Genomic DNA, 55,610 nt, shown 5'->3' on the forward strand with positions numbered 1-55,610 from the left:
GCCCCGGGCCCGTACGGCGCCGGCCCGGCCCAGGGCCGTCCCGCAGGCCCGCCGCCGCAGCAGCGTCCGCCCGCTCCACCACGCCGCCGCGTCGTGGACTTCGACGACGACGAGGAAGAAGGTTTCGGCTCGGTCTTCGAGCGCTGAGCCCGAGCCCAGCCAGGCCGGGCCGGTTCCGGGTACCGAGCCGACGCCGCCGACAACCAGGCGCGTAGCGGCTCACTTACCCTGCTCGGCCGGCTTGCTCGTGCCGTGATCGGCGCCGGGAGGTGAGCGCTTCACCAGGGCGCAAGCCACGGGACGTACCTGACACGGCACCCGGCTGCCACCGCATTCGCCATGCACGGATACCAGGGGTTGCTCCTTCTCGGCGGCTACGCCGCGGCTGTGGCCTGCCTGTCGCTCGGTGTTCGATGGCAGGACAGGGCCGCCGCTCACCAGGACCCGCGCCGGCGCACGTGGGCCCGTTTCTCCTACGCCGCCGCCGGCCTGCTCGCGTCGGCCACGACCTACTACTGGTTCTCTCTGGCGTGGAACCCGGTGGTGCTTGCGCTCCTGGTCGGCGGCGGTTCGGCGCTGCTGGCGTGGTGGATCTGGTGGCGGGGCTTCGCCCAGCTCCGCTGGATGGACCGGCTGGCCGCGGGCGGCCGCGCGCAGTACTTCCACGGACGGTTGCACGACCGGCCGGCCTTCGGCCTGCTGCCCGGCGCGGGACGCGCCCGCCAGCCGGACGACCCGGGCGCCGGCTTCGAGGCGGCGATCTCCCTCCGCACGCAGGGCATGGACGTCCTGGGCGTGCAGTACCTGCACCTGCAGCCACCTGCCGACCAGGTGGAACCGTGGCGCGGGACGCTGGCCAAGCTCTCCGACCTCGACGGCACGTTCGCCATGGTGCAGGTGCGCACCCCGGAGATCCCCACGCTGATCATCCGTCCCCGCAGCGGCCAAGAGCGGCACGAGTCGCACGGCACGGACGCCGGCCCGATCAACCCGCTGGACGACGCCCGCTACACCCGCAACATGACCGGGGCCATCCGGCCGAGCAAGGCCACCGAAACCGTGGCCTTCGACGGCGAGTTCGGCAAGTGGTTCGAGGTGCAGGCGGCGGACCCGCAGCTGGCGGCGCGGGCGCTGACCCCGCAGGTGCGGCGGGCCCTGCTGGCCGACCCCTGGTTCCGCCTCGGTGACGTGGTGTTCAGCGACGGCGTGGTGTGGACGACGCGCTGGGGCAGGCTGACCGAAACCCGGCTGTTCGACGCTTCCCGCAGGCTCACCGCGCTCGCCGCACTGCTGCCCTCCGGCATCTGGGCGGACGACACGTTCGCCACCGCACTGCGTGCCGCGGACACCTCGGCGGAGGGATGGGGCAGCGACACCGCACGACGCCCACATCGCCGAACGCTGGTGGACGCCGTCAACGAGCGCCGGACGATCGCCCTCCGCACCCCGGTCAGCGCGGGTGGTCTCGTGACGCGCCTGATCCTGGCCCTTGCCATCGCGGGTCTGGGCGGGTACATGGCCACCGACGCGATCTTCGGCTGGTCCGAGCCCGCGCAGGCGGCCCGTGACACCCTCGACGCCATCGCGTTGGCGGTGTTCGGCGCGGGTATGGTGCTGCTCGCCTACCTGATGGTGCGGCCGCTCTACGCCACCAGGAGAGCCGCGGCCGCGCCACGTCGTTCCAGCCGAGCCTGATCCGCGCTTCGCCGGAAAATTCCGGGAACCACCCTTCGCGCCTGTTCCGTCACAGACAGCGAACAGGCGAAGATCATGATGAGGGGATCGTCCATGGGGTCCGGAGTCAAGGTCGACATACCGGCATTGCAGACCTATGCGAAGAATCTCAGCTACTACACCAGCGAGGCGGACAAATTCGGCGCGCTGATCGACCAGGCCGACGTCAGCAACGAGGCGTGGGGAATCATCGGCTCCCATTACAAGGAGCAATACACCAGCAAGCTGGCCGAGTTGCGTGATCTGCTCGGCGTGATGAAAGAGGGCGTGGAAGCGCTGGCCGACAAGATCACCACGGCCGCCAAGGTCTACCAGGGCATGGAGGACGACACGTCGATGACGTTCGGCCGGTTCGAGGCCAAGATCGACGGTCCGCGCGAAGGGGGCAAGCGGTGACCGAGACGAAGAGCATCGCGGACTCGCTGGACGTCCGGCCGCACGACGAGGGCCTGAAGGCCAGCGCGGAACGCGCGCTTCTCCGGGTACCGTTCGCGGGCGACGCCTACAAGCTGGTCAGGGACATCAAGCAGGACCTTGGTGAGGTCGACGGGCTCAGCGACCTGGATCAGGCGGCCAAGTCCATGGCGGCCAACGGCGCGAAGTTCGTCACCGGGTGTCTCGCCGATGCCGTGTTCTTCTGCATGGACCCGATCGGCAATCTGATTCTCGCCGGGCTGGACATTCTGCTGGAGCTGGTCCAGCCATTGCAGGACGCATTGCACTACGTGTCCGGCGACGGGCCGAGCCTCAGCAAGGCGGCGGACAATTTCGCCACCATCGCCAAGGGATTCGTCGAGCTGTCGAACGACTTCGACGACACCGCCGACAAGGCGTTGAAGGACTGGCAGGAGGATGCCGGCAACGCCGCGCGGAAAGCGATCGCGGAATTCTCCAGGGGCATCGCGGGGCTCGGTTCCGTCGCGGGCTCCATCTCCGAGGTACTCAAGACCTGGGGAATCATCATGAAGGTAACCGAGGAGGTCATCAAGGCGATCATCACCGAGGTGGTGGCGTGGCTGATCACCATCTGGCTGCCCGCGCTGGCCACCTCGGTGATCACCTGTGGCGCCTCGGTCGCCGCGGCGACCGCCGCATCGGCGCACCGGGTGGCGGCCGCCCTGACCAGGATCGGCCGCTACCTGTGGATGCTGGGCAGGCTGCTGGACGAGCTGGGCCGGTTCCTGGTCACCTGCACCGAGAAGCTGCTGAAGCTGGCCGAGCAGTTCCGCATCGGCAAGCTGGTCAAGGCGGGTGAACGGACGATCCCGCTGATCGGCTCCAAGGCGACGCACGACATGTTCCAGGTCAGCAACCGGGTGCTGACCACGATGGGCGGCCGCCTGACCAACGGCGTCAAGGAGAAGTTCGGCTTCATGGTCTCCAAGGAGAGCCTGCAGGCCCTCGGCAAGGGGGCGGGCGTCAAGTCCGGAATCGGCACCAGCAAGGCGCTGTACCAGGAGGGCAAGGACGCCTACCAGGACACGCGCAGCCACGAGCAGACGTGCGACAAGAGCGTGAAAGAACCGGCGTTCGACAAGAGCAAGATCGGCGGTGACCGGGATCCCGCCCAGGTCCGCAGAGACCTGCAGATGTGACCGACCGCAACAGCGGACGTCCGTCCCGGCACAAGCGCCGCGGGAGCGCATGAGTTCCCACCACGGGGCCGTAGCCGTCACCTTCGGCGGCTACGGCCCCGCCGTGTCCGATCGAGTCTCGGAAAAATCGTTCAAAACCTTCCTCGCCGTCGGGGTCGTCCCGGACAATATCTGCGCGAAAGCCACGGCGACGGGGGCACTACATGGGCTCTGACATCAACGTCAACACACCGGAACTGCGCACGTACGCGAAGAACCTCAGCTACTACACCAGCGAAGCGGACAAGTTCGGCGCGCTGATCGACCAGGCGGACGTCACCAACGAGGCGTGGGGCATCATCGGCTCCCACTTCAAGCACCAGTACACCGACCGGCTGGCCGAGTTGCGTGACCTGCTCGCCGAGATGAAGGAAGGCGTGGAAACGCTGGCCGACAAGATCACCGCGGCCGCCAACGTCTACGACAGCAACGAAGAGGCCAGCGTCATCCAGTTCGGCAAGCACGAGGCCACCATCGACGGCACGGCGGACGATCCGAAGGGCGAGGAGGGTACGCGGTGACCGAGAAGAAGAGCATCGCGGACGCCTTGGACGTCCAGCCGCACGACGAGGGTCTGCAGGCCAGTGCGGACCGTGCGGTCTCCCGGATACCGGTGGTGGGCAAGGCCTACGACCTGGCCAAGAACACCGCGCAGGACCTCGGTGAGATCGACGAGGTCAGCGACCTCGGGCAAGCGGCCAAGTCGATGGCCCTCAACGGCGCCAAGTTCGTCGGCGGCGCATACGCCGACGCCTTGTTCTTCACCATGGACCCGATCGGCAGCCTGGTGGCCGCCGGGCTGGACATGCTGCTGGAGCTCGTCCAGCCGCTGCAGGACATGCTGCACTACGTCTCCGGCGACGGTCCGAGCCTCAGCAAGGCCTCGGACAACTTCGCCACCATCGCCAGCGGATTCGTCGAGCTGGGCGAGGACTTCCACCGCACCGGCCAGCAGGGGCTGCAGAGCTGGGACGGGGAGCCCGGCGAGGCGGCCAAGAACGCGGTGACGGATTTCAGCCGGGGCATCAAGGGCATCGGCTCGGCCGCAGGCGCCGTGTCCGAGGTGCTGCAGACCTGGTCGATCATCATGACGGTGATCGAGGAGGTCATCAAGGCCATCATCTCCGAGCTGGTGTCCTGGCTGATCACCATCTGGCTGCCCGCGCTGGCCTCCTCGGTGATCAGCTTCGGCAGCTCGGTCGCCGCGGCCATGACCGCCACCGTCGGCAAGGTGGCGTCGGTGTTCGCCAAGATCTCCCGCTACCTCGGCAAGCTGGGCAAGCTGCTGGACGAGCTGGGCCAGTTCCTGGTCAAGCTGAACGGCCGACTGGTGCAGCTGGCCGAGAAGTTCCGCCTCGGCAAGACCGTCGCGGCAGGCAGCAGGCGGATCCCGCTGATCGGGTCGAAGGCCGCGCACGACATGTTCGTCCCCAGCAGGCGGGTGGCGACCACGCTGGCGAGCACGCTGGCCGGCACGGTCGATGGCAGGGCGGGACTGATGATGTCCAAGGAGGCCCTGACCACGCTGGCGACCGGAGCGGGCATCAAAGCAGGCATCGGCGCGGCCAAGGGCGGTTACCGGCAGGGTGTCAAGGAGCCTTTCGAGGACTGGAAGGAAGACCGGGAGCCGATGTACGACAAGAGCGAGATCGGCGGCGACCGGAGCACCGCGGAGACCCGTGAGGACCTGCAAATGTGATCAAACAGGTGAGAAATCGCCGGAATCGGGGGCGGCCGCCCGGCGGAGAGCGCTATAAGGGAGCGCATGAAGTTCTCACCGTTGGACGTGGCCATCATCTTCGGTGGCTACGGCCTGGCCGTGCTGTTGCTCTTCGTCGCCACGCGGACCAAGGACACGGCGCGGCGGCTCCTGGTCAGCGCGGCGGGGTTGGCCGCCTCCACGGCCACCGTGTGCATGCTGACGTACGGCACGTTCAGCGGCCCGTGGATGTGGGCGTGGGGTGCGGTGCCGGTCGTCATCGCCGCGTGGTTCTGGCTGCGGAAGTACCAGCAGTCCTCCTGGGCCGACCGGCTGGCGGGCAAGACCGGGCGGATCTTCACCGCAGACATGCCGGGCCGGCCCAGCTTCGGCGTGCTGGCCGGGCCCGGCCGGGCCGTCGGTCATGACGACCCTTCCGGTGGCTTCGACTTCGCGGTGGAGTTCGACTTCAACGGTCAGCGGGTGCTCGGCATGCAGTACCGCGACCGTGTCGCGGCGCCCGCTCGGGGGGTCTTCGACCAGACCAGGACCGGGCAAGTCGTCGAGGCGATCGACGCCACGCACAGCCTGGTGCAGCTGGCCTGCCCGCCGACCCCGGCGTTGCTGATCAAGGCACGGGCGCTCCCCGAGCAGCGGGGCGCCGGCGGCACGGCCAAGGCCTCGATCTTCGAGGACTACCAGCTGGCCAGGAACACCATCGGCGCGTTGCTGCCGAGCGCCCGGTTGACGCCCGTGGCCGAGGGGTGGGAGCCGGAGTTCGCCGCGCAGTTCGCCGTGGAAGCCGAGAACGAGGCGTTCGCGCGTGCCGTACTGACTCCCGAAGTGCAGCGCCTGATGGTGGCGGATCCGTGGTTCCGCATCCGGTTCGTGGCCATGCACCGCGGAGCGCTGTGGACCAACGACAACGGCTCGCTGTCCGAGTGGACGGTGCTCAGCAACGCCGCCCACCTCGTGCGGCTCGCCGCCGCCATCCCCGCACACACCTGGCGCACGGTCTTCCCCGGGTACCAGGTGGAACAGTTCATCGGCAGGCTGCACGCGCAGGGACCAGCGGCGTGGCAGCTGCCCCGCCGCAGTCTCGTCGCCCGGGTGAACGAGCGCCGGATGGCCGCAGGCCGGGTACCGCTCAGCCCCACCAAGCTGGTGGCACGCATCGGCCTGGTGGCGGGCCTGGTGGCGCTGGCCGTCCTCCCCGTCGTCGCGGCGAGCGTCTCCAGCGCCGATTCGGGCGAGGAGACCGCAAGTCTTGGGTCGATGGCCATCTTTTCCGCCGTGATCGCGATCGTCCTGGTCAAGGTCACGTTCTTCCCCAGCCGCAAGCCGAGCATGTTCCAGCGGCTCATGCAGGACAGTTCCCACCGGACGGCCCGGCCATCGTGAGCCCCGGTGGGCGCGTCATGCCGATCGAGCGGGTTCTTCCTCGCGGCCGGCGCGCAGCTGACGGCGATAAGCCGCGGGAGAGACACCGATCTGGCGCTTGAACGCGTTGCTGAACGCACTTTCCGAGGCGTAGCCCAGCCGCGTGGCCAGCGAGCCGATCCGCGTCTCGTCGTCGGCCAGCGCACGCTGCGCCAGCATCATGCGCCACTTGCTCAGATACGTCAGCGGCGGCATCCCGGCGACACGCCGGAAGCGCTCGGCGAACGAAGCGCGGGACATGGCGCACGCCCTCGCCAGCTCGGCGAGCCCCCACGCCCGTCCCGGCTCCCGGTGCATCATGGTGACCGCCGGCCTCAGCCGCTCGTCGGCCAGCAGCCGGAGCCACCCCGCAGGCGGTTGTTCCGCCTGCTCCAGGTACGCCCGCAGCATCTCCAGCAACAGCAGCTGACCGTATTGCCGGACGGCGAACGCGGACCCGAGCCGCTGGCCGGCCAGCTCCTCGAACAACCGGCGCACCGTGATGCGCAGCCCCTCCCCGCCGGGCGCGGACGCCCGCACGTGCGAAAACGGCGGCAGGGCCTGGCGAAGCAGCGCGGCACCAGACTCGTCGACGTCGATGCGCCCTCCCACGTAGACGTCGTCGTGCCGCAGATCGGCGCCGATCAGTGCCGACGGCGGGAAGTCCAGCTGCGGCTCGACCCGCCGCGGCGTCTCGTCCAGCGGCCCGCCACGCAGCTCCACCCAGCCGCGCTCGTTGAAGATGCCGACGTCGCCCTCCTGCAGCTCGACCGGCTCGGGCACGCCGTCGGCGGTGAGCCTGGCCCGCCCGGACAGCATCACGAAGAACTTCAGCGCATGCGGAATCGGGCCGCTGGCCACCCACGCCCCGCGGGCGATCACCGCGCCGGAGAACACCCCCTCGACCTCGACGAGGGAGAACACCTCGGACAGCTGATCGCCGGACATGGCCATACTCTCGCGCAACAAATCCGGACGCGCAAATATTCACAGTCCACAAGGCGGGCGAAACCATGAAGGCATGACCGACACGATCGCTCGCCAGAAGCCACTCGGAACGCCGTTCACGGCCGCGTCGACCGTCGACGACGTGCTGGCAGGCATCGACCTGACCGGCCGGCACGTGGTCATCACCGGCGGCCACAGCGGTCTCGGCAAGGAGATGACCAGGGCACTGAGCAGCGCCGGAGCGGACGTCACCGTGCTGGCCAGGGATCCCGGCCGGGCCGCGGCCGCGCTCGACGGGGTCGCGACCGTCGAGACGTACCGGGTCGACCTGGTCGATCCGGCGTCGATCGACGCGTTCGTGCGGCACTATCTCGGGTCCGGGCGGCCGCTGCACATCCTGATCAACTCGGCCGGGGTCATGGCGGGCCCACTGCGACGCGACGCACGGGGCTACGAGTACCACTTCGCCGCCAATCACCTGGGCCATTTCCAACTCACCACCGGTCTCTACCCCGCCATGCGCGCGGCGGGCGAGGCACGGGTGGTGACGTTGACCTCCGGGGCGCATCGGGTCACCGACATCATCTGGGACGACCCGAACTTCCACCGCACCCCGTACGACGGGCATGTGGCCTACGGGCAGTCGAAGACGGCCAACGTGCTGTTCAGCGTCGAGCTGGACCGCCGGTGGTCGGCCGACGGCATCCGCGGATACGCGGTGCATCCGGGGATCATCCTGGCCACCAACCTGGGGCCTGCGCGCGAGCCCGGCGCTCCCCCGCAGTACGACGACCGCTGGTACGAGATGATCCGCGCGATGGGCGCGGCCGACGCCGACGGGAATCCGGTCATCGACCCCGGACGGGGGTTGAAGACGCCCGCGCAGGGAGCCAGCACCGCCGTGTTCGCCGCCACCAGCCCGTTGCTCGACGGCATCGGCGGGGTCTACCTCAAGGACAACGACATCACGCCGGTCGACGACTCCCCGCTGCCCGGCCGGATCGACGGGCCGCCGTCCACGGACGTGGCGCCACACGCCATCGACCCCGATTCGGCCAAGCGGTTGTGGGAGCTGAGCGAACGGCTCATACGCGCCTGACGCCGCAACCGCGGGTGCGAGGCGGCATTCCGGGCACGTGGCGCGACCGTCGCGCCGCGGCCGCGGTCACGGCCGCCGCTTCGGGCGCAGCGGTCGCGGCGCGAGACGCCGGACGCGGGGGTCAGGGAGCGACCCGTTCGATCCGCCACTCGTCGTCACGCCGCACGTAGCGGAGCCGGTCGTGCAGCCGGTCCTCCCGGCCCTGCCAGAACTCCACCACGTCCGGCTTGATCCGCCAGCCACCCCAGTGCGGCGGCGGCGGAACCTCCTCCACGTCGGCGAACCTGCGCTCGACGGCACGCAGGGCGTTCTCCAGTGCGCGGCGGTCCGGAACGATGCCCGACTGCGGGGACGCCCACGCGCCCAGCTGGGACCCGCGCGGCCGGGACGCCCAGTACTTGGCCGTCTCGGCGGCCGACACCTTCTCCACGCTGCCCCTGATGTGCACCTGCCGGTGCAGCGGGTACCACGGGAACGTCGCCGAGGCGTACCTGGTGCTTTCCAGCTCGTGGCTCTTGGCGGAGGTGTAGTTCGTGTAGAACGACACCCCCCGGCTGTCCAGTCCCTTGCACAGCACGGTGCGTGACGACGGCCGCCCCTCCGGGTCCGCGGTCGCCAGCACCATCGCGTTCGGCTCGGCCACGCCGGCCCGGATGGCCTCGTCCAGCCACCGCTGCAGTTGCTCAGTCCACGTCGGAGCCAGATCGGACTCGTTGAGGGCCTCGCCTTCGTAGGAGACCCGCATCCCCGGCAGGGCAACGGCGATGTCGGGTACTTCGCCGTGATCTGTGGTGGTCTGGGACATGCTGCAGCGCCTCCGGATCTTGCGGAGCGGACAGGTCCCAACAGACGTTAAAGCGTGCGCAGACGGAAAGGGAAGTCCCCGGACAGCCACTGGAGCTCGAGCACCGCCGGGACCATTATCGATAGCAGCACGACGTGACAAATCACACGACCGCACGTCGACCACACCAACCGACCCAGCCTTCGCCCGCCGCGCCGGCACCACCGCCGCGAAGCGCATCGTCCGCCGGGCCGGTACGGCGAGAAGGGCTGGGCCATGACCTCCGACAGGGCATCCGACACGACCACCGACGCCGGCGGCTTCGTCCCCGGCCTGGAAGGGGTCGTCGCGTTCCGCACCGAGATCGCCGAACCGGACCGGGACGGCGGCGCCCTGCGCTACCGCGGAGTGGACATCGAAGACCTCACGGGCCGGGTCACCTTCGGCGACGTCTGGGCGCTGCTGGTGGACGGGGAGTTCGGCCGCGGCCTCCCGCCCGCCGAGCCTTTTCCCATCCCGGTGCACACCGGCAACGTCCGGGTCGACGTACAGGCCGGGCTGGCGATGCTGGCTCCGGTGATGGGGTACCGGCCGCTGCTGGACATCACCGACGAGGAGGCCCGCCGGAACCTGGCCCAGGCGGCTGTCATGGCGTTGTCCTACGTCGCGCAGTCCGCGCGTGGCATCCACCAGCCCGCGGTCCCGCAGGAACGCATCGACCAGTGCTCCACCATCACCGAGCGGTTCATGACGCGGTGGCGGGGCGAGCCGGACCCTGCCCACGTGCGGGCGATCGACGCGTACTGGGTGTCGGCCGCCGAGCACGGGATGAACGCCTCGACCTTCACCGCCCGCGTCATCGCCTCCACCGGCGCGGACGTGGCGGCCGCTCTCTCCGGCGCCATCGGGGCCATGTCCGGCCCACTGCACGGCGGCGCACCCGCGCGGGTGCTGCCGATGCTCGAGGAGGTCGAACGCACCGGTGACGCCCGCGGCCTGATCACACGCCTGCTGGACCGCAAGGAACGCGTGATGGGCTTCGGTCACCGGGTGTACCGGGCCGAGGACCCGCGGGCCAGGGTGCTGCGGCGTACCGCGCGCAGCCTGCGCGCCCCCAGGTACGAGGCGGCCGCGGAGCTGGAGCGGGCGGCACTGGCCGAACTGCGCGAACGTCGCCCGGACCGGGCGATCGAGACCAACGTGGAGTTCTGGGCGGCGGTGGTGCTGGACTTCGCGGACGTACCGCCGCACATGATGCCCGCCATGTTCACCTGCGCCCGCACCGCCGGCTGGTGCGCGCACATCCTCGAGCAGAAGCGCACCGGGCGGTTGGTCCGTCCGTCGGCCGACTACGTCGGACCGGGCCCACGTGGCCCCGAGGAGGTCGACGGCTGGGAGACCGTCACCCCCATCGGCCGGGGCCCTGAGCATTCTTGAGCGCAGCGCGGCTGCTGTCGCAGACGTGCCGGTGGCACAACTGAGCGTGCGCTGGGCGTCCGTCCCGTTCCGGACCGCTGGCCGGGCACTACCAGCGACGTCGATCCGGCGTCGGGCCGCCTCCAGCCGAGCTGCCCGATGCGCGTCCCGTCCGGTCCTTTGTGGTCAGCGGCAACATTGGGCACCCAGCCCGCGACCTGATTGCAGAATGTCACGCATGCTTCCCACCACCGAGTACGCGCTGCTGTCGAGGCTCGCCACGGAACAGGTCCGTGGCCGCGCGCCGTCCCTCGTGGCGGGCGTGGTTCGCGACGGTGAGCTCGTCTGGTCGGCCGCGCGCGGCTTCGTCGACGGATCGCCTCCGGACAACGACACCCAGTACCGCATCGGCTCGATCACCAAGACGCTGATCGCGGTGCTCGTCATGCGGTTGCGCGACGAGGGCAAGCTGGCGCTGGACGACCCGATCGGCGCCCACCTCGGCCAGTCGCCGTTCGGCCACCTGACCGTGGCGCAGCTGCTCTCGCACACCGGCGGGCTGACGTCCGAGGCGCCCGGGTCGTGGTGGGAACGCAGCCCGGGCGGCGACTGGGCGGAGCTGGCCGCCGGACTCACCCCCGAGCAGCTGAAACTGCGGGCCGGCAAGCAGTTCCACTACTCCAACGTCGGCTACGGGGTGCTCGGCGAGCTGGTCGGCAGGCTCCGCGGCAGCTCGTGGCTGGAGGCACTGAAGGCGGAGGTGCTCGACCCGCTCGGCATGACCCGGACCACCCCGCACCCGGACGACCACGCGGCGCAAGGCTGGGCCGTGCACCCGTTCGCCGACGTGGTGCTGCCCGAGCCCGCACCGGACACCGGCGCCATGGCGCCCGCCGGGCAGCTGTGGTCGACCGTGCACGACCTGTCCCGGCTGACCTCGCTGATCAGCGGGCACACCTCCGGCGTGCTCTCGGCGGACACGGTGGCGGAGATGCGCGCCGTCGCCACGGTGGAGGACGGCGCGCAGTGGCTGTCCGGCTACGGTCTCGGGCTCCAGCTGGCCCGCCGCGACGGGCGCGCCTACGCCGGGCACACCGGGTCCATGCCCGGCTTCGTGGCCTGCACGATGGTGGACACCGAGTCCGGCACCGGCGCGCTGGCCATGGCGAACACCACCTCCGGCGTGCCGATCCTGGCGTTCACGCTCGACCTGATCGCGCTGGCCGACCAGCACGAACCGCCGCTGCCGCAGCCGTGGCAGCCCGCCGAGGTGGACACCGCGCTGCTGGAGCTGACCGGCCTGTGGCACTGGGGCCCGACGCCGCACCACCTGCGGATCCTGCCGAACGGCTGGCTGTACCTGGCCCCGGTGGGCGACGGCGGGCGGCGGTCGCGCTTCCGGCCCACCGGGCCGGACGAGTGGGTGGGCCTGGACGGCTACTACGCGGGCGAGACGCTGCGGGTGGGCCGCGACGCGGACGGCAAGCCGCGGTACCTGGACCTGGCGACGTTCATCTTCACCCGCACCCCGTACGACCCGGAAGCGCCGGTGCCCGGCGGCGTGGATCCGAAAGGGTGGCGCTGACCCGGCGGCAACCGGCACTGTCCCGCACCGCAGCAGGCGGCCCACTGGACGTTGCGCCCGGCCTGTGGCGGCCACCGACCCCCGGAAGCCGTACCCGCGCGGTCTCAACGCGCTGGCCACCCTCCGTGGCGGCCACCGGCCCGCGGAAAACGTGCGCAATCCAGCGTCGTCTCCCACATGCTGGACGCCCGGTGTGACGTTGTGGCCTCGGTGTCCCGGCGTCGTGCGGCCACGACTACCGTGAGCAGCATGAGCGAGCTGCAGATCCCGTCAGACCTCAAGCCATCCGACGGCCGCTTCGGCTGCGGGCCGTCCAAGGTGCGGCCGGAGCAGTTGGCGAACCTGGCCTCCGCCGGGGCCAAGGTGATGGGCACGTCCCACCGTCAGAAGCCGGTCAAGTCCCTGGTCGGCAGTGTCCGCAGCGGTCTGCGCGAGCTGTTCTCGCTGCCCGACGACTACGAGGTGGTGCTGGGCAACGGCGGCTCGACGGCGTTCTGGGACGCGGCCGCGTTCGGCTTGGTCCGCGAACGGGCGCAGCACTTCGCCTACGGGGAGTTCTCCACCAAGTTCGCCAAGGTCACCAACGGCGCGCCGTTCCTGGCCGACTCGATCGTGGTCAGCGCCGAGCCGGGCACCGCGCCGGAGTTCCGCTACGCCGAAGGTGCCGACCTGGTGGCGTGGGCGCAGAACGAGACCTCGACCGGGGTGGCCGTGCCGGTGCAGCGACCGGAAGGCAGCGAGGGTGCACTGGTGGCCATCGATGCCACGTCCGGGGCGGGCGGCCTGCCGGTGGACATCACCCAGGCCGACGCCTACTACTTCGCCCCGCAGAAGTCCTTCGCCTCCGACGGCGGGCTGTGGGTGGCGATCCTCTCCCCCGCCGCCATCGAACGCATCGAGGAGATCGGCAATTCGGGCCGGTGGGTGCCGGAGTTCTTGTCGCTGACCACCGCGCTGGACAACTCGCGCAAGGACCAGACCTACAACACCCCCGCGGTGGCCACGTTGTTCCTGCTGGACGACCAGATCCGCTGGATGCTGGACAACGGCGGCCTGGAGTGGACCACCAAGCGCACCGCCGACTCGGCGAACCGGCTGTACACGTGGGCGGAGAAGACCTCCTACACCACGCCGTTCGTCGCCGACCCGGCGCTGCGGTCGCAGGTGGTGGGCACCATCGACTTCACCGACGAGGTGGATGCCGCCGCGGTGGCCGCCACGCTGCGCAGCAACGGCATCGTGGACGTGGAGCCGTACCGCAAGCTGGGCCGCAACCAGCTGCGCATCGGTATGTTCCCGGCCGTCGAGCCGGACGACGTCTCCGCGCTCACCGCGTGCGTGGACTGGGTCGTCGAGCGGCTCGGCTGACCTCGGCCTGACGTTTTCGCCGCATCAGCGATCGCCGGACCTGGCACCCAGGTCCGGCGTTTCACTTGTTTCGGACTTTTCGGGCAAAAGGATCGCCCGATTGCGTGATCGACTCCACCAACCTGTGGGCGCGTCGGCGAGTCTCGCCCGTCAAGCCGCCACGCCGAACTACGGTTGACACCCAGACAGGTGACGTCGTGGGAGGCGGGATACATGCGAGCACTGCGGATCGTCGGACTGCACGAGGACGGCAAGTCCGTCGTGCTCGTTGACTCCGCAGGCGAGAAGTACTCGGTCCCCGTGGACGAACGACTGCGCGCGGCAGCTCGGGGCGACCTCAGTCGGCTCGGTCAGGTGCAAATCAGTTTGGAGAGCCAGATGCGCCCACGCGAAATCCAGGCCCGCATCCGTGCCGGCGAGACGGTCGAGCAGGTCGCCGCCGCGGCAGGCATGCCGGAGCACCGGGTCGAACGCTTCGCCTACCCGGTCCTGCTGGAGCGATCCCGGATGGCCGAGCTGGCCCAGCAGGCCCACCCGATGCGGGAAGACGGCCCGGACGTGCAGACGCTGGGCGACGTCGTGGCGCACGCATTCGCGGTGCGCGGCCAGGACTACAGCAGCGCGGAGTGGGACGCCTGGCGCGGCGAGGACGGCAAGTGGGTGGTCTGCCTGCGGTGGAAGGCGGGCCGCTCGGACAACCGGGCGCACTGGTCCTACTCGCCGGGGGCGCACGGCGGCACAGCCGTCGCGCTGGACGAGCCCGCCGAGGATCTGCTCGACCCGGAGGGCAGGTCGCGCGAGCTGCGCCCGGTGGTGGAGGAGACCGCCCCCGCGCCGCGCGAAGAGGACGTGCAGGGCACGCTGGAGGAGGCCTACCAGGAAACCCCGGCGCGGAGCGCGGAGCGCCACGCGCCGAACCGCGAGTCCGAGCCGGAGCAGAACGAGGACGACACCACCGAGATCCCCAAGGTCCCGGCTTCCAACAACCGGCGGAAGGGCCGGAAGAACCACCCGGTGGTCCCGGCGTGGGAGGACGTGCTGCTGGGGGTCAAGAGCCAGCGCGGCTGAACCGGTGTGCCTACGGCGGCCGGCCACGGCCCCGGCAACACCCTGGGCCGCTTGGCTGACCGCGGGGCGGCGTCCTGAGGTAGTTGGCTGACCGCGGGCCCGGCGGAGTCCCGATGCGCACCACTACACGGGTTTCAGCGGCTGGTGCGGTCCGGCGGGCAGCTCGATCGTGATCGCATCCCCGGGCCGGACGACGCCGCCGACGTCCACGGTGGCCATGACGCCCGCCTTGCGCACGATCTCGCCGTCGGCGTCGCGGTACATCACCGCCTTGAGCATGCCGCGCTGGAAATCGTCGATCTGCGAGCACGGATTCCGCAGCCCGGTCACCGTGACCACCACTTCGTCGCCGAGACGCAACCGGGTACCGGTGGGCAGCCCGAGCAGGTCGACGCCGCGCGTGGTGACGTTCTCGCCGAGGTCACCTGCTTTGACGCTGAACCCTTGGGCGTTCAGCTCGTCGTGCAGCTCGGCGTGGATGAGGTGGACCTGCCGCAGGTTGGGCTGGGTCGGATCGCGCCGCACGCGTGACCGGTGCTTGACCGTGGTGCCGCGGTGGGCGTCACCCGCCACGCCTTCGCCGGCGATCACGGTGATCTCCGGCTGATTCTGCTTGCTGAACGAATGGGTCGGGCTGGAGCTGACCGCGGTGACCACAGGGCGCATGGGGCCAGTCTGCCGGATCAGTCGAGCTGAGCCAGCAGCTTTTCGGGGGCTACGCAGCGATACGCATCACGCACGATCTCCGCGATCTCGTCCCAGTCCTGCGGCACGTCCAGGTAGACCCCCAACCAGCCGCGATGGCCGACGTACGGCGGACGGAAGAAGCGCTGCGGGTCGCTGCCGACGAGCGCTTCCTGCGCCCCGGGCGGCGCGGCACACCAGAAACCGAGCCGGTCGTCGTGGTGGTGGTCGGCATAGGTGACGAACATCTTCCGGTCCCGCACGAACCAGGCAGGTTCGCCATGGCTGACCCGCTCGGTCGTCTCCGGCAGGGCCAGGCACAGCGCGCGCAGGCGCGGGAGCGGGTCATCGGGCATGGCGACCAGGCTAGAACACCACGATCAGCACGCCCAGCCAGGAAATGGCCAGTCCCCCGGCGGCACCGAAGCACACCCAGCGCATGGTCGGCACGTTCCGCCCCAGCCACAGCGACGGTGCCATGCCCCCGCTGACGATCGACGCGGCGAGCAACGCCGCCCAGCCGGCGACCGCCTCGGCGATGGTCGTGGTCAACGCCAGCATGCCGACCAGCACCACCGCGCCGATCATCACCGACACCGTCAGGCCCGGCCCCCACGGCGTGGGCTCTCCGGGCGAGCGCCGGAACCACCGGGTTCCCTCGTCGGGCCGTGGCACCCGTCGTACCGGTTCCCGGGGAACGACGACCACGGTCGAGCCGGTGACCGGGTCGACGTAACGCACCGGGCGGCGCAGTTCGGCGGCCACCCGGCCGGCGAGCTGATGACCACGGCGGCTGACCACCCCGACGGTTTCGGTGTCGGATCCGTCGTCGCGCCGCGTCGCCCGGATGGCCGTGGCGACCCTGGCCCACTCGTGCAGCGCCGCCGCCAGCTCGTCGTTCAGCGGGAATTCCTCGGGCGCCAGGCCGGCGGCATGCCGCCCGTCGACGAGCACCGCGCGGTCGCCCCGGACACGCAATTCCACGATCGTCGGCGCGCGGCGGTCCTCGGCGGTCATCGTTGGCCGAGCCTAGCTCGTTCGGCCATCTCGTAGCAGGCGATCGCGCCGGCCACCGCGACGTTCAGCGAGTCCACGTGCTCGGCGATCGGGATACGGACCGCGACGTCGGCCACCGACAGCACGTCCTCGCTGAGCCCGTGCCCTTCCGATCCGAGGAACAGGATCGCCCGCTCGACGGACCGGGCGAAGTCCCGGACCGGCACGGCACCCGGCCGGGGCGTCAGTGCCGCGATGGTGAAACCCACCGCACGCAGCTTGCTGGCCGCCGCTCCGATGTCGTCCACCCGCGCGAACGGCACATGCAGCACGTGCCCCATCGACACCCGGACGCTGCGCCGATACAGCGGATCCGGGCAGCCGGGACCGACCAGCACACCGTCCACCCCGAAGGCGGCGGCATTGCGGAACAACGAGCCGATGTTCTCGTGGTCGTTGACGCCTTCCAAGCCGAGCAGCACCCGTCCGGACAGCAGTCGTTCCCAGCTCACCGGGGCGGCCCGGTCGGCGACCGCCAGCACCCCGCGGTTGAGGTGGAACCCGATCACGGCGTCCATGACCTCCGCGGACGTGACGTAGACCGGTACGTCGAGCGCGGCCAGCCGCGCCGCCAGATCGTCGACGCGCGGGCGGATGCCCAGCACCGAGCGCACCGGATACGGCGAGTCCAGCAGCCGCTGCACGGCGTTGGTGCCCTCGGCGATCACCAGACCGCGGCCGCCGGGCCGATCCGGGCGGCGGTCGGCACGTTTGAGGTCGCGGTAGTCGTCCAACCGTGGGTCGGCGGGATCGCCCACGTCCACGAACACAGCCACGTGGCTGAGTCTGCCGCAGCGCCCGGTCCCCGGCGCACCAGGTCGACGACCAGGCACGATCGCGGAGCGTCAAGTCCGCCTCACCCGTTGTACCGGTTTGGCCGCTAGCCGCTGCGGCAATTCCCGTGTCACCGTTACAGGCCGGGGTTCGCACGAGAGCCACAAGACGAACGGGGCGGGGAGCGCACAGCATGACCGACGATGGGCTGGCGAGCGCGAGCTCGTCGGATCGCGCTCGCTATCGGCGCAAGGTGCAACGGTGCCTGGACACCCTGGCGCAGATGCTGGCCGAAGGCAGTTTCGTCGCCCAGCCGCCACGCATCGGACTGGAGATCGAGCTGAATCTGATCGACGAGCAGATGCGCCCGTCGATGACCAACGCGGAAGTGCTCGAGTCGCTGGACGACCCGTCGTTCACCACCGAGCTGGGCAGGCACAACCTGGAGCTGAACGTGCCGCCCCGCAGGCTGGACGGCGAATCGCTGTTCGAGCTCGACCTGGAACTGCGCACGTTCTTGTCCGACGCGGACACCAAAGCGGGCGAATGGGGGTCCCGGCTGGCGCTCATCGGCATCCTGCCCACGCTGGGCGCCGAGCACTTCGAGGCCAAATGGCTGACCGCCAATCCGCGCTATCTGACGCTCAACGACAAGATCCTCGCCGAGCGCGGTGAGCACACGCTGCTGACCATGGACGGGGTGGCGCTGCCCGGCCGCCAGCCCGAGCGGCTGCGCGCGTACTCCGACACCATCCTGCCCGAGGCCGCCTGCACGTCGATGCAGCTGCACCTGCAGGTCAGCCCGGACAAGTTCGCCGCGTACTGGAACGCCGCCCAGTGCCTGGCCGGGGTGCAGCTGGCCGTGGCGGCCAACTCCCCGTTCCTGCTGGCCAAGGCGCTGTGGCACGAGACGAGGATCCCGCTGTTCGAGCAGTCCACCGACACCCGCCCCGAGGAGCTGAAGAACCAGGGCGTGCGGCCGCGGGTGTGGTTCGGCGAGCGGTGGATCAACTCGATCTACGACCTGTTCGAGGAGAACGTCCGCTACTTCCCCGGGCTGCTCACCGACACCGACCCGGAGGATCCGCTGGACACGCTGGCGTCCGGGCGCACGCCGAAACTGACCGAGCTGCGCATGCACAACGGCACGGTGTGGCGGTGGAACCGCCCGGTCTACGACGTGGTGGACGACCAGCCGCACCTGCGAGTGGAGAACCGCGTGCTGCCCGCCGGGCCGACGGTGGCCGACATGGTGGCGAACGCGGCGTTCTTCTACGGCGCGCAGCGTGCGCTGGCCGAGGCCGAGCGCCCGGTGTGGACGGCGATGTCCTTCCAGGCCGCCGAGGACAACATGCACCGTGGGGCGCGGTTCGGCATGGACGCCGAGCTGTACTGGCCCGGCCTCGGCTGCGTGCCGCCGGACGAGCTGGTGCTTCGTGAGCTGCTGCCGCTGGCCGCCGAGGGGCTGGCTGCCGCCAACGTGGATGCCACGGTCGCCGACCGCTACCTGGGCATCATCGAGCAGCGCTGCCTGACCAGGCGCAACGGCGCCGCGTGGCAGCGTGCGACGGTGGACAAGCTGGAGCGGGCGGGCATGGACCGTGAGCACGCGTTGCGCGCCATGCTGGCCGACTACGTCGGCTTGATGCACGGTGGCGATCCGGTGCACGAGTGGCCGGTGTAGGCCTCCGGACGATCGGGTTTCGTCGCGGGTGCAGGCGGCCGGGGCGCACGCTGACCGGTGTGCGCCCCGGCCCGGGTTCACGCGCGCCGGCTGCATCGCGTGGTTGACTTGCCCGCCGGGTGGGTACGAAGTGGTCGTGACCACACCGCGTTGACCTCCACCATGGTGGAAGTTGCATCGTGGCTGGTAGCTCTTGATCACCCGGTTCGACCGGGGTAGTGATCCGGACTAGGTTGAATAGCGGAATTCCCACCCGTGTGAATTGAGGGAGCACAGATGGCGCTCTACGAGCTTCCCGATCTCGACTACGACTACGGCGCACTCGAGCCGCACATCTCCGGCGAGATCAACGAACTGCACCACAGCAAGCACCACGCGACCTACGTCAAGGGCGCGAACGACACGATGGAGAAGCTGGCCGCGGCCCGCGACGCGGGTGACTACGGGGCGATCGTCGGCCTGGAGACCACGCTGGCGTTCAACCTGGCCGGGCACGCCAACCACGTGGTGTGGTGGAAGATCCTGTCGCCGGAGGGCGGTGACAAGCCGACCGGTGAGCTGGCAGCCGCCATCGACGAGAGCTTCGGTTCGTTCGACAAGTTCCAGGCGCACTACAACGCGGTGGCCACCACGATCCAGGGCAACGGGTGGGCTGCGCTGTCCTGGGACCCGCTGGCCAAGCGGCTGGTCATTCAGCAGCTGCGCGACCACCACAACAACATGGCGCTGCCCACCACGCCGATCCTGATGACCGACGTGTGGGAGCACGCGTTCTACCTGCAGTACAAGAACGTCAAGGCGGACTACGTCAAGGCGTTGTGGAACGTCTACAACTGGGCGGAGATCGCCAAGCGGTTCGAGAACGCCGTCAACGGCGGCAACGGCCTGCTCGGCTGACGCCACCCGTGCTTTCCCGGCCCGGTCCGGCCATGTGCCGGACCGGGCCGTCACGGCAAACGGGGTGTTCATCGGCGAACGGACGGTTCACCGCGGGTGCGGCGGGCAGGAGGAGCCAGGCCTGACCAGCGCACCGACCGCACACCAGACGACGGCAGTGACTGTGCGCGCCGACCGCAGAGTGGCAGTCGCATCGCGACCGGGTGGCAGCACGCTGATCCGGGACACGCGACGACTGCGGGGAACGGCCACCCACCTTGCCACGGCAAGCCGACCCGACACGCGCCCGGCCCGACCACGGAACGCCAGACGCTGCCGGACCACCGCGACGACCTCGACGACCTCGGTGACCCGCGACCAGCCGGATCACGCCAATGGCCGCACACCGCCCGGCACGGCCCGGCTCAGGCCCCTGGGCACCCCCCCCCCGCCACCGCCCACCGCGACACCGACCCAGTGCCCGCAGGCCCACGAACCTTCGTAACCAGCCACAGCACCGCACCACAACAAGCCAGCCCGGCATTCGCCCACCCCGGCCCCAAGCGACGCCAGGCACCACCACGCCACACCACCCCGACCCCGACGACCTCAGCGACCAGCCGGATCATCCGCGCATCACCAGCAGCCCGATCGACAGGTGATGTGGCCCGACACCACCGACGGCATCGGCCGGACGCCGCCCGACATCACATTGATCGACAGGCCTGCCGGAGTATCCTGACGACGCGACGAGGCCCCGTGGCGCGTCCTCCGCCACGGGGCCTTCGTGCGTTCCCGAACTGACTGCCGCTCCCACCACGAAGCGACGCGACTGAGGTTAGCCTAACCTCACCTGCTGTGCAACACGGGGTCCGGATCGTGGGCGCGAACACGCTACTGTTCAGCCATTCGCTGGATCAGTTCCGCCGCCTGGTCGAGGATCTGGCGCTCCTGCGGAGTGAGCTTGGCCAGCTGCTCGTCCAGCCACGCTTCCCTTGCGGTGATGGTCGCCTTGACGTAGTCCACGCCGTGGCGGCTCAGCTCGACGATCGCTTGCCTGCCGTCGGTGGGATGGGCCCGGCGCTCGACGTAGCCCATCTTCTCCAGCGCCGCGATCACCCTGGTCATCGACGGCGGCTGCACCCCTTCCTTGGCCGCCAACTGCCCCGGCGTCATCGGCCCGCACTTGTGCAGCGTCGACATCGCCGACAGCTGCGTCAGGGTGACGTCGGTCGGCGGGTTCTGCGCCCGCAAGCGGCGGTTGAGCCGGACGACGGCCAGCCGCAACCGGGCGGCCAGCCCACGATCACTGGTCCGCGGCACGGTGTCCATTCCGCCAGCCTACCGAGTCGGCACCGCCATGACGCAGGTCGGGAGCGGGATCCGGCAGGCAGCACGGTGCCGGCGGCGGACCGGGACGGGCGTGGGTAGGCTTCGGTCATGACCACCGACCGGAACCCGGATGGCGCCGCCACCGCGGACGGTCGGCGCACCCCACCCGACCTGCCCAAGAGCTTGGTGGACCTGCGGCCGCCGCTGCTCGTCGGGACCGGGGCATGGGCCGTCGCCCTCGGCGTCTCGCTGGTGCTTCGCTACGCGTTCGACGCCGACGTCGGCATCTGGCCACAGACCTCGCTGGCCGGGCTCGTCCTCGGATTCGTCGGGATGGGCGTCGTTTCCTGGCAGCGCTGGGCCTCCCGGCGCGGATCGCGCGGGGCTCAGCGCGGGCTCTGACCGCGGTCGTCCGCGTTCGACCCGAGCGGCACCACGTCCAGCTGGGTGTCGTCGTAGACCAGCTCGGCCACCGGCACCCCGGAACTACGCTGCACCTTGATCTCGGAATGCGCGCCGCAGCCGTACTCGACATGCACGACCCGGCCGTCCGCGGGCGAGTACTCGTTGCAGCACGCGCCGAAGGCCGCCCGCAGCGCGCCCGACAGCGGGTAGTAGAACCCGCAGGTGCCACAGGTCTCCCGCACGCTGCGTGCCATGTCCGACCGCGGGCCGAACTCACCGGAACGCCAGCGCTTCGCGGCCCGCATCCTGCCCTCGAAGGACAGCACCCGCACCCGGCCGAGCCCGACCTCGCGCGCCACCTCCTCGACGGCAGGATCGTCGCTGTGCAGGTAGCCGGGAACCAGCCGCTCGTCGTTCGGGTCGGCGGGCAGCAGGTCGCCGACCCCCAGGTCGCCCGGCCGCACCCGCTGCTCCCACGGCACCCACGGCTTGGCCACCAGCGCGTCCGGGCCGGGGCGCAGCACCGCCTCGCTCACCGTGACCGGGAAGCCCTCCCCGGCCGACGCCAGCGTGATCTCCCAGCGCCAACCGCGGTAACCGGGCACGTGCGCCTCGAAGCGGTACGTCACCGCCGCAGCGTCCTCGACCACCTGGTCCACGTAGTCGCCGACCGCGGATTCGTCGTAGCCGCGGTCCGCCGCTTCCTCACGGGCGACGGCGCGGGCGGTCTCGACCGCGTCCAGCAGCTCCGGTGCCGGCCGTGGTGGTGCCTCGGTCGCGCTGGTCATGGGCTCGAGAATAGACGTCGGGGAATCTGGCAGGCTGGGCCGGTGCACCGCGGACGTCGTCTCCTCCGGCTGGACCTGCTCGGCGCCGGACGCCGCCTGCTCCGGCGCGCTCGCGGACGGCGGGACGGGCGCGGCGGGCTCGCTCGGCGCACGGTGCCGCTCAAGCTGCTGCTCTCGCGGCTGACCGCCGTCGTCGGCTGCATGGCCGTGCTCGCCTGCGAACCGGGCGATCCGGGCACGGAGGGTGCTCGGGACGCGCTCGTCGCGCAACAACCGCCCGAGCGCCTGCGCGTACAGGTCCTTGAAACGCTTCGCCATGATCGGAACGCTTTCACACAGGGGTTCGAGATCGCGCGCGGGACACTGTACGAGGGCACCGGCCGGGTCGGCCAGTCGTACGTGCGTGCGATCGATCTGACCACGGGCAAGGAGCTGCGCCGGATCATGCTCCCTTCCCCGATGTTCGGCGAAGGGATCACCGTCACCGACACGGACCTGTGGCAGCTTACCTGGCAGGACGGAGTCGCTTTCCGCCGCGATCCCCGCACGCTCGAGGAGCGCGAGCGGGTTCGCTACTCCGGCGAAGGCTGGGGACTGTGCCACCAGCCGGAAGCCGAACGGCTGGTGATGAGCGACGGCACCGACGTGCTCACCTTCCGTGACCCGCGGACGTTCGCCGAGATCGGCCGGGTGCGGATCCGCTCCGGCGGCATGCCGGTGGACGACCTCAACGAGCTGGAGTGCGTCGACGACGTGGTCTACGCCAACGTCTGGCAGACCGACACGATCCTGCGCATCGACCCCGACGCGGGCGTCGTCACCGGCGAGATCGACGCATCCGGCCTGCTGAAGCCGCACGAGCGGGCGCACGCCGACGTGCTCAACGGCATCGCCGCCATTCCCGGCACGGACGCCTTCTTCATCACCGGGAAGCTGTGGCCGAAGACGTTCCGCGTGCGCTTCGTCCCCGCCGGGTGACCACGGTCCGCAGTGCGTGGGCGCACCCGGCCGCCGCGGCCGGCCACAGCGCGAGCGAGGCCACGGTCCGCAGCGCGTGGGCGCACCGCATGCACCGGGTCCGGGAACTCCTCGGTCGTCTCACCGAAGTGGTGGCCCGGGCGCACCGCATACACCGGGTCCGGGACCTCCCCGAGTTTCACCTCATCTTGCAGCGGTGTTGCGCGCACGACACGAGCCGATGAGGCAGGATGAGAAGAGTGATCGGTTCCGGTTCCGACGACAGGAAGGGCCCCTCGGTGTTCGGGGGCCGGTCCCGTCGCGGCCGCAACAAGCCCGCCCGCAAGTGGGTCCCGGATCCCGAGCCGACGCGCCGCTCGCGGGGCGCCGTCACGCCCCCGCCGACCAAGCGATTCGCCGAGCCGCCCGCTGCCAGGCCGCCGGTGGAGGATCCTCCGCACCGGATCACCGCCGACCAGGCCTACACCGTCGAACTGGAGCGGGAGCAGCGCAGGCAGCCGCGTGAGCAGGCCGAGCCGGGCGCGCCCGGCTGGGAGCGCTACGGAACGGACGGCTACCTCCGGCCCCCGGGTCACCGGTCCCGCGGCTACGAGCGCCAGGCCCCGCCGCCCGGTGAGCGGCCCTACGACGAGCGGAGGCAGCGGTTCTACGACGGGCCCGCAGGGCGGCCCTACCCGGAGCGCGGCGGGTATCGGGGCCGCGACGAGCATGGCTACCCGCATCCCGGCGGCTACGACCAGCGGGGCCGCGCGCACTACGAGGGGCCGGGGCACGAGCCGCCTGGCCACGCCGGCGGGCACGGTGGCCAACCGCCGGGCGGCGGGCACGTGCCTCCCGGCGGCGGCCAGGTCCCGCCCGGTGACGGTCCCGTCGGTCCGGACGGGCGGCCGTGGCCGAAGAAGCTCACGGTCACCAGGGTGGCGGCCATGCGCGGCCGGGAGCTGTCCGAGCGCGCGGTGCGGCTGTTCCAGCGGGTGCACCGGGCCGACGGTGCCCACGAGTCCGGCCTGACGTCGCTGAGCTGGTCGCTGATGCTCAACTACGCCAGCGACGCGGCCTTGGCCGTCGCGCTGGCCAACACGCTGTTCTTCTCCGCCGCGACCGCCGAGTCGAAGTGGAAGGTCGCGCTCTACCTGCTGATCACCATCGCGCCGTTCGCGGTCATCGCGCCGCTGATCGGGCCTGCGCTGGACAAGATCCAACGCGGCAGGCGGCTGGCCATGGCCGTCGCGTCGGCCGCGTCCGCCGTGATGTGCATGGTCATCGCGCTGAACTTCGACAACTGGGCGCTGTATCCCGCGGCGCTGGGCAAGATGGTGCTGTCGAAGTCGTACATGGTGCTCAAGTCGGCGGTCACCCCGCGGGTGGTGCCGCCGGAGATCACCCTGTCGAAGACCAACGCCCGGTTGACCGTGTTCGGGCTCGGCGCCGGTGCCGTCGGCGGTGCCATCGCGTCGCTGTTCAGCTGGATCGCCGGCTCGCCGGGCGCGGCCTGGGTCGCCGCGGCGATCTGTGTCGCCGGAACCGTGCAGGCGATGCGCATCCCGTCCTGGGTGGAGGTCACCGAGGGCGAGGTGCCCGCGACGCTGAACTCGCAGGCCATCCGGCGCAAGCCTGCGGGCAAGCAGCCGATCACCGTCGGCGTGCTGGTGGCGCTGTGGGGCAACGGCACGATCCGGTTGCTGACCGGATTCCTGATGCTGTTCGCCGCGTTCGCGGTCAAGGCGTCCGCGGAGCAGCACGACCAGAGCCCGTTCGTCCAGCTGCTGCTGCTCGGCGTGCTCGGTGCCGCCGCAGGCGCGGGTGGCTTCGTGGGCAACGCCATCGGCTCCCGGCTGCACCTGGGCGGCACCGACCAGGTCACCACGGTCGCGGTCGCCACCACGCTCGCCGCCACCGTGCTGGCCGCGCTGCTGCCGGGGATCGCCACGGCCGCGCTGGTGGCCTTGATCGGCGCGACCTGCAGCGCGCTGGCCAAGATCAGCCTGGACGCGGTCATCCAGCACGACCTGCCGGAGGAATCCCGCGCGTCGGCGTTCGGCCGGTCGGAGACCGTGCTGCAGATGGCCTGGTGCTTCGGCGGCGCGATCGGCCTGCTGCTGCCGCCCACCTACTGGCTCGGCTTCCTGGTGATCTCCGTCCTGCTGGTGCTCGGCCTGGTACAGACGATCCTGGTGCGGCGCGGCAAGTCGTTGCTGCCGAGCCGGGAGATCTTCAGTCGCCGCAGGGCTGCCGCAGCGACGTCCGGAACGCCCGCGGGATCGGCGCCGTCTTCCGGCTCAGCGGAGCCCGCAGGCGCGGCGCCCGCCACCGGTGGCCCGTCCGGTTCGGACGGAACCAAGCGGCGGCCGCGCACCACCAAATGGACGCCCCAGTAGGCTTCGGCGCATGCCGCGACGTTTGCCCGCCGTGTTGCTCGCTGCCCTCGCGTCGACCGTCGCCGGTTGCTCGGCGTCCGGCCCTCCGGAGCTGACGGTGTACGCCGACGGGAAGACCATGCAGCTCGCACCGGTGCAGTACTGCGACGTACGGGTGACCGAATGCGAGGCCAACCCGCAGGCCGCAGGGCTCATGACGGTGCGTCCCGACCGGCCGATGCAGATCTCCGTGCCGCCCGAGGTCGCCGAATCTCCTTGGCTCGTGTACGTGCAGTCGGTGGACGCGCAAGGCCGTCCCCAGCCGGTACAGCACGAGTTCTTCAGCCCAGGTGAGGCCTACGCCTACACCGCGCGGCCCGCGCCTGGCCAGCGGCTGCTCACGGTGGAGATCCAGCAAGCCGGGGCCGCGTTCGACGACAGCGGCGTGATCGTCGCCAGGGGCGTGTGGTCCGTGCAGCTGCGCGGCCGCTGACCGTCAGGCACCCGGCACCCGTGGGGCGCGGACTGGATCTTCCGCCCGGCCACGCCGTTCGCCTTCCCGGCACCCCACCGCGTGGGGCGCGGGTCCGGACAGGTGCGGCAGGAATCCGGAGCCTTCCCGGCACCCCACCGCGTGGGGTGCGCGGACACCACGACTACGGATCGAGATCGTCCGCAACCGCCCGCAGCACTTCGGCGATCCGCTTGGCGTGGCGGCGTTCCGGATACCGGCCACGCCGCAGCCCGGGCTGCACCCTGGCCTCCAGCAGCTTGATCATGTCCTCGATCACGCCGTGCAGCTCTTCGGCGGGGCGGCGGCGAGCCTCGGCGACCGACGGCAGCGGGTCGATCAGCCGCACCGAGAGGGCCTGCGGACCGCGACGTCCGTCGGCGATCCCGAACTCCAGGCGCTGTCCGGCCTTGAGCGTCTCAACGCCACGCGGCAACGCCGATTTCCGGACGTACACGTCCTCGCCCCCGTCCTGGGAGACGAACCCGAAGCCCTTCTCCGCGTCGTACCACTTGACCCTGCCGGTCGGCACCGAACTCACCGTTCCTTTTCTGCTCGAGCGCGCGCACGAACTCCTCGAGTACGCGCGTACGCGCGCAAGCCTGCTCGCACGACGAACGCGCCCCGGGGGGTCGCCCTCCCGACGCGCGTCAAGTACAGCGTAGCGAGTTTAGAAGGCCCGGCGCGAAGGTTTCTCATGCGCCTGCGGTGCGCGACACAAGCATCCGTACCCTTTGTCCTCGTGACCGCTTCGCACCGTCGACCGCACCGGATGGTCCAGGCCGCGGTGGCTTGTTTCGCCGCCGGGATCCTCGGGGTGCTGGTGATCCTCGGGTTGTACGCCGCGGGCCAGACCGAGCTGCCGTGGTGGCTCAACGTCGCGGCGATCGGGCTGACCACGATCGGGTTCGCCCTCGGCCTGGTGGCGCTGCTGCGGGAAGCGCGCGCCCGCGGCTGACCAGCCGGAAAGCACCGGCCGCACGCGCTTCGGCCTGCTCCGGCCGTGCGGCGACGGCTAGAGGTCGCGCAGGCCGCGCAGCACCCGTTGCATCAGCTCCAGGTCCGGTCCTTCCGCACCGGAACCTGCCGGATGCACGGTGATCAGGTTCTCCTCGACCATCGAGGCGAGCAGGGTCTTGGCCACGCCAAGGGGCACCGACAGCATCGCGGCCACCTCGCTGACCGAGCGAGGCTGCGCGCAGAGCTCGAGGACACGCCGGTGCTCGTCCTTGACCGCCGCGGCGGGGCCGGCGGCTTTCGCGCTCACCAGGGTTTCCATGGCGAACGTGGGCGGGGAGGTGGTCTTGCCCCCGGTCCAGACGTAGGGGCGGACCCAGGCGACCTCCCCCAGGTCGTCCGTCTCCTCGCGCACCGGCGTCGGCCCGGTGTCCGGCTGCTGCGGCGTCGGGCCTGCTGCGCCGTGTGTGGCCTCGGCGGGCTTCGCACCCTCCGGCCGCCCCGCTGCCTCCTGCGCCATGACGACCTCAACCGGCTCGGCCTCTTCTGCTCCGTCCGAAGCGTCGGATTCCGCCGGGGCCGCACCTTCTTCGCGCGCGTAGCCTGACTGCTCGGCGTCCACGCTGGCCGCGCGCTTCGACTCGGCATCACCGCGCGCAGTGTCTTGGTCGGACTCGGAGGGATGCGCGACCGTGTGTTCGGTTCCCCGACCGTCGTCAGCCACCGCTTCCGCATCCGACGCAGCGTCGGCTTCGTCAACGGCGTTCTGCTCGCCGACGCCCGTGACCTGCGCTTCCGTCTGCAGGGGATCGGCATCTGCTGGGTTCTCGGCGTCCGGCGACTCGCCGGCGATCACCGGCTCCCCGACGACCTGCTGGGCCGGGCCTTCTTCGTCGGGCCCCTCGTCCGGCCAGGCGGGCTCCGCCACCTTCGCGGTGGCCGCGCTGTCGTGCGCGTTCCGATCCACCGCCACGCGGCTCTCGCTCTCGTCGCTCTCGGCTGATGCCGCGGGCACCTGGGTCACGGCAGGCGTCCGGCGACGACCGCTCCACCGGAACACGCCGCGGGAGCCGCCCATGATTGGTTCCTCCCTCGAAGCTCCTCACCTGCCGTCGGATCAAGGGCTCACTCTAAGGCCTGCCTCCCGGCGGGCGCAGTCCACCGCCACGGTGCGAATGCGTCCCGGTCGTGGGACGCGCGGGCAGGTCATTCGGCGTCGCGCGGTTCCGCGTCCCCGCCCGGCTCTTGGTACGGCAAAGACACGACGAGCATCGGCCCGCCGACGAACACGCCACCGTCGATGCCCAGCACCTTGCCGCCCGCATACAGCAGCGGCCCGGTCACGTCCTCCGGGGCGACGCCCATCTGGTCGGCGATCACGCTGTGCCCGTGCACGATGCGCTGCCCGCCCAGCCGCTCCAGCAGCAGGCCGGCCACCTCCGGCCCGTCCGGCCCGCGGAAGGCGTAGCGGGTGGTCATGCGGCTCCACACGTCCCACCACTCGACCAGGTCGTCCCCAGCCAGGATGTCGCGCACCGCTTTGTTGATCGAGTTCGCGTCGTCGCCCCACTCCAGGTAGGCCGTGGTGTCGGAGTGCATCAGCAGGTGATCGGCCGCGTGCGCGATCACCGGCCTGCTGGTCAGCCACTCCAGGTGCCGGTCGGTCAGTCCCTGGATGTCCCGGATTCGCCCGCCGTTGAGCAGCCAGCTGCGCGCGAAGCTGCGGATGCCGAAGTCCGACGGCACCGCGGTGTCGCCGAACGTGTACATGCCGAGCATCAGGATCTCGTGGTTGCCGAGCACCGAGTCGACCGCACCACCGGCTTCGCCCGCCTGGTCGGCCAGGCTCATCACCAGGTCGATGACGCCGATGCCGTCCGGGCCACGGTCGACGAAGTCGCCGAGAAACCACACGCGCGCGTTCCCGCCTGCCCACCGGTCGTCGTCGTCGAGCAGGCCGGCGGCGCGCAGCGCGTCGGCGAGCTGGTCCCGGTGGCCGTGTACGTCGCCGACGACGTACGTGGGCCGCTGCCTGTCACTCATAGTCGTTTCAACTGTAGGCCCGTGCGGGGCGTTGTGGCAGCTCAGGCCGTCGAGCCGGTCAGTTCAGGCGGACCGGGCGGCCGAAAGGGGCGATGCCGGGTGCACGTCGACCGCGGTGGCTTTCACCACGACCGTGACGGGTTTGCCGGGGTCCAAGGCCAAATCGGCGACGGCTGCGGGGGTCAGATCGGCCGTCAGCCCACCGGCCCAGCCGCCACTGGCGCGGGTGCGTACCCGGATCACCGGCCCGTGCGGCTCCACCGCAGCGACGACCGCTTCCGCGGTGTTGCGGGGACTGCCCGGCACCGACTCGCCGCGCGGGTACACCGACACCGCCGACGGCGCGAACACCGCGACGGCGGGCGTATGCGGCTCGAGCCCTTCGGCGTGCAATCCGCTGAGCAGGTCGCCGTCCGGCGTGCGCAGTCCACCTTCGACGGCTTCGCCGGCCACCAGGTTGAGCCCGGCCAAGCGCGCAGCGAATGGAGTACGAGGCGCGGACAGGACGCGCTGCGTCGGTCCACGCTCCACCACCCGGCCATCGGCCAGCACCAGCGCGGTGTCGGCCAGCGCGAGCGCATCGAGCGGGTCGTGCGTCACCAGGACCGTCACCCGTTTCGATGCCGAACGCAACACCGTGCGCAGCAGGGCACGCATCGCCGGGGCGGCATCGGCGTCCAACGCGGCCAGTGGCTCGTCGAGCAACAGCAGCTCGGGCTCGGTCGCCAGCGCGCGGGCCAGCGCCACCCGCTGGGCCTGGCCGCCGGACAGCTGGTCCGGCCGCCGATCCGCATACTCCTCGGCGCCGACGGCGGCCAGCCACCTGCCTGCGATGGCCCGCGCCTGGCGTCGGCTCGCCCCCGCCGCCCGTGGGCCGAAGGCCACGTTGTCCCGCACGGTCAAGTGGGGAAACAGCAACGGGCGCTGCCGCAGGAGGCCGACCCGCCGTCGATGCGGCGGCAGCGAGCCGAGTTCGCGGCCGTCGAGCCGGACGGACGTCTCGTCGGACCGCAGCAGCCCGGCAAGGCAGTCCAGCAGTGTCGATTTGCCTGCACCGTTGTGCCCCAGCACGGCGACCACGTGCCCACGCTCCGCGGACAACTCCACCGACAGCCGGAACTGTCCGCGCGCCGCCCGCACGACGGCCCGCAGCGTCATGGCCGGGCCCCCTCGGTCACACGCGCGGTCATGCGCGGGCCCGCGGCCACGATCACCGCGATCGCCACCACGATCAACAGCAAGGACAACGCCACCGCGCTTTCCACGTCCGCCTCGGCCTGCGCGTAGACCTCCAGCGGAAGCGTTCGTGTCACCGCCTGCAGGCTGCCGGCGAACGTGATCGTGGCGCCGAACTCGCCGAGAGCGCGGGCGAAGCTGAGCACCACACCGGACGCCAACGGCGGCAGCAGCAACGGCAGCGTCACCCGGGTGAACACCACCCACGGCCCCGCGCCGAGTGTCGCGGCCACCCGCTCGTACTCGTCTCCCCCGGCGCGAATCGCACCGTCCAGGCTGATCACCAGAAACGGCATGGCCACGAACGTCTGCGCCAGCACCACCGCAGCGGTCGTGAACGGGACCCGCACCCCGGCAACCACGTCCAGCAGGTATCCGGCGAAGCCGTTGCGGCCGAGCAGGTACAACAACGCGAGCCCGCCCACCACGGGCGGCATGACCAACGGCAGCACCACCACAGCGCGCAGCACACGGCCACCTCGACGAACCCGGGCCAGCACGACAGCAAGCGGTACGCCGAGCAGCACGCACAGCAGGGTCGACAGTCCCGCGGTGACCAGCGACAGCTCCAGCGCGTCAAGCGAAGCCTGCGAGGTCAGCAACTCCGGCAGCCGGGCGAAGTCGACCCGGAACAACAGCCCGGCCACGGGCAGCACGATCAGCGCCAGGCCGGCCGCCGCAGGAATCCACAGCAGCCGCGGCGACCGAAGCCCGCTACGGAGCGTCGAATCCCGCGTCACGCAACACCCGCTGTCCTTCGTCACTGAGCACGAATTCGACGAACTGCCTGGCCAGATCCGGCTCCGCGGCTTCCCGGGTCGTGGCGATCGGGTACGCATTGGCCACGGCATCAGCGCCGGTGATCGGCACCGCGTCGACCTTGCCAGCGGCCGCCCGCACGTCGGTGACGTAGACCAGGCCCGCATCGGCCTCCCCGGCCGCGACCTTGCCGAGCACGGATTTCACGTCGGGTTCTTCACTCGCGGGTTGCAGACGCACGTTGGCGTTCGCCGCCAACGCCTGCGCCGCCCGGCCGCATGGCACTTCGGGAGCGCAGGTCACCAGCACCACGTCGCCCCGAAGGCCGGTTAAGCCGTCGATCTTCTTGGGGTTGCCCGGGGCCACGGCGATGGTCATCCGGTTCCGCGCGAACCGTTGCGGTTCGCCGTCGATCACCCCTGCCTGCACCGCCTTCGCCATCGCCTTGTCGTCGGCCGCGGCGAACACGTCCGCCGGTGCCCCTTCGGCCAGCTGCTCCGCCAGCCGGGACGATCCGCCGAAGCTGAGCCGCACGTCCACGCCCTCGCGGCGGGCTTCGAACTTCTCCGCGAGCTGCTCGAAAGTCTCGGTCAGCGAAGCGGCCGCGAACACCGTGACCGTGCGCGTCGCCTCCGCCGTCGCGCACCCCGCCAGCAACAGGGCGATGGCAGCCGCTGCGACCACCCTCGTCAGCCTCATGCCTGCCTCCGCTGCGGGGTCTCCACCACGACGGTGGTGGCTTTGACGACCGCGACCGCCAGCGAACCGGGGCGGAGCCCGAGTTCCCGCACCGCTTCCGAGCTCATCAGCGACACCACCCGATGCGGACCGCACTGCAACTCGACCTGTGCCATCACGGTGTCGGACACCACGTCGGTCACCAGGCCGACGAAACGATTGCGCGCCGACCGGTTCACCGCGGACGGGTCGGCCACCTCGGCCGCGTACGCCCGCGCTTTGGCCGCCAGCTCCGCGCCGTCGACCACCGCACGCCCCGCGGCGTCCGTGCTCGCGGTCAGCTCGCCCGCCTTGACCCAGCGGCGCACCGTGTCGTCGCTGACGCCGAGGAGCTGAGCGGCTTCCGAAATCCGATACAGCGGCACGATTTGAAGTCTAGATCCGCACGTACGTCAGAATCCAGCTCGTGGCTCCGCATGTGCAAATTCACGCGCTGAACCGCGGAATTGGTGGGCGCGCAACGGTTGCCCCCACGGCTACCCTGGGTGGTGTGACGGCGATCAACCTTGGACTCCCTCGCGTGATGCGCGACTACGGAGGAGCCGACATGGCCGGCCGCCCGGACACCCCGGGGTTGATCGACAAGTACGGCCGCGTCGCTACCGATCTGCGCGTTTCCCTCACCGATCGATGCAATTTGCGCTGCCAGTACTGCATGCCCGCGGAAGGGCTGGACTGGCTGCCCAGTGCGGACATCCTGACCGACGAGGAACTGCTGCGCGTGCTCCGCATCGCGGTGCGCGACCTGGGCATCACCGACATCCGCCTGACCGGCGGTGAGCCACTGCTGCGGCGCGGACTGGAAGACCTCGTCGCCGAGATCACGGCGCTGCGCCCGCGCCCCCGGGTGGCCATGACCACCAACGGCATCGGCCTGGCCAAGCGGGCCGCCCGGCTGGCCGCAGCCGGTCTCGACCGAATCAACGTCTCGCTGGACACGATCGACCGGCAGACGTTCGTCGAGATCACCCGGCGCGACCGGCTGCACCACGTACTGGAAGGGCTGCGCGCCGCCCAGGAAGCCGGGCTGCGCCCGGTGAAGGTCAACGCCGTCCTGCTGCGCGGGGTGAACGACCACCAAGCCTGCTCGTTGCTGCGGTTCTGCCTGGAGCACGGCTACCACCTGCGGTTCATCGAGCAGATGCCGCTGGACGCCCAGCACCAGTGGAACCGCGCGGAAATGATCACCGCCGACGAGATCCTGGCCATCCTCCGCACCGAGTTCACGCTCGAGCCCAGCCCGGCGGAGCGCGGGTCGGCACCCGCGGAACGCTGGCTGGTCGACGGCGGCCCCGGCGAGGTCGGCGTCATCGCCTCGGTGACCAAGCCGTTCTGCCAGGCGTGCAACCGCACCCGGCTGACCGCGGACGGTTCACTGCGGTCGTGCCTGTTCAGCACGGACGAGACCGACCTGCGGACGATCCTGCGCAGCGGGGGCTCCGACGAGGACGTCGCCAACGCCTGGCGGGCCACCATGTGGGCCAAGGGCCCCGGTCACGAGATCAACTCCGCGGGATTCGCCCAGCCGCTGCGTCCGATGAGTGCGATTGGTGGGTGAGATGCTCAAGGTCCAGGTCAACTACTACGCATCGGCCCGCGCCGCGGCGGGCGCCGACTCGGAGGCGGTGGCCATGCCGGACGGCGCCACCCTGGACGATCTCGTCGCACGGCTGGCCGCCGACCATCCCGGCAAGCTCGCACGGGTGCTGTCCATGGCCAGCTTCCTGATCAACGGGGTGGCCACCACCGACCGCAAGCGGGCCCTGGCGGACGGCGAACAGGTGGACGTGCTGCCACCCTTCGCGGGCGGCTGAGCCGCGCCGCAGGACCCGGCCGGACCGGCCCGCCGAAGCGGCGACGAGCCCTGCCACGAACGTAGTAGCGGTCACAGTACACGTGAGCCAAACCTCACCCTGGGTAATTGATCTCGGCTTGGACACGAGTCGATAACAAGCCTCTGACCTGCGAAAATGTCGCAATCGCAGGCGAAAAGCTCGCGTTACTGTGAGGTAGATCACGCATCGTTTCATTTCCGTTATCGAACGCGATTACGTACCGTCGATGCTCGGTCGGCCCCGAACCGGCCACAGCACGGGGTTCCGCTCGCCATGCCCTGTCCGGTGGGACCCCGCAACCCATCCCCCGATCCGAAGGAACTCCGGGACAGGGACGCGCGCAGGACGACCCCTGCACAGTGCGGTGGCGCGGAGGTACGAGTACGTCCCCATGTCTTATCGAGGCAAGCACCGAAAGCCGTCCACCATTCGCCGCAACATCGCCCGCGTTGCCGCCACCGGCATGGCCATGGGCGCCCCGCTGGCGATCGCCGCCGCTCCGGCCAACGCTGCCGGGTACAACCCGAACTGGGACATGCTCGCGCAGTGCGAGAGCAGCGGGGACTGGTCGATCAACACCGGCAACGGCTACTACGGCGGTCTGCAGTTCTCGCCGAGCACCTGGCAGGCCTACGGTGGCCAGGGCATGCCGCACCAGGCGTCGCGGGCCGAGCAGATCCGCATCGCCGAGAAGGTCCTTGCCGCGCAGGGTCCCGGCGCATGGCCCGCGTGCTCGGCGAAGACCGGCTGGTACAACGCCGGTGGCAGCGGCCAGAGCTACCAGGGCACCAACACCGAGGGTGGTGGCGCCCAGGAGCAGAAGCAGCAGCAGGCCAAGCCTGCTCAGCCCGCCCCGAAGGCCGCCCCGGTGCGCGCCAGGGTGACCAAGTCCAACCCGAACGGCGACTACACGGTCCGCAAGGGCGACACGCTGTCCGAGATCGCGGCCGAGAAGAACATCAAGGGCGGCTGGAAGAAGCTGCACCAGCTGAACAAGGAATACATCAGCGACCCTGACCTGATCCTGGTCGGCCAGAAGATCGCCACCAAGTGATCTGCTCGGTGGCCCGGTGAGCTGACCGGTGATCCGGCCGGTCGTCCGACCGGCGATGCGATGCGACGGGGCCTGCGGCGCGTGCGGTGCACGCGCGGCGGGCCCCACCGCGCTCCCCCATCCCCGGCTGGTTCCCCCACAGCCGGTTCGTCGGCCCGCTGACCGCCTGGCGGGCCGACCCCCCTACCTTCCGCGATCGGGTGTGAAGGCCGGGGCCTGGCGGCGGCGCACCGCTGCGGGTGCACCGCAGTGGACGCAAACCGCCAGGCCCCGGCGAACCCTTCCTTGACCCGGCGAACAGGCCGCAGCTGACGGCGGGACGCCAAGCGGCAACAAGCCACCGCGACAGCGCCCCGAAAGCACACGACGAACCCTTCATACGGCACAGCAGGCCACGACGCACAAACACAGCAGCACCAAGCCATCGCACCTGCCCTGCCACGACCCTGGTCAGCCCGAAGATGCGGCCGCTGCGCGTCTGCTGGATGCCCGAGCCGTGATAGGGCGACCAGGCCGGGGCCACGCCCTCACAGCAGGCAAACCGCAGCCAGGCGCCGAGCACCCATGGCCAGATCGCGGCCATCCGAAGCGCGCCGGCTCACACGGACCATCCCCGGCCACGAACGCTCGGCCAGCAGGCCGCAGCTGACAGTGGGACGCCGCGAGCCGGCCCGGAAACCGGAACACGGCGGCCGGAGAACCGGTCACCGCCCCCACGTCGACGGTTCAGTTGTCCCCAGGCCTGTGGACAACTGCCGCGGAGGCCACCGGAGCTGCCACTGTCACGGCGAGTTGACCCACTCGTCGGTGCCGTCGGTGAAGCGCTGGTGCTTCCAGATCGGCAGTCGCGCCTTCGCCGTGTCGACCAGGTCCGCGCACGCGGCGAAAGCCTCCCGCCGATGCGGCGCCGACACCGCGCAGGCCAGCGCCACGTCCCCGATGCCGAGGTCGCCGATCCGGTGGCTGATCGCCACGGCCCGCATCTGCGGATGCCGCTCGGCCACCTCGGAGACCACCGACCGCAAGACGTCCTTCGCGGTGGGGTGCCCCTCGTAGTGCAGGGCGGCCACCGACCGGCCACCGTCGTGATTGCGCACCACACCCGCGAACGACACCACGGCACCAGCCGCTTCGTCGGCGACCAGCCGTTCGTGCTCCGCGACGTCCAGCTTCTCCTCGGTGATCTCGGCAAGCACGACCCGAACGGCCCGCTCGCCGGATTCGCCACCGGTACCGGCGGCGGTCTCGCTGGACATGGCCTGCTCCTTCACTGCAGCGGCGGCCGAGGCGTCCTGCTCGCCCGCTCGTTCGTGGTCGCCGCCCGCGATCTGCGAGAGCGCGTGGTCGAGAACCCCCTCGAGAACCCCGAGGCCGTCCATCACGCCGCCGCGTGACCCGGGCAGGTTCACGATCAGCGTCCGCCCGGCGACCCCCACCGTTCCCCGGGACAGCACCGCGGTCGGCACATGGGGCAGGCCTGCGCGGCGGATGGCATCGGCCAACCCGGGCACGTGGTAGTCGACGACCTCGGCGGTGACTTCCGGCGTGCGGTCCGTCGGCGAGATCCCGGTCCCACCGGTCGTGATCACCAGGTCCAGTCCCTTTTCGGCGGCGTCCTGCAGCGTGGCACCGACCGGGTCCCCGTCCGGAACGACCACCGGGCCCTCCACGGCGAAGCCGCGGGCGGCCAGCCACTGCGCGATGATCGGCCCGGTGCGATCCGGGTAGATCCCGGCGGCGGCGCGGTTCGACGCCACCACCACCCGCGCGGTCCGCCGCTGACCGTTCCTGGCGTGCCGAGCTTGCTGGTCAGTCACGGGTCCATACCCCCCGTTTTCCGCCTTCTTTGCGTTCCAGCCGCACCGCGTCGAGGGTGGCGGCGGGATCGACGGCCTTGATCATGTCGTGCACCGTCAAACCGGCCACCGCGACCGCGGTCAACGCCTCCATCTCCACCCCGGTGCGATCCGTCGTGCGCACGGTGGCGGTGATCCGCACCTCCGACTCGGCCAGCTCGAAGTCGACCTTGACGCCGGAGATGGCCAACGGGTGGCACAACGGGATCAGCTCCGGGGTGCGTTTCGCGGCCATGATGCCTGCCACCCGCGCGGTCGCCAGGGCGTCCCCCTTGGGCAGCCCGCCTTCGCTGATCAGCCCGATGACCTCGGGCGTCGTCCGCACCACACCGGTCGCCACTGCCGTGCGGGTGGTCGCGGCCTTCTCGGAGACGTCGACCATGCGGGCCGCGCCGGACGCGTCGAGGTGACTCAACTCGCTCACATATGCAGGCTACTGCCGGTCACCCGGACCGGCTGCCACCAGATCGTGCGGCACCGGGGCCGTGACCGCCGACGACCGGTTGCGGCGGCAGGCACCGGCGTGCGACGTGCCGGATCAGTCGCGCTTCTCGCCACGCGCCACCGCGCTCACCGCTTCGGCGACCGCGGGCGCCACGGCGGAGTCGAACACGCTGGGCACGATGAACGACGGGTTGAGCCGGTCGCCGTCCACCACGTCCGCGATCGCGTTGGCCGCCGCGATCAGCATCTCGTCGGTGATGTTCTTGGCGTGCGCGTCCAGCAGACCGCGGAACACCCCGGGGAACGCCAGCACGTTGTTGATCTGGTTCGGGTAGTCGCTGCGGCCGGTGGCCACCACGGCGGCGTGCTTCTGCGCCTCGATCGGGTCGATCTCCGGGTCCGGGTTGGCCAGCGCGAACACGATCGGGTCCTTGGCCATGGTGGCGACGTGCTCGGCGCCGAGCAGGTTCGGCGCGGAGACCCCGATGAACACGTCGGCGCCCACCAGGGCGTCGTGCAGCGTTCCGGTGAGCCCGTTCTTGTTGGTGGTGCGGGCGATGCGGAGCATGTTCTCCGACTTGTCGTTGATCTGCTCGGTGACGATGCCGTCCCGGCCGACCGCCACGATGTTGCCGGGGTTGTTCAGCTGCAGCAGCCGGATGATCGCCGAGCCCGCGGCGCCGACGCCACACACGACGATGGTGACGTCCTCCAGCCGCTTGCCCACCACGCGCAGTGCGTTCCGCAACGCCGCCAGCACCACGATCGCGGTGCCGTGCTGGTCGTCGTGGAACACCGGGATGTCCAGCTTCTCCCGCAGCCGGGCCTCAATCTCGAAGCACCGCGGGGCGCTGATGTCCTCCAGGTTGATGCCCGCGTACTGCGGCGCCAGGATCTCGCAGGTGCGGATGATCTCCTCGGTGTCCTGGGTGTCCAGCACGACCGGCCAGGCGTCCACCCCGGCGAACTTCTTGAACAGCGCGGCCTTGCCCTCCATCACCGGCAGCGCCGCGGCCGGGCCGATGTTGCCCAGGCCGAGCACCGCGGAGCCGTCGGTCACCACCGCGACGGTGTTGCGCTTGATGGTCAGCCGCCGGGCGTCTTCCGGGTTCTTGGCGATCGCGGTGCACACCCTGGCCACGCCCGGCGTGTAGGCGCGGGAGAGGTCGTCGCGGTTCTTCAACGCGACCTTCGAGGTGACCTCGATCTTGCCGCCCAGGTGAATGAGGAACGTGCGGTCGGAGACCTTGCGGACCCGCACGCCCTCGAGCTGGTCCAGCGCGTCGGTGACGCCGTTGGCGTGCTCGGCGTCCCGCACGTTCGCCGTGATGTCGACGACGATCGAGTCGGCATGCGACTCGACGATGTCGAACGCGGTGATCACGCCGCCTACCTGGCCGACCGTCGTGGTCAGGTCACCCGCCGTGCTTGCCTTCGCAGGGGCTTCCACCCGGACCGTGATCGAGTAACCGGGGCCAGGGACAGCCATGGAACACTCCGCAGTCGAAATCGTCGAACGTCGTCAGTCGCGAGGGCGGCCGGAGCGGATCACGGAGTCTTGTTGATCTCGGTCTCCGGATGCTCGTACGGCACCCGCTCCTGCGGGAAGCTGACCTCGCCGAACGGCGACAGCGACCCCTGCCGGTCCGCGGCCAGCTCGCTCACCGGGATCCCGCCGTCGGGCACCTGGGGCCAGGACGGATCGATGCGCTCCTTCTTCAGCTTCTTGCCGCCAGCCACGTCATCCTCCGCTGTCCACACCGACATCTCACCGGCGTTCGACAGCCTAAGGCATGCGGGTGCGTTTCCACCGCCCGGCCTGCGCAGACCGGCCGGTCACCTGGTCGTGACGCGTCGCACGGCGTCTTCCGTATTGTGGCCATGATGCTTGCCGACGTCTTGCGTTCCGCCTCCGACGAGCAGCTCGCCGCGCTGCTCATGGCTCGGCGCGACCTGGCGACCCCGCCGCCCGCCGACACCGAGGTGCTGGCCAGGCGGGCCGCCACCGCCGGATCGGTGGCCAGGGCGTGCGAGCAGCTCAACGCGCGCCAGCTGGCCGTCGCGGAGGCGTTGCTGCTGTTGGGCGCGGACACCGAGCCGGTTGCCAAGACCGCGGTGGACGACCTGCTCGGCGTCGACGCGGCCGACGATCTGGCCGCGCTGGAACGGCTGGCCCTGTGCTGGTCGGCCGACGAAGGGGTCAGCACGCTTCCGGCCGTCCGCGAGGCCCTCGGGCCGTTCCCCGCCGGGCTGGGGCGCAGCCTGCCTGCCCTGGCCGGCCAGGACGTGGCGGAATTGCTCACCGGGCTGCCCGACGACGAGCGGAAGGTGCTGGACAAGCTGGCGTCCGGCCCGCCCATCGGCCGCACCCGCGACGCCGCCGTGGACGTCGACCTGGACTCCGCCCGCACACCGGTGCAGCGCCTGCTCGCCCGCGGTCTGCTGATCCGCCGCGACACGCAGACGGTCGAGTTGCCGCGCGAGATCGGCTTGTACTTGCGTGGCGGGCGTGCCTTCACCGAGGAGACGCTGCGCGAACCCGAAGTCCGCACCCGGTCGTTCGGCCAGGAGTCGGTCGACCGCACCGCCGCGGGCGAGGCGATGGAGTTGTGCCGCCAGGTCGGCGCGCTGCTGGCGTCGTGGTCGCAGAATCCGCCACCGGTGCTCAAGGCGGGCGGGCTCGGCGTGCGCGAGGTGCGCCGGGTGTGCCGCGAGCTGGAGGTCGACGAGCCGCGCGCGGTGCTGCTGGTGGAGGTGCTGCTCGCCGCGGGCCTGGTGGCCGACAGCGGCTCGACCACCCCGGAGTTCGTGCCCACGACGCTGGCCGACAGCTGGCTGGCGGTCGGACCGGCCGCGCGGTGGACCACCCTGGCCGCCGCATGGCTGGACATGCCCCGGATGCCGGGCCTGGCGCACGACCGGCCGGACGCCACGTCCGACGGCGCGAACCCGGCGCGGCGGGGCGATGCTCCCGCACCGCTGTCCGACCGGCTGCACCGGCCGACCGCGCCGTCGGTGCGGCGCAGGGTGCTGCGGGCGCTGGCCGACCTGCCGCCAGGCACCGGGATCGTGGACGACGCCGAGCTGATCGCCCTGCTGGCGTGGCGGAATCCTCGGCGCGGCGGCAGGCTTCGCGACGACGCGGCCCGCTGGATCCTGGCGGAAGCCGCGGCCCTCGGCGTGACCGCGCTCGGCGCGGTGTCCTCGGCCACGCGCGCACTGCTGGCCGAGCCGGAGCAGGGCGAATCACTCGAGGACGTCCGGCGGCGGGCCACCGTGGCCATGACGCAAGCGCTTCCCGAGCCGGTCGACCACGTGCTGGTGCAAGCCGACCTCACCGTGGTGGCGCCCGGCCCGCTCGAACCGGCGTTGGCCGACGAGATGGCCGCGATCGCCGACATCGAATCGGCCGGGCACGCCACGGTGTACCGGATCAGCGAGCAGTCCGTGCGCCGCGCCCTGGACAGCGGCCGCACCGCGGGCGAGCTGCACGAGTTCTTCCGGAAGCGCTCGCGGACTCCGGTGCCACAGTCGCTGACGTACTTGATCGACGACGTCGCCCGCCGCCACGGCAGGCTTCGCGGTGGGGCGGCGTCCTCGTTCCTGCGCAGCGACGACGAGGTGCTGATCGCCGAAGTGGTGTCGCATCCGGCCGCCGAGGACCTGCAGCTGCGCCGGATCGCCCCCACGGTGCTGGTCAGCCCGCTGCCGCTGGCCGAAGTGCTGGACGGGCTGCGCGCCGCGGGCTTCTCCCCGGCGGCGGAAGGCGTGGACGGCCAGGTCGTCGACCTGGCCCCGCGTGGTCGCCGGGTGGCACCGCCGCGCAACCCCGGCAGGAGGGCCCCGGCGGCGCGCCCGCTGTCCGAGGAACAAGCCGCCGAGGTGGTGGCGCGCATGCGTGCCGGGGACGCTGCCGCCGCGGCGCGGCGCAGCGAGGGAGTTCGCAACGCGGGCGGTACCGGGGACACGTCGGCGACCGTTCAGCTGCTCACCGAGGCGGTCCGCTCCGGCAGGCAGGTGTGGATCGGTTACGTCGATGCCAACGGAACCGCTGCCCAGCGGGTGGTCACCCCGGTGCGGGTCAGCGCCGGAATCCTCGACGGCGCGGACAACGACCGGTATCCGTTGCACCGCATCACGTCAGCCGCATACGTGGACTGACACTCGTACCAGGAAAGGAGCACTGCATCGCCGGCCCGGCGGCAACGAATTCGCGCACGGCTGCGCATTGCCGGCGACGGCCCGCCCCACAGCGCGTGCAAGCTGGTCCCGCACGCCGGTGTCCGGGTTCGGCTCCCGGAAGCCCGCCCTACAGCGCGTGCAAGCTGGTGAGCAGCCGCTGCATGAACTCGCGGGAGGAGCGGTCACCGAACGCCAGGCCGGGCTGATGCACCAGTACCAGCCCTTCGGCGGCCATGTCGGCCACGATCACCTTGACCACGCCGAGCGGCAGCTGCAGCTCGGCCACGATGTCCGCCAGGGTGCGCGCGGAGGTGCAGAAATCGCAGATCCTGCGGTGCTCCTCGGTCCGCGCACCCTCGTACCTGCGGCCCTGCTCGCTCGTGGTGACCAGCGCTTCCAGGGACAGATCCTGGCCAGGCCTGGTCCTGCCACCGGTGCGGGCGTACGGCCTGGCCAGCGACACATGCCGCTGGGCAGGGGCCCCGGCGGCACCGGCAACCGGATACCTGGTCGGTCCGTCCATCCGCGTCACGCTCCTCACCACGTCTGCCCGGAGCCGAGCCGCTCGTTGATCAGGTCCACCAGCGTGGCCATCTCGTAGGCCACGTCACCCAGGTCGCAGTTGGGTGACGCCAGCGCCACGAGCGCCGAGCCGTCGCCGATCGACGTGAGCAACAGGTACCCGAGCTCCATCTCCACTACCGTCTGCGCGACCGCCCCGCCCTTGAACGACGTGGCGGCCTCCTCCGTCAGCCGCATCAGCCGTGCCGCGATCGAGCACAGCTGCTCGGCCCGCTCCGGCCGCAGTCGCGGGGACCCGGCGCGCAAGCGCCCGTCCGGCGCGACGATGACCGCATGAGCGACTCCTGCGACCCGCTGGACGAAATCCGAAACCAGCCAGCCGTACCCGGCCGCGGCCTGCCCAGCGGACGCGGTCACTGACCCTCCTTCTCGCCTCCCGTTCCTGCGCCGTTCGCCGGCCACTGGTGCCGCGGGGATCCGGCGGTCGCTGAACGTCCCGACTCAGAGTATTCGTCGCGCCCGGCCTGTCGAGCCCTTCGGCGACCTTCGGCCAGACTTTTCATGCGGACGCGTACCGCGTCCGGAGCACGGGAGATCGGCCGATTACGCACCGTCGCGGACGTCGTCCGATCGGGGTCGCCGCCCGCCCGGAGCGCACCGTCGGCCGCCTGGTCCCCGGCCGACTGCTGCGAACGGTCACCGTGGTGGGTGTGCCCGGCGCCGTTCGGCCCGTTGTCCCGCCCGTCATGAGAGACGCGGTCGGACTCGGCGTGGGTTCGCCCCGCCGCCGCTCGCTGTTCCGCGAGCTGCGCGCTCACTTCGATTGCCGCGTGTTGCCGCCGCGTCATGCGGACCGTGCGCGCGTCCAGTTCCGGCCCGCCAGACGGTCGCCCGGCCAGCCGATCGTCGATGTCCTGCCGACGGGTCCCCGCGTCCGAGCCGGCGTCGTCCTGCTCGGTGACCTCACCGCCGGAGGGCAGCCGCACCGGATGGTACCCGGGCTTGGTCGGCGGTTCCGGCGATGGCGGCCGGGTGGGTTCGCCACGGCGTTCTGCCTGCTTGCCCGGGGTGGCCAGGTCCGGCTCGGCGAGCACGCCCAGCTGATTCTCGTCCACGGAGTCGTCCCCGTCGTCCGCGTCACGTGCCCGTTCGCGCAGCCCGGATTGCACCTGCTCGAACCACTTGGTGAGCAGGTCCCGGTACGCGGGCATGCGTTCGGTGGGGCCGTCCTCCTCCAGCGGGCTGTCCTGCACCAGCTTCGGGCTGGGCCGCTGTTCGATCGGCGCGACCCGCGGCGGCGCAGACGCATCCCGCACCGGTCCGGAGGTGTCCCGCACCGCACGGGACGAGTCCCGCATCTGCGCGGTGTGCGCCTCCCGCACGGCCTGCCTGCGCGACGCCGTCTCCAGCCAGTCCAGCGGTCGGTTCGGATCGTCCTCGTCGCGGCGCCGGGTGCCGCTGGGCGGCACCTCGCTGATCAACCGCGCAGGCACCACCACCACGGCGGTCAGGCCGCCGGTCGGCGCGTGCCGCAACCGCACTTCCAGCCCGTTGCGGCGAGCGAGGCGGGCCACCACGTACAGCCCCATCCGACGGGACGCCTCCACGTCGATCTCCGGCGGGTTGGCCAGCCGGGCGTTGGCCCGCTCGAGCTCCTCGTCGGACATGCCCTCGCCGCGGTCGGTGATCTCCACCATCCAGGCGCCGTCCCGGGTGATCGAGCTGACCACCGACACCGGTTCATCTCCGGACTCGTTGGTGGCGTTCTCCAGCAACTCGGAGATCACGTGCACCACGTCGCCGACCACGTCGCCGCGCACCGCGATCTCCGGGATGGTGGACAGCTGGACGCGTTGGTAGTGCTCGATCTCCGACAGCGAGGCGGCCATCACCTCGGACGCGGGGATCGCGCCCGGCAGCATCCTGGCGAAGTCGTTGCCGGTGAGCACCAGCAGGTTCTCCGCCACCCGGCGCGACCTGGTGGCCAGGTGATCCAGCTCGAACAGCTTCTCCAGCCGGTCCGGGTCCTGCTCGTCGGCTTCCATGCCGTCCAGCACGTCCAGCTGCCGCTCGGCCAGCTCCTGCCCGCGGCGGGCCAGGTTGAGGAACATGGCGTTGACGTTCTGCCGGAGCTCGGCCTGCTCGGCGGCCAGCCGTACGGCTTCGGCGTGCACCGCGTCGAACGCCCGCGCCACCTGTCCGACCTCTTCCGTGCTGTCCACCGGCACCGGCGCGACGTCGGTCTTGCGCGGGCCGCGCGGGCTGGCCAGCAACCCGTGCACCGCCGCAGGCAGCCGGAACTCGGCCACCTCCAGCGCGGTGCTGCGCAGGGTGCGCAGCGGGCGGAGCAGTGAACGCCCGATGACCACGGCCAGCAGTGCGGCGAAGCCGAGCAACACGAGCACGATGCCGCCGTCCCGGAGCGCGGAGGTGCGAGCCTCGTCGGCCAGCGCGTCGGTGCGTTCCTGCATCTCGGCCTGCAGCGCCTGCTCCACCTCGAAGACCAGGTTCGACGTGTAGGTCGCCGCGGTGTCCCACTGGGAGCGGTCGATGCCCTGCAGCGAGCGGCCGTTCTCGCTGCGCGCCACCACCGTGTCCAGCAGCTCGTTGCGCTGGTCGACCAGCATGCCCGTCACTTTGTCGGCATACATGCGCTTGTGCTCTTCGGTGGCGAACGTCTCGAACTCGCTGCGCCATGCCTCCAGGTCGGAGTTCGCCCCGGCCAGCTCGCGCCGGGCGTCCACGGACAGCTTGCCGACCGCCAGCGCCTCGTCGACCAGGCCGCGGGTGATCGACAGCTGTTCCTTGATCCGGCTCACCGCGGTGGCGGCCAGCTGCAGCCGCACCAGCTCCGGTTCGCTCACCGCGGTCACCGTGCGCCCGCGGGTGGCCAGCATCTCCGCGATCAACGCGCTGTAGCCGGCCAGCACCTTGCTCGCCGGGTACTTGTCGTGCTCGGCACCGTAACGCAGCCGGGACAGGCCGTTGAGCTCCTGGCGGATCCGGTCCAGGTCCTGCACGGCCGCGTCGTCCATCTTCGATTTGACCGAGGCGTAGACGCGGCTGAAGGTGCCGACCCGGATGTTCACCCGGCGCCGCTGCTCGGCGATCTCGTCGGCCTCGGCGGACCTGCGCCCGTTGGCCACGTAGCGCACGGTGAGATCTCGTTCCCGCTGCAGCGCGTGCACCACGTTGGACATGGCCCGATCTGCCGTCACCCGCGCCGACAGCTCGGTGAGGCTGTTCGCCGCGCGCAGCTTGCTGTCGAAGTGCACGCCCATCAGCACCAGCGCGGTCAGCGTTGGGATGAGCAGGACCGCAACCAGCTTGGTGCGCAGCGACCAGTTCCGCAGCCGCCACGGCGTCCCGGAGCGGGTACGGCGCATCTGTGCGATCTTGGTGCCCAGCCGATCGCGTCCAGCACGCTCAGGTTCGGGTGCGCGCGCCACCGCATCACCCTCCTGGCCGTTCTGCCGCACTACGCCCCTTTCGGTGGTGCCTCGTCACGCTCCGCGATCCCCCGCGCCCCCGACGGGTTCGCGAACACTGTGGTTGTTCATGGGAACGAGTGAGAACGCCTGGAGAGTAATGCCCAAACGAAGGCGAGGAAAGCAGCCCGCACGTGCAGCCGCGCGTGCCGACGCACCGTGCATGACGTCCGATTTGCCCGATCATTCGCCCGATCGACCCGCCGATGAGCGGCTGATTCGCCACCGCTCAGCTGGCTAGAATCCGCCAAGACCTGCACGATCCCGGGTTTGGACGGCGACGATGCACGTGACGCTCATCCGGCGGCTCCGGCGGTGGCCAGCGATCGGAGCGGGCTTGTGCGTGGCGTTGCTCGCCGTCTCGTGTTCGGTGATCTCACCCGAACGGCCGTATCAGCCCGAGCAGCACACTCTCCGTGTCGCCGCGACGTCGTCCATCGACAGCGTGCCGCTGCGGCTCGGGGTGAAGCGCGGAGTCTTCGCGGCGGAGGGCCTGGATGTCCAGGTGGTGGACAGCGCCACCGACGACGAGGTGCTGCGGGCCGTTCTGGACGGCAGCGCGGACGTCGGACTGGCAAGCAACTACGTGATGCTGCGCCGGGCCGCGGGTGGTGCCCGGTTCGAGCTGCAAGGCGAGGCCTACGCGTGCGGGCCGGACACGATGGCGCTGGTGGCGTTGCCGGGGCGCGACTACGAAGCGCCCACCCGCAGGCCGAAACCGGTCATCGGCATCGCGCCCGGCCACCCGTTCGGCAAGCTGGCCACCCGGTTGCGGCTGGCCACCGAGGGCGTCGACCCGGAGCGGATCACGTTCGTCGAAATGCGCTATGCGGAGCAGATCTCGGCGCTGCGCAGCGGGCGGATCGACGCGGCCTGGATGACCGAGCCGGACATCAGCAAGGCCCAGAAGGAGTACGGCGCCGAGGTCGTCATGGACACCGCGCGGGGCGCATTGCTCGATTTCCCGCTCTCGTCATATGTGGCGGCGCATGATCACGCGCGCCAGCAGCCGGAGGTGTATGCGGCGTTCCGTCGTGCGCTCGTCAAGTCTCAGGAACTGGCCACCAACGGCGCCGTCGTGCGCGCGGAGCTGAGCGAGCTGACCGGGGTGGATCCGACCACCACGCAGCTGGTGGCCCTCGGCACGTTCCCCACGTCGCTGAACGAAGTCCGGCTGCAGCGCGCGGCCGACTTGTTCTACCGGGCAGGCGTGGTGTCCGAACGGGTCGACGTGGCCTCGATGCTGCCTCAGCAGGACGGGGTCGGCGCCGTAGCATGACGCACCGGACGCAGGCTGCCCGGCGCACGCGGTTATAAAGGACGGATGAGCACTGGTCCGTTGATCGTCCAGTCGGACAAGACCGTACTGCTCGAGGTCGACCACCCCGGCGCCGAGGAAGCTCGCATGGCCATCGCGCCGTTCGCCGAGCTCGAACGTGCACCTGAGCACGTGCACACCTACCGCATCACGCCGCTTGCGCTGTGGAACGCGCGTGCCGCCGGGCACGACGCCGAACAGGTCGTGGACGCGCTGACCCGGTATTCGCGCTTCCCGGTCCCGCAGCCGCTGCTGATCGACGTGGTCGACACGATGGCGCGGTTCGGCCGGCTGCAACTGATCAACCATCCGGCGCACGGCCTGGTCATGACCACCACCGACCGGGCGGTGCTGGAGGAGGTCCTGCGCAACAAGAAGATCGCCCCGATGCTCGGGGACCGGATCGACGAGGACACCGTCGCCGTGCACCCGTCCGAGCGGGGCAGGCTCAAGCAGGCGTTGCTCAAGATCGGCTGGCCCGCGGAGGACCACGCCGGCTACGTCGACGGCGAGTCGCACCCGATCAAGCTGCGGGAGGAAGGCTGGCAGCTGCGTGACTACCAGCGCCAAGCGGCGGACGCCTTCTGGGCGGGCGGCTCCGGCGTCGTGGTCCTGCCGTGCGGCGCGGGCAAGACGCTGGTCGGCGCCGCCGCGATGGCCAGGGCCGAGGCGACCACGTTGATCATGGTCACCAACACGGTCGCGGGCAGGCAGTGGAAGCGTGAACTGCTCGCCCGCACGTCGCTGACGGAGAACGAGATCGGCGAGTACTCCGGCGAGCGGAAGGAGATCCGCCCGGTCACCATCGCCACCTACCAGGTGCTGACCCGCAAGACCAAAGGCGCCTACCGGCACATGGAGCTGTTCGACTCCCGCGACTGGGGCCTGGTGATCTACGACGAGGTGCATCTGCTGCCCGCGCCGGTGTTCCGGATGACCGCCGAGCTGCAGTCCCGGCGCCGACTGGGGTTGACGGCCACGCTGGTGCGCGAGGACGGTCGGGAGGGTGACGTGTTCTCCCTCATCGGCCCGAAGCGGTACGACGTGCCGTGGCGGGACATCGAGCAGCAGGGCTGGATCGCCCCGGCGGAATGTATCGAGGTCCGCGTGACCCTGACCGACTCCGAGCGGATGGCGTACGCCACGGCGGATGCCGACCAGCGGTATCGCATCTGCTCCACGGCGCGGTCCAAGATGCGGGTGATCAAGTCGATCCTGCAGCGGCACGCCGGCGAGCAGGTGCTGATCATCGGCGCGTACCTGGAGCAGCTGGAGGAAATCGGCGCTGAGCTGGACGCCCCGGTGCTGCAGGGGTCGACCCGCACCGCGGAGCGGGAGCGGCTGTTCGACGCGTTCCGCTCTGGCGAGCTCCGCACGCTGGTGGTGTCGAAGGTGGCGAACTTCTCCATCGACCTGCCGGAGGCGGCGGTGGCCATCCAGATCTCCGGCACCTTCGGGTCACGGCAGGAGGAGGCGCAACGGCTGGGCAGGCTGCTGCGGCCCAAGGCGGACGGGCGGCAGGCGCACTTCTATTCGATCGTCGCCCGCGACACCGTGGACGCCGACTACGCAGCGCATCGGCAGCGCTTCCTCGCCGAACAGGGCTACGCGTACACCATCCGCGACGCGGAAGCCTTCGACGGCTGATTTCCGCAGGTCACGTGACCCCTTAGCGATCAAGCCCGGCAGGGTAAGGGATCATGCGAGGCCGGTCACGTCGAGCTACGTAATCCCTTACCTGTCGCCGCGGCCGGCGGCGGTGTGCCCGGCATCTCGGGGTGAATGACCGATGCCAGGGGGTGGGCCTTACCGAGAACCTGGTAGCAGACCAGAAGTAGGAGGCCCGCAATGCACGACTACATCTACCAGCAGCTCGCCGCCGACCGGGCCGTGACGTTGCGCGCGGAGGCCACCGCCCAGCGCGTCGGAAAGCAGGCGCTTGCCCGCCGCGCGGAGCGCAAGGCCCGCAAGGAGAGCCGTCGGGCGCACCGTACGGCGCGTCCGACCCACTGACCCGGGCACCCGGACGCACCGAGGTGTCTCGCAGTCCCAGTCGGTTTCTCCTAGCCGCGTCCGGGTCGCCCCGTCAGCGAGGTCGCAGCGGATGGGGGTGATCGGGGATACCGCCGCTGCGGCACAGCTGAAGAGGCCCTGCCGATCCCGAGAGGGGACGGCAGGGCCTCGTTCTTTGTGGTCTCGGCGCCCTTCTCGTTGTGCCGTTCCCGTGCCGTGTGGGTCGTGCGGCATTCGGCGTCGTCCGGATGTCGTCGCTTGCGCTTGCGCGACTGTCGACCGATGGGAGCCGGCGGCTCAGCCGGCGTGCCCGGCGGCACCAGGCCAGGTTCGCCCCGCGCCAGGGACGGCCGCGGCTTCCGGACGTGACGGTGTCGGCCTCGACCGGCTAGGCCCGGTCCGGCAGGTCGCCCGGCTCGATGGCCGCGGCGTTCTGCCGCTCGGCGTGCGCGATGATGGCCGCCCCCAAGCGGCAGATGAGCTGGCCGTAGTGGTGGAGTACTTGTGGCGGCGGCAGCGGCCCGGTCCGCAACTGCCCGTCGAGAGCAAGCAGCGTGGACACCATGCCCGGGTTGACACTCGCCACTTGGGTGAGCAACTCCCGGTTCTGCTCGATCACGGCTGGTAGAGCCCCCGTTCCACGCGCGGAAAGCCGACGCTTTCGTCCAGCACGACCCGCTGCCGCTCCGCTTCGTCCGCGTACCCGCCATCGTCACTCATCTGGTCCGCGCGGACGTCCTCGTCACTGATGCGGATCACCCCTTCCGGATAGGCGTCGGTGATCACGTAGGCCGCGCCGTAGGTGGACGAGCACGATCCCGAAAGCCATGTCATGCCGAAATTGTCGGTGGCGTCGACTACACTGTGAAACGGACCACACACCCACGGTGGTTGTGTGGGTCAACTGTGGGGACCAGAGTCTTGGGGGTGTGACCGACGTGATGGGATTGCTCGCCAGCGAGCTGCGGCGCGCGGGAACGTGCCGGCCTCACCCGCGAGCAACTCGCCGAAGCCTCGGCCTTCTCGACGAGCCTGATCGAGAAGGTCGAATGCGGCGACAAGCCGCCGAGTGAGCAGTTCGTCCGGGTGATGGACGACGTGCTCAAGACGGACGGGCTGCTGACTCGTCTGCGTCAGTACGCGCTGACGTACGACCTGACGCCGGAGTGGCTCAGGTCGTGGTTCGACGTGGAGCAGCAGGCCAGCCACATCTTGTGGTTCGACCTGTCGTTTGTACCTGGCCTGATGCAGCTCGAGGATTACGTACGTGCGCTGCTCGACAACGAGAACAAGGTAGTTGCCAGACTGAAACGACAGTCGGTACTGAGTAAGGACATCGATTACGTAGCCCTGATCGATGAGCGGGCTTTACGCAACCTCGTGGGCGGCCCGGAAATCATGGCGAAGCAGCTTGAGCACGTGGTCGAGCTCGCCAATCGGCTGATCATCCAAGTGATTCCTATCAATTGCGGCATCTACACGCATTTGGACGGGTCATTCGGCATCGCCACCGTCGAGGGCCAGGAGTACGCGTACGCGGACTCACCGGTGCACGGCGTACTGATCAACGATCGTGAGATCGTTGAATACACCAAATATCGGTGGAATCTGATCCGCGCTGAGGCACTGTCGCGTCGGCAGTCAGTTGAACTCATACAGGAGGTAGCAGAAGAATGGAGCAGCAAGGGCTGACCTGGCGCAAGTCGTCCCGGTCGTCTGCCACCGGCGCGTGCGTCGAGGTCGCCTTCGACGGTGACACCGTGCTCGTCCGCGACTCCAAGGATCGCGAGGGGCCCGTGCTGCGCTTCACCAAGACAGAGTGGGAAGCCTTCAAAGACGGCGTCATCAAAGGCGAATTCTGACACTGTCTGACACGGAAGACCTCTGGCTCCAGGGTTCCTGGTAGCCAGAGGTCATTCCGCAGACGTCGGGCGTGACGAAGCCTCAGCGCCCGGTGGTGTCGTTTGCCGAGCCACGCACCCGGTCCGGTCTTCAGCAGGCGTACCGAGCCGGAATGCGGAGCACGTACCGACCACCACCGCCTCAGGGCTTGCCTCAGGTCAGGGCTTGACCTCAGGGCGTGGCCTCAGGTCAGGGCTTGCCCTCAGACATGGCGCCCGGCCCTGGTCGTCAGGTCTTGGCCGCGGCTGCTCCGCTGGCTTGGCCGGCGTGCTTGCCTTCGGCGAACTCCTCGACCATCTTGGCGCAGAACGCCGGCAGGTCGCCCGGCTTGCGGCTGGTCACCAGGCCGTTGTCCACCACGACTTCCTCGTCGACCCACTCCGCGCCCGCGTTGATCAAGTCGGTACGCAGGCTCGGCCACGAGGTCAGCCGACGGCCGCGTACCACGTCGGCCTCGATCAGCGTCCACGGCGCGTGGCAGATCGCGGCGACCGGCAGCCCGCGGGAGAAGAACTCGCCGACGAACCGCACCACCGCCGGGTTGGTGCGCAGGATGTCCGGGTTGGCGACCCCGCCGGGGAGAACCAGCCCGTCGTAGTCGTCCACCGAAGCGGCTTCCACGCTGTCGTCCACCGAGAACTCGTCGGCGGGCTCCAGGTGGTCGAACGCCTGAATGGAACCGGGCTGGGTGGACAGCAGCTTCGGCGTACCACCTGCCCGTTCGACCGCCTGCCACGGTTCGGTCAGTTCGACCTGTTCGGTGCCCTCCGGGGCGGCCACGAAAGCGATCGTCTTGCCTTGCAGGGTGTCGGCCACTGCTACCTCCTCGAATCGGTACCAGCGGGGTTGCACGGCCACCGGGTCGGTCAAACCTCGCCGCCGTCTTGCCGTCGTGCCGGGCAGCCCCGAGGCGTGGCCAGGTCGGATTCAGGGTCGACTCAGGGTCGCTCCCCGATGTGCGCCGGACCGATGTCGGCGAGGGTGGAGCCATGACGACCGAATCGAACTCCGCCGGCCCGAAACGACTGCGCCGGAGCGAGACCGACCGGATAGTGGCCGGCGTGTGCGGGGGCTGGGCCCAGTACCTCGGCATGGACGCCGCCCTGCTGCGCATCCTGCTGGCTGTTGCCACCGTCGTCGGGATCGGCACACCGGCGGTGGTCTACGCCATCTGCTGGATACTCATGCCCAGCGAGTGACCGGCGCTGCCCTGGCATCGACGCCGGGGGTGGCACGACGGTCACCGGCCGAGCAGGCCGACGACCGGGAACCACCTGGAACAACGGGAGCGGCCGCCCCGTTGAAGGCCTTGACGCCGTCGGCCGACCAGGAGGTACGTGGGCCAGCTCCCCTCGATGCCGTAGCCGAGTTCGATCGCCAGGTGCGGAAGCTCGTCGACAAGGGGTATCCGGCGGCCGCCGGGCTGACCGAATCCGAATTCCGCGAGCTGGTTGCGCCGCACAAGCCCGAGCCAATCGCACCACCGCACAAGCCCGAGCTAGCCATACCACCGCACGAGCTCAAGCTGGTCACGCCGCTGCGTGAGTCCGCCCTACCCGGCGAGCCCACTCGCGCTCGGGTGCCCTTCACCCTTGTCGTCAGCCCAAGCTCGTGCCGATCCCCGATCAGATCGCCTGCACCGAGCTCGGCGGCAAAGCGGAATTCAGCGTCTTCGAGCCGGAGGACATCGACCGCTTCCAGCCCATCGACGACGTCGCCGTGCCCGCAGGCGACGCCTACCTGATCACCGATGTCCACCAGGGTGCGGCGACCGTGAACGTGACGCCGAACAAGGCCCTGCCGCTGCTCTGATCCTGGAGCAGGGCGGATCGCCGCTGACGGTCGCCGTACGCATCGCGTTCATCACCCAGTACCCCGCGTCGCTGGAGAGGACCAACTGCTTCTTTTTGCTGGCATCTCGTGGCAGGGACAAGTCGAGGGCCTGCGCGGGAACAAGCGGGGCCTGCGCTGTGGATCAGCAACAGGCCCCGAAGCTGGGCTGATGCTGGGCGGGCAACCCGCACACCTGGCCCCGGCTCGGCCTCGTGCGCCGAACGCATCGGACTCGCCTAGCAAGCCCCCAGGACGTGCCGGGCAGCCACCCGGGCCGGTCGAAGACTGCCCGGACCACGACGAACGCCCAGCCGACGCATGACCACTCGAAACCTGCCGGACAGCCCGCAGCCGTCGACCAACCACCCAAGACCCGCCAGACGCCCACCGAGCCCGTGCCAGCACGCGTAAAAGGTCGCGGAGACAGCACCAGCGTGGGATTCCGCCGTGGATGCCAGGAGGAGCCAACCCACTCCCACGAACACGTTCGGTGTCGGCACGCGAAAAAGGCCCGGGTGCGCGCACCCGGGCCTTTTGCGTGGTCGACCTTGACGGCCGCCGGAGGTTCACACCTCGCGTGACCGTCAGAAGTCCATGCCGCCCATGCCACCGGACGGGTCGGCGGCAGCCTTCTCCTTCTCCGGCTTGTCGGCGACGACGGCCTCGGTGGTCAGGAACAGCGCGGCGATCGAGGCGGCGTTCTGCAGGGCAGAACGGGTCACCTTGGCCGGGTCGATCACGCCGGCCGCGATCAGGTCCTCGTACTCGCCGGTGGCGGCGTTCAGGCCGTGGCCCTCGGGCAGGGTCTTGACCTTCTCCACCACGACGCCGCCCTCGAGACCGCTGTTGATGGCGATCTGCTTGAGCGGGGCCTCCACCGCGACCTTGACGATGTTGGCACCGGTGGCCTCGTCACCCTCGAGCTTCAGCCCGTCGAACGCGGCCTTGGACGCCTGCAGCAGCGCCACACCACCGCCGGCGACGATGCCCTCCTCGACCGCGGCCTTCGCGTTGCGCACCGCGTCCTCGATGCGGTGCTTGCGCTCCTTCAGCTCGACCTCGGTGGCGGCACCGGCCTTGATGACGGCCACACCGCCGGCCAGCTTGGCCAGCCGCTCCTGCAGCTTCTCACGGTCGTAGTCGGAGTCGGAGTTCTCGATCTCGGTGCGGATCTGGTTGACCCGGCCCTGGATCTGGTCCGCGTCGCCGGCACCCTCGACGATGGTGGTCTCGTCCTTGGTGATGACCGCCTTGCGGGCCTTGCCCAGCAGCGACAGGTCGGCGTTCTCCAGCTTCAGGCCGACGTCCTCGGTGATGACCTGGCCGCCGGTCAGGATCGCGATGTCCTGCAGGATCGCCTTGCGGCGGTCGCCGAAGCCCGGAGCCTTCACGGCAGCGGACTTGAACGTGCCGCGGATCTTGTTGACGACCAGGGTGGCCAGCGCCTCACCCTCGACGTCCTCGGCGATGATCAGCAGCGGCTTGTTGGTCTGCATGACCTTCTCCAGGATCGGGAGAAGGTCCTTGACGTTGGAGATCTTCGACCCGTACAGCAGGATGTACGGCTCCTCCAGGACGCACTCCTGGCGCTCCGCGTCCGTGACGAAGTAACCCGAGATGTAGCCCTTGTCGAAGCGCATACCCTCGGTGAGCTCCAGCTCCAGGCCGAAGGTCTGCGACTCCTCGACGGTGACGACGCCTTCCTTGCCCACCTTGTCCAGGGCCTCGGCGATCAGCTCACCGATGGTGCGGTCGGCCGCGGAGATGGACGCCGTGGCGGCGATCTGCTCCTTGGTCTCGACCTCCTTGGCGGACTTGTGCAGCTGCTCGGTCACCGCCTCGACGGCCTGCTCGATGCCACGCTTGAGGGCAACCGGGTCAGCACCAGCGGCGACGTTGCGCAAGCCTTCCTTCACCAGGGCCTGAGCCAGCACGGTGGCCGTGGTGGTGCCGTCGCCGGCGACATCGTCGGTCTTCTTGGCGACTTCCTTGACCAGCTCGGCCCCGATCTTCTCCCACGGGTCCTCGAGCTCGATCTCCTTGGCGATGGAAACACCGTCGTTGGTGATGGTCGGCGCGCCCCACTTCTTCTCGAGCACGACGTTGCGGCCACGCGGGCCCAGCGTCACCTTGACGGCTTCGGCGAGGGTGTTCAGGCCGCGCTCGAGACCGCGGCGGGCGTCCTCGTCGAACGCGATCAATTTGGCCATGTCGGTACGGTCCTCCGGTATTGGGCGCCGTGACGGCAGCTTCCACGGCCGCACGGCAGGACTCTTACAGCTTGGCCAGGCTCGGTGCCCGCGACGGACGACCGGCTCCTCAACGGAAGCGGCCTCACCGTCCCGACCTAGCACTCTCACGGTGAGAGTGCCAACTCCGTGTTTAGCACTCTCGGTCTTCGAGTGCAACTTCGGGGTCCCGTGTTGAGAGGTCTCCCACCGAGCCGGTGACAACGGCCCTCGACGGAGATCGGACACCACCCACGCACGGCCCTGCGGCAGGCTGGAGCCCCTGATCCATGCACCCGTCCAGCACGGGCCCACACGCCCGCCGCACGCCGTCGACTCGCCCGATGGCGAAGCACCCGGACCGATCGATTCGTACGGCTGAAGGTGTCCCCACTGGACCATTCGGTCCGAGGCATTGGTTGGTTTCCTCACCGCCCCTGCGGGGCGCGGCGTCGCGCGCTGCCGCTCTCGAGCTCACGAAGCCGCGGACGCCTCGGCGGCCCGCGGGTACCCCTCGCGCGAGCCGGGCCTTTCAGCCGGTGATCAGCAGGACGACGATCACGCCGACCAGGACCGCGATGATCCCGCACAGCACCGGGATCACCCACCCCGGCGGGCCGCTCTTGCCCGCGGTCACCGGTGGCGGACCGGCAATCGGGCCGCCCGCGGGGGGCTGCGGCGGCCACATGCCCATCGCCGGGCCGTAGCCGGGCGGCATTCCCGGGGGGCCTCCCTGCGGCTGCTGCGGAGCAAACCCGTGATGCGGTTGCTGCGGGTGCTGCGGCGGCTGTGGCGGGATCCGGTGCGGGCCACTGACGCTGGGCCCGTTCGGCGGCCCGGCAGGCGGGCGCGCCTCCTTCGGCTTCTCCAGCAGCACCTCCCGCGCCGCGGAGATCAGCTCCACGCAGCTGCCGAACCGCTCCTTCGGGTTCTTCGCCATCCCGCGCGCCAACACGCCGTCGATCGCGGGCGGCAGCGTGCGCGCGTACCGCGTGACCGGAGG

Annotated in this window: 57 protein-coding genes and 1 pseudogene (1 of these 58 running past the window's edge); 31 read left to right on the top strand and 27 right to left on the bottom strand. The window is 70.4% G+C overall.

Features of this window, described 5'->3' with window-relative positions:
* Positions 1-339: 339 nt before the first annotated feature.
* The 6 genes from CXP56_RS13375 to CXP56_RS13400 all read left to right on the top strand — a co-directional run bounded on the left by CXP56_RS13375 (position 340) and on the right by CXP56_RS13400 (position 6,468).
* Positions 340-1,695 carry a hypothetical protein gene (locus CXP56_RS13375; RefSeq protein WP_286901308.1) on the top strand — a complete coding sequence of 452 codons (1,356 nt, stop codon included), beginning with the start codon at positions 340-342 and terminating at the stop codon, positions 1,693-1,695.
* Between the two features lie 93 nt (positions 1,696-1,788).
* Positions 1,789-2,130, top strand: a complete 342-nt coding sequence (locus CXP56_RS13380) for a type VII secretion target (RefSeq protein WP_028848706.1) — start codon at positions 1,789-1,791, stop codon at positions 2,128-2,130.
* A complete protein-coding gene (locus CXP56_RS13385) occupies positions 2,127-3,329 on the top strand; it encodes a hypothetical protein (protein WP_028848705.1) in 1,203 nt (400 codons plus the stop codon). The genes CXP56_RS13380 and CXP56_RS13385 overlap by 4 nt, the downstream gene beginning before the upstream one ends.
* 203 nt (positions 3,330-3,532) lie before the next feature.
* Positions 3,533-3,889, top strand: coding sequence for a type VII secretion target (locus CXP56_RS13390; RefSeq protein WP_051310394.1), 357 nt, complete (start codon positions 3,533-3,535; stop codon positions 3,887-3,889).
* Positions 3,886-5,067, top strand: a complete 1,182-nt coding sequence (locus CXP56_RS13395; protein ID WP_028848704.1) for a hypothetical protein — start codon at positions 3,886-3,888, stop codon at positions 5,065-5,067. The genes CXP56_RS13390 and CXP56_RS13395 overlap by 4 nt, the downstream gene beginning before the upstream one ends.
* Positions 5,068-5,133: 66 nt before the next feature.
* Complete coding sequence (locus tag CXP56_RS13400; RefSeq protein WP_286901310.1) at positions 5,134-6,468, top strand: hypothetical protein; 1,335 nt, start codon at positions 5,134-5,136, stop codon at positions 6,466-6,468.
* 15 nt (positions 6,469-6,483) lie between these two features.
* On the opposite strand, the gene CXP56_RS13405 is transcribed toward CXP56_RS13400, so the two are convergent.
* Positions 6,484-7,434 (bottom strand): AraC family transcriptional regulator, encoded by a 951-nt coding sequence (locus CXP56_RS13405; protein ID WP_038045807.1) that lies wholly within the window; start codon positions 7,432-7,434, stop codon positions 6,484-6,486.
* Between the two features lie 73 nt (positions 7,435-7,507).
* On the opposite strand from CXP56_RS13405, the gene CXP56_RS13410 reads away from it, so the two are divergent.
* Positions 7,508-8,533, top strand: coding sequence for an SDR family NAD(P)-dependent oxidoreductase (locus CXP56_RS13410; RefSeq protein ID WP_286901312.1), 1,026 nt, complete (start codon positions 7,508-7,510; stop codon positions 8,531-8,533).
* Positions 8,534-8,654: 121 nt separating this feature from the next.
* Here CXP56_RS13410 and pdxH read toward each other — a convergent pair whose 3' ends face one another.
* The gene (gene pdxH, locus CXP56_RS13415; protein WP_286901314.1) at positions 8,655-9,338 is read right to left on the bottom strand and encodes a pyridoxamine 5'-phosphate oxidase; all 684 of its coding nucleotides are present in this window, start codon (positions 9,336-9,338) and stop codon (positions 8,655-8,657) included.
* A 255-nt stretch (positions 9,339-9,593) separates the two neighbouring features.
* Between pdxH and CXP56_RS13420 the strand changes: the two genes are divergently transcribed.
* The 4 genes from CXP56_RS13420 (at position 9,594) to sepH (ending at position 14,754) form a co-directional block, all read left to right on the top strand.
* The gene (locus CXP56_RS13420) at positions 9,594-10,754 is read left to right on the top strand and encodes a citrate synthase 2 (protein WP_286901316.1); all 1,161 of its coding nucleotides are present in this window, start codon (positions 9,594-9,596) and stop codon (positions 10,752-10,754) included.
* A gap of 217 nt (positions 10,755-10,971) precedes the next feature.
* Entirely contained in the window at positions 10,972-12,318 is a 1,347-nt protein-coding gene (locus tag CXP56_RS13425) for a serine hydrolase domain-containing protein (protein ID WP_286901317.1), read from the top strand.
* Between the two features lie 249 nt (positions 12,319-12,567).
* Complete coding sequence (gene serC / locus CXP56_RS13430; protein WP_425426139.1) at positions 12,568-13,686, top strand: phosphoserine transaminase; 1,119 nt, start codon at positions 12,568-12,570, stop codon at positions 13,684-13,686.
* A gap of 213 nt (positions 13,687-13,899) precedes the next feature.
* Positions 13,900-14,754 carry a septation protein SepH gene (sepH, locus tag CXP56_RS13435; protein ID WP_028848696.1) on the top strand — a complete coding sequence of 285 codons (855 nt, stop codon included), beginning with the start codon at positions 13,900-13,902 and terminating at the stop codon, positions 14,752-14,754.
* A 123-nt stretch (positions 14,755-14,877) separates the two neighbouring features.
* On the opposite strand, the gene CXP56_RS13440 is transcribed toward sepH, so the two are convergent.
* Genes CXP56_RS13440 through CXP56_RS13455 form a run of 4 tightly spaced genes read right to left on the bottom strand, consistent with a single transcriptional unit; the run spans position 14,878 to position 17,270 of the window.
* The gene (locus CXP56_RS13440) at positions 14,878-15,420 is read right to left on the bottom strand and encodes an MOSC domain-containing protein (protein ID WP_028848695.1); all 543 of its coding nucleotides are present in this window, start codon (positions 15,418-15,420) and stop codon (positions 14,878-14,880) included.
* Positions 15,421-15,437: 17 nt separating this feature from the next.
* Positions 15,438-15,794, bottom strand: a complete 357-nt coding sequence (locus CXP56_RS13445) for an MmcQ/YjbR family DNA-binding protein (RefSeq protein WP_028848694.1) — start codon at positions 15,792-15,794, stop codon at positions 15,438-15,440.
* 10 nt (positions 15,795-15,804) lie between these two features.
* Positions 15,805-16,422, bottom strand: coding sequence for a DUF2537 domain-containing protein (locus CXP56_RS13450; RefSeq protein WP_028848693.1), 618 nt, complete (start codon positions 16,420-16,422; stop codon positions 15,805-15,807).
* A 29-nt stretch (positions 16,423-16,451) separates the two neighbouring features.
* Entirely contained in the window at positions 16,452-17,270 is an 819-nt protein-coding gene (locus tag CXP56_RS13455) for a TrmH family RNA methyltransferase (RefSeq protein WP_286901318.1), read from the bottom strand.
* A 191-nt stretch (positions 17,271-17,461) separates the two neighbouring features.
* Between CXP56_RS13455 and CXP56_RS13460 the strand changes: the two genes are divergently transcribed.
* A complete protein-coding gene (locus CXP56_RS13460; protein ID WP_038045506.1) occupies positions 17,462-18,952 on the top strand; it encodes a glutamate-cysteine ligase family protein in 1,491 nt (496 codons plus the stop codon).
* Positions 18,953-19,228: 276 nt separating this feature from the next.
* The gene (locus CXP56_RS13465; RefSeq protein WP_028848690.1) at positions 19,229-19,849 is read left to right on the top strand and encodes a superoxide dismutase; all 621 of its coding nucleotides are present in this window, start codon (positions 19,229-19,231) and stop codon (positions 19,847-19,849) included.
* Between the two features lie 873 nt (positions 19,850-20,722).
* On the opposite strand, the gene CXP56_RS13470 is transcribed toward CXP56_RS13465, so the two are convergent.
* A complete protein-coding gene (locus CXP56_RS13470; RefSeq protein WP_286901320.1) occupies positions 20,723-21,160 on the bottom strand; it encodes a MarR family winged helix-turn-helix transcriptional regulator in 438 nt (145 codons plus the stop codon).
* Positions 21,161-21,268: 108 nt separating this feature from the next.
* On the opposite strand from CXP56_RS13470, the gene CXP56_RS13475 reads away from it, so the two are divergent.
* The gene (locus tag CXP56_RS13475) at positions 21,269-21,562 is read left to right on the top strand and encodes a DUF2530 domain-containing protein (RefSeq protein ID WP_051310393.1); all 294 of its coding nucleotides are present in this window, start codon (positions 21,269-21,271) and stop codon (positions 21,560-21,562) included.
* On the opposite strand, the gene CXP56_RS13480 is transcribed toward CXP56_RS13475, so the two are convergent.
* Positions 21,547-22,671, bottom strand: a complete 1,125-nt coding sequence (locus CXP56_RS13480) for a DUF3027 domain-containing protein (RefSeq protein WP_353744558.1) — start codon at positions 22,669-22,671, stop codon at positions 21,547-21,549. The genes CXP56_RS13475 and CXP56_RS13480 overlap by 16 nt on opposite strands.
* Between CXP56_RS13480 and CXP56_RS13485 the strand changes: the two genes are divergently transcribed.
* From CXP56_RS13485 to CXP56_RS13495, 3 genes are all read left to right on the top strand, one after another.
* A complete protein-coding gene (locus tag CXP56_RS13485; protein ID WP_038045802.1) occupies positions 22,639-23,331 on the top strand; it encodes a glutaminyl-peptide cyclotransferase in 693 nt (230 codons plus the stop codon). The two genes, CXP56_RS13480 and CXP56_RS13485, sit on opposite strands and share 33 nt — an antisense overlap.
* A 230-nt stretch (positions 23,332-23,561) precedes the next feature.
* Complete coding sequence (locus CXP56_RS13490; protein ID WP_084609343.1) at positions 23,562-25,709, top strand: MFS transporter; 2,148 nt, start codon at positions 23,562-23,564, stop codon at positions 25,707-25,709.
* A gap of 10 nt (positions 25,710-25,719) precedes the next feature.
* Positions 25,720-26,181, top strand: coding sequence for a DUF2771 family protein (locus CXP56_RS13495; protein ID WP_028848686.1), 462 nt, complete (start codon positions 25,720-25,722; stop codon positions 26,179-26,181).
* Positions 26,182-26,344: 163 nt separating this feature from the next.
* On the opposite strand, the gene CXP56_RS13500 is transcribed toward CXP56_RS13495, so the two are convergent.
* A complete protein-coding gene (locus CXP56_RS13500) occupies positions 26,345-26,731 on the bottom strand; it encodes a cold-shock protein (RefSeq protein ID WP_028848685.1) in 387 nt (128 codons plus the stop codon).
* A gap of 210 nt (positions 26,732-26,941) precedes the next feature.
* Here CXP56_RS13500 and CXP56_RS13505 point away from each other — a divergent pair, with 210 nt between their 5' ends.
* Positions 26,942-27,157, top strand: coding sequence for a hypothetical protein (locus CXP56_RS13505; RefSeq protein ID WP_028848684.1), 216 nt, complete (start codon positions 26,942-26,944; stop codon positions 27,155-27,157).
* Between the two features lie 57 nt (positions 27,158-27,214).
* Here the strand turns inward: CXP56_RS13505 and CXP56_RS13510 are convergent, their stop codons facing one another.
* The 6 genes from CXP56_RS13510 to CXP56_RS13535 all read right to left on the bottom strand — a co-directional run bounded on the left by CXP56_RS13510 (position 27,215) and on the right by CXP56_RS13535 (position 32,297).
* A complete protein-coding gene (locus tag CXP56_RS13510; protein WP_286901324.1) occupies positions 27,215-28,129 on the bottom strand; it encodes a DUF742 domain-containing protein in 915 nt (304 codons plus the stop codon).
* A gap of 233 nt (positions 28,130-28,362) precedes the next feature.
* The gene (locus tag CXP56_RS13515) at positions 28,363-29,199 is read right to left on the bottom strand and encodes a metallophosphoesterase (protein ID WP_038045504.1); all 837 of its coding nucleotides are present in this window, start codon (positions 29,197-29,199) and stop codon (positions 28,363-28,365) included.
* 63 nt (positions 29,200-29,262) lie between these two features.
* Positions 29,263-30,357: a sulfate/molybdate ABC transporter ATP-binding protein gene (locus tag CXP56_RS13520; protein ID WP_286901325.1), complete on the bottom strand. Its 1,095-nt coding sequence runs from the start codon at positions 30,355-30,357 to the stop codon at positions 29,263-29,265.
* Positions 30,354-31,175: an ABC transporter permease gene (locus CXP56_RS13525; protein ID WP_051310389.1), complete on the bottom strand. Its 822-nt coding sequence runs from the start codon at positions 31,173-31,175 to the stop codon at positions 30,354-30,356. Before CXP56_RS13525 ends, CXP56_RS13520 begins: the two co-directional genes overlap by 4 nt.
* A complete protein-coding gene (gene modA / locus CXP56_RS13530; protein WP_038045502.1) occupies positions 31,150-31,893 on the bottom strand; it encodes a molybdate ABC transporter substrate-binding protein in 744 nt (247 codons plus the stop codon). Before modA ends, CXP56_RS13525 begins: the two co-directional genes overlap by 26 nt.
* Entirely contained in the window at positions 31,890-32,297 is a 408-nt protein-coding gene (locus CXP56_RS13535) for a TOBE domain-containing protein (RefSeq protein WP_028848680.1), read from the bottom strand. Before CXP56_RS13535 ends, modA begins: the two co-directional genes overlap by 4 nt.
* 158 nt (positions 32,298-32,455) lie before the next feature.
* Between CXP56_RS13535 and moaA the strand changes: the two genes are divergently transcribed.
* The 3 genes from moaA (at position 32,456) to CXP56_RS13550 (ending at position 34,821) form a co-directional block, all read left to right on the top strand.
* Positions 32,456-33,490 carry a GTP 3',8-cyclase MoaA gene (gene moaA, locus CXP56_RS13540; RefSeq protein WP_028848679.1) on the top strand — a complete coding sequence of 345 codons (1,035 nt, stop codon included), beginning with the start codon at positions 32,456-32,458 and terminating at the stop codon, positions 33,488-33,490.
* Between the two features lies 1 nt (position 33,491).
* Positions 33,492-33,746: a MoaD/ThiS family protein gene (locus tag CXP56_RS13545; RefSeq protein WP_028848678.1), complete on the top strand. Its 255-nt coding sequence runs from the start codon at positions 33,492-33,494 to the stop codon at positions 33,744-33,746.
* Between the two features lie 412 nt (positions 33,747-34,158).
* On the top strand, positions 34,159-34,821 hold the full coding sequence (locus CXP56_RS13550; RefSeq protein WP_028848677.1) for a LysM peptidoglycan-binding domain-containing protein: 663 nt from the start codon (positions 34,159-34,161) through the stop codon (positions 34,819-34,821).
* Between the two features lie 782 nt (positions 34,822-35,603).
* On the opposite strand, the gene CXP56_RS13555 is transcribed toward CXP56_RS13550, so the two are convergent.
* The 4 genes from CXP56_RS13555 to CXP56_RS13570 all read right to left on the bottom strand — a co-directional run bounded on the left by CXP56_RS13555 (position 35,604) and on the right by CXP56_RS13570 (position 38,888).
* Positions 35,604-36,638: a molybdenum cofactor biosynthesis protein MoaE gene (locus tag CXP56_RS13555; protein ID WP_286901330.1), complete on the bottom strand. Its 1,035-nt coding sequence runs from the start codon at positions 36,636-36,638 to the stop codon at positions 35,604-35,606.
* A complete protein-coding gene (gene moaC / locus CXP56_RS13560) occupies positions 36,631-37,101 on the bottom strand; it encodes a cyclic pyranopterin monophosphate synthase MoaC (RefSeq protein WP_028848675.1) in 471 nt (156 codons plus the stop codon). The genes CXP56_RS13555 and moaC overlap by 8 nt, the downstream gene beginning before the upstream one ends.
* Positions 37,102-37,215: 114 nt before the next feature.
* Positions 37,216-38,610, bottom strand: coding sequence for an NAD-dependent malic enzyme (locus tag CXP56_RS13565; protein WP_286901332.1), 1,395 nt, complete (start codon positions 38,608-38,610; stop codon positions 37,216-37,218).
* Between the two features lie 59 nt (positions 38,611-38,669).
* Positions 38,670-38,888, bottom strand: a complete 219-nt coding sequence (locus CXP56_RS13570) for a hypothetical protein (RefSeq protein WP_211227676.1) — start codon at positions 38,886-38,888, stop codon at positions 38,670-38,672.
* Positions 38,889-38,993: 105 nt separating this feature from the next.
* On the opposite strand from CXP56_RS13570, the gene CXP56_RS13575 reads away from it, so the two are divergent.
* Positions 38,994-41,282 carry a helicase-associated domain-containing protein gene (locus CXP56_RS13575; RefSeq protein ID WP_028848673.1) on the top strand — a complete coding sequence of 763 codons (2,289 nt, stop codon included), beginning with the start codon at positions 38,994-38,996 and terminating at the stop codon, positions 41,280-41,282.
* A gap of 148 nt (positions 41,283-41,430) precedes the next feature.
* Here CXP56_RS13575 and CXP56_RS13580 read toward each other — a convergent pair whose 3' ends face one another.
* The 3 genes from CXP56_RS13580 to CXP56_RS13590 are packed head-to-tail and all read right to left on the bottom strand — an operon-like array spanning position 41,431 to position 45,211.
* Positions 41,431-41,826, bottom strand: coding sequence for a DUF742 domain-containing protein (locus CXP56_RS13580; RefSeq protein WP_084609340.1), 396 nt, complete (start codon positions 41,824-41,826; stop codon positions 41,431-41,433).
* A gap of 14 nt (positions 41,827-41,840) precedes the next feature.
* Complete coding sequence (locus CXP56_RS13585) at positions 41,841-42,242, bottom strand: roadblock/LC7 domain-containing protein (RefSeq protein ID WP_028848671.1); 402 nt, start codon at positions 42,240-42,242, stop codon at positions 41,841-41,843.
* Positions 42,239-45,211 (bottom strand): sensor histidine kinase, encoded by a 2,973-nt coding sequence (locus CXP56_RS13590; RefSeq protein WP_286901338.1) that lies wholly within the window; start codon positions 45,209-45,211, stop codon positions 42,239-42,241. Before CXP56_RS13590 ends, CXP56_RS13585 begins: the two co-directional genes overlap by 4 nt.
* 445 nt (positions 45,212-45,656) lie before the next feature.
* Between CXP56_RS13590 and CXP56_RS13595 the strand changes: the two genes are divergently transcribed.
* The 3 genes from CXP56_RS13595 to CXP56_RS13605 all read left to right on the top strand — a co-directional run bounded on the left by CXP56_RS13595 (position 45,657) and on the right by CXP56_RS13605 (position 48,644).
* Positions 45,657-46,592, top strand: a complete 936-nt coding sequence (locus CXP56_RS13595; RefSeq protein WP_286901340.1) for an ABC transporter substrate-binding protein — start codon at positions 45,657-45,659, stop codon at positions 46,590-46,592.
* Between the two features lie 45 nt (positions 46,593-46,637).
* Positions 46,638-48,278 (top strand): DNA repair helicase XPB, encoded by a 1,641-nt coding sequence (locus CXP56_RS13600; RefSeq protein ID WP_028848670.1) that lies wholly within the window; start codon positions 46,638-46,640, stop codon positions 48,276-48,278.
* Positions 48,279-48,479: 201 nt separating this feature from the next.
* The gene (locus CXP56_RS13605; protein WP_156899338.1) at positions 48,480-48,644 is read left to right on the top strand and encodes a hypothetical protein; all 165 of its coding nucleotides are present in this window, start codon (positions 48,480-48,482) and stop codon (positions 48,642-48,644) included.
* 388 nt (positions 48,645-49,032) lie between these two features.
* Here CXP56_RS13605 and CXP56_RS13610 read toward each other — a convergent pair whose 3' ends face one another.
* Together CXP56_RS13610 and CXP56_RS13615 are read right to left on the bottom strand one after the other, a co-directional pair.
* Positions 49,033-49,263, bottom strand: a complete 231-nt coding sequence (locus tag CXP56_RS13610) for a hypothetical protein (protein WP_286901344.1) — start codon at positions 49,261-49,263, stop codon at positions 49,033-49,035.
* Positions 49,260-49,478, bottom strand: coding sequence for a hypothetical protein (locus CXP56_RS13615; RefSeq protein ID WP_028848668.1), 219 nt, complete (start codon positions 49,476-49,478; stop codon positions 49,260-49,262). The genes CXP56_RS13610 and CXP56_RS13615 overlap by 4 nt, the downstream gene beginning before the upstream one ends.
* A gap of 150 nt (positions 49,479-49,628) precedes the next feature.
* Between CXP56_RS13615 and CXP56_RS13620 the strand changes: the two are divergent.
* The 3 genes and pseudogenes from CXP56_RS13620 to CXP56_RS13630 form a co-directional block, all read left to right on the top strand.
* Positions 49,629-49,757 (top strand): annotated as a pseudogene (locus tag CXP56_RS13620) (helix-turn-helix domain-containing protein); the annotation flags it as partial.
* Complete coding sequence (locus tag CXP56_RS13625; RefSeq protein ID WP_156899336.1) at positions 49,734-50,336, top strand: DUF5753 domain-containing protein; 603 nt, start codon at positions 49,734-49,736, stop codon at positions 50,334-50,336. The pseudogene CXP56_RS13620 and the gene CXP56_RS13625, both read left to right, overlap by 24 nt.
* Positions 50,318-50,506 carry a DUF397 domain-containing protein gene (locus CXP56_RS13630; protein WP_028848666.1) on the top strand — a complete coding sequence of 63 codons (189 nt, stop codon included), beginning with the start codon at positions 50,318-50,320 and terminating at the stop codon, positions 50,504-50,506. Before CXP56_RS13625 ends, CXP56_RS13630 begins: the two co-directional genes overlap by 19 nt.
* 268 nt (positions 50,507-50,774) lie before the next feature.
* Here the strand turns inward: CXP56_RS13630 and CXP56_RS13635 are convergent, their stop codons facing one another.
* Entirely contained in the window at positions 50,775-51,362 is a 588-nt protein-coding gene (locus CXP56_RS13635) for a type 1 glutamine amidotransferase domain-containing protein (protein WP_286901346.1), read from the bottom strand.
* Positions 51,363-51,535: 173 nt separating this feature from the next.
* On the opposite strand from CXP56_RS13635, the gene CXP56_RS13640 reads away from it, so the two are divergent.
* The 3 genes from CXP56_RS13640 (at position 51,536) to CXP56_RS19075 (ending at position 52,549) form a co-directional block, all read left to right on the top strand.
* Entirely contained in the window at positions 51,536-51,745 is a 210-nt protein-coding gene (locus tag CXP56_RS13640; protein WP_028848664.1) for a PspC domain-containing protein, read from the top strand.
* 412 nt (positions 51,746-52,157) lie between these two features.
* Positions 52,158-52,358, top strand: a complete 201-nt coding sequence (locus CXP56_RS13645; RefSeq protein ID WP_028848663.1) for a DUF5701 family protein — start codon at positions 52,158-52,160, stop codon at positions 52,356-52,358.
* A 2-nt stretch (positions 52,359-52,360) separates the two neighbouring features.
* Positions 52,361-52,549, top strand: a complete 189-nt coding sequence (locus CXP56_RS19075) for a DUF5701 family protein (protein WP_353744563.1) — start codon at positions 52,361-52,363, stop codon at positions 52,547-52,549.
* A 414-nt stretch (positions 52,550-52,963) separates the two neighbouring features.
* Here the strand turns inward: CXP56_RS19075 and groL are convergent, their stop codons facing one another.
* Together groL and CXP56_RS13655 are read right to left on the bottom strand one after the other, a co-directional pair.
* Positions 52,964-54,589: a chaperonin GroEL gene (gene groL, locus CXP56_RS13650; RefSeq protein ID WP_028848662.1), complete on the bottom strand. Its 1,626-nt coding sequence runs from the start codon at positions 54,587-54,589 to the stop codon at positions 52,964-52,966.
* Between the two features lie 550 nt (positions 54,590-55,139).
* Positions 55,140-55,610, bottom strand: the end of a protein-coding gene (locus CXP56_RS13655) for a serine/threonine-protein kinase (RefSeq protein ID WP_286901348.1). Its footprint extends 744 nt past the window's final position; 471 of the gene's 1,215 nt are visible here — the last part of the coding sequence; the start codon falls outside the window, past its right edge — the gene reads right to left on this strand; the stop codon is at positions 55,140-55,142.

Source organism: Thermocrispum sp., from assembly GCF_002919275.1.
In the GTDB taxonomy this organism is placed as follows: domain Bacteria; phylum Actinomycetota; class Actinomycetes; order Mycobacteriales; family Pseudonocardiaceae; genus Thermocrispum; species Thermocrispum agreste.

Excerpts from the sequence above, each read along its gene's own strand:
- CXP56_RS13490 (WP_084609343.1), top strand. The coding sequence starts at position 23,562 with ATGAGAAGAGTGATCGGTTCCGGTTCCGACGACAGGAAGGGCCCCTCG.
- CXP56_RS13375 (WP_286901308.1), top strand. The coding sequence starts at position 340 with ATGCACGGATACCAGGGGTTGCTCCTTCTCGGCGGCTACGCCGCGGCT.
- CXP56_RS13425 (WP_286901317.1), top strand. The coding sequence starts at position 10,972 with ATGCTTCCCACCACCGAGTACGCGCTGCTGTCGAGGCTCGCCACGGAA.
- CXP56_RS13640 (WP_028848664.1), top strand. The coding sequence starts at position 51,536 with ATGACGACCGAATCGAACTCCGCCGGCCCGAAACGACTGCGCCGGAGC.
- serC (WP_425426139.1), top strand. The coding sequence starts at position 12,568 with ATGAGCGAGCTGCAGATCCCGTCAGACCTCAAGCCATCCGACGGCCGC.
- CXP56_RS13580 (WP_084609340.1), bottom strand. The coding sequence starts at position 41,826 with ATGGACGGACCGACCAGGTATCCGGTTGCCGGTGCCGCCGGGGCCCCT.
- CXP56_RS13480 (WP_353744558.1), bottom strand. The coding sequence starts at position 22,671 with ATGGCGAAGCGTTTCAAGGACCTGTACGCGCAGGCGCTCGGGCGGTTG.
- moaA (WP_028848679.1), top strand. The coding sequence starts at position 32,456 with ATGCGCGACTACGGAGGAGCCGACATGGCCGGCCGCCCGGACACCCCG.
- pdxH (WP_286901314.1), bottom strand. The coding sequence starts at position 9,338 with ATGTCCCAGACCACCACAGATCACGGCGAAGTACCCGACATCGCCGTT.
- CXP56_RS13565 (WP_286901332.1), bottom strand. The coding sequence starts at position 38,610 with ATGGCTGTCCCTGGCCCCGGTTACTCGATCACGGTCCGGGTGGAAGCC.
- CXP56_RS13470 (WP_286901320.1), bottom strand. The coding sequence starts at position 21,160 with ATGGACACCGTGCCGCGGACCAGTGATCGTGGGCTGGCCGCCCGGTTG.
- CXP56_RS13600 (WP_028848670.1), top strand. The coding sequence starts at position 46,638 with ATGAGCACTGGTCCGTTGATCGTCCAGTCGGACAAGACCGTACTGCTC.
- CXP56_RS13405 (WP_038045807.1), bottom strand. The coding sequence starts at position 7,434 with ATGTCCGGCGATCAGCTGTCCGAGGTGTTCTCCCTCGTCGAGGTCGAG.
- CXP56_RS13520 (WP_286901325.1), bottom strand. The coding sequence starts at position 30,357 with ATGACGCTGCGGGCCGTCGTGCGGGCGGCGCGCGGACAGTTCCGGCTG.
- CXP56_RS13495 (WP_028848686.1), top strand. The coding sequence starts at position 25,720 with ATGCCGCGACGTTTGCCCGCCGTGTTGCTCGCTGCCCTCGCGTCGACC.
- CXP56_RS13475 (WP_051310393.1), top strand. The coding sequence starts at position 21,269 with ATGACCACCGACCGGAACCCGGATGGCGCCGCCACCGCGGACGGTCGG.
- CXP56_RS13460 (WP_038045506.1), top strand. The coding sequence starts at position 17,462 with ATGACCGACGATGGGCTGGCGAGCGCGAGCTCGTCGGATCGCGCTCGC.
- CXP56_RS13400 (WP_286901310.1), top strand. The coding sequence starts at position 5,134 with ATGAAGTTCTCACCGTTGGACGTGGCCATCATCTTCGGTGGCTACGGC.
- CXP56_RS13380 (WP_028848706.1), top strand. The coding sequence starts at position 1,789 with ATGGGGTCCGGAGTCAAGGTCGACATACCGGCATTGCAGACCTATGCG.
- sepH (WP_028848696.1), top strand. The coding sequence starts at position 13,900 with ATGCGAGCACTGCGGATCGTCGGACTGCACGAGGACGGCAAGTCCGTC.
- CXP56_RS13445 (WP_028848694.1), bottom strand. The coding sequence starts at position 15,794 with ATGCCCGATGACCCGCTCCCGCGCCTGCGCGCGCTGTGCCTGGCCCTG.
- modA (WP_038045502.1), bottom strand. The coding sequence starts at position 31,893 with ATGAGGCTGACGAGGGTGGTCGCAGCGGCTGCCATCGCCCTGTTGCTG.
- CXP56_RS13550 (WP_028848677.1), top strand. The coding sequence starts at position 34,159 with ATGTCTTATCGAGGCAAGCACCGAAAGCCGTCCACCATTCGCCGCAAC.
- CXP56_RS13625 (WP_156899336.1), top strand. The coding sequence starts at position 49,734 with ATGGACGACGTGCTCAAGACGGACGGGCTGCTGACTCGTCTGCGTCAG.
- CXP56_RS13410 (WP_286901312.1), top strand. The coding sequence starts at position 7,508 with ATGACCGACACGATCGCTCGCCAGAAGCCACTCGGAACGCCGTTCACG.
- CXP56_RS13545 (WP_028848678.1), top strand. The coding sequence starts at position 33,492 with ATGCTCAAGGTCCAGGTCAACTACTACGCATCGGCCCGCGCCGCGGCG.
- CXP56_RS13390 (WP_051310394.1), top strand. The coding sequence starts at position 3,533 with ATGGGCTCTGACATCAACGTCAACACACCGGAACTGCGCACGTACGCG.
- CXP56_RS13570 (WP_211227676.1), bottom strand. The coding sequence starts at position 38,888 with ATGTCGGTGTGGACAGCGGAGGATGACGTGGCTGGCGGCAAGAAGCTG.
- CXP56_RS13420 (WP_286901316.1), top strand. The coding sequence starts at position 9,594 with ATGACCTCCGACAGGGCATCCGACACGACCACCGACGCCGGCGGCTTC.
- CXP56_RS13515 (WP_038045504.1), bottom strand. The coding sequence starts at position 29,199 with ATGAGTGACAGGCAGCGGCCCACGTACGTCGTCGGCGACGTACACGGC.
- CXP56_RS13440 (WP_028848695.1), bottom strand. The coding sequence starts at position 15,420 with ATGCGCCCTGTGGTCACCGCGGTCAGCTCCAGCCCGACCCATTCGTTC.
- CXP56_RS13615 (WP_028848668.1), bottom strand. The coding sequence starts at position 49,478 with ATGACATGGCTTTCGGGATCGTGCTCGTCCACCTACGGCGCGGCCTAC.
- CXP56_RS13590 (WP_286901338.1), bottom strand. The coding sequence starts at position 45,211 with ATGCGCCGTACCCGCTCCGGGACGCCGTGGCGGCTGCGGAACTGGTCG.
- groL (WP_028848662.1), bottom strand. The coding sequence starts at position 54,589 with ATGGCCAAATTGATCGCGTTCGACGAGGACGCCCGCCGCGGTCTCGAG.
- CXP56_RS13605 (WP_156899338.1), top strand. The coding sequence starts at position 48,480 with ATGCACGACTACATCTACCAGCAGCTCGCCGCCGACCGGGCCGTGACG.
- CXP56_RS13465 (WP_028848690.1), top strand. The coding sequence starts at position 19,229 with ATGGCGCTCTACGAGCTTCCCGATCTCGACTACGACTACGGCGCACTC.
- CXP56_RS13630 (WP_028848666.1), top strand. The coding sequence starts at position 50,318 with ATGGAGCAGCAAGGGCTGACCTGGCGCAAGTCGTCCCGGTCGTCTGCC.